This is a genomic window from Acidilobus aceticus, from assembly GCF_055392325.1.
The window spans coordinates 172441-228056 of the sequence record NZ_AP042407.1; the positions used below are offsets into that span (position 1 = coordinate 172441).

Annotated in this window: 60 protein-coding genes and 4 tRNA genes (2 of these 64 only partly in view); 32 read left to right on the forward strand and 32 right to left on the reverse strand. The window is 57.1% G+C overall.

The features are described from left to right. The 3 genes from ACZ5OO_RS00830 to ACZ5OO_RS00840 all read right to left on the reverse strand — a co-directional run. Positions 1–96 carry the 5' end (the start) of an adenine deaminase C-terminal domain-containing protein gene (locus tag ACZ5OO_RS00830; protein WP_013266778.1) on the reverse strand. It extends 1641 nt beyond the left edge of the window, so only the first 96 of its 1737 coding nucleotides appear in the window; its start codon is at positions 94–96; its stop codon lies off the left edge, out of view. A gap of 336 nt (positions 97–432) precedes the next feature. Continuing rightward, positions 433–2313: a hypothetical protein gene (locus ACZ5OO_RS00835; protein ID WP_464078303.1), complete on the reverse strand. Its 1881-nt coding sequence runs from the start codon at positions 2311–2313 to the stop codon at positions 433–435. A gap of 182 nt (positions 2314–2495) precedes the next feature. Further along, the gene (locus tag ACZ5OO_RS00840; protein ID WP_464078304.1) at positions 2496–3416 is read right to left on the reverse strand and encodes a hypothetical protein; all 921 of its coding nucleotides are present in this window, start codon (positions 3414–3416) and stop codon (positions 2496–2498) included. Between the two features lie 244 nt (positions 3417–3660). Here ACZ5OO_RS00840 and ACZ5OO_RS00845 point away from each other — a divergent pair. Further along, positions 3661–3733: transfer RNA gene (locus ACZ5OO_RS00845), tRNA-Thr, on the forward strand. A gap of 10 nt (positions 3734–3743) precedes the next feature. On the opposite strand, the gene ACZ5OO_RS00850 is transcribed toward ACZ5OO_RS00845, so the two are convergent. The 4 genes from ACZ5OO_RS00850 to ACZ5OO_RS00865 form a co-directional block, all read right to left on the reverse strand. Continuing rightward, positions 3744–4919 (reverse strand): cystathionine gamma-synthase family protein, encoded by a 1176-nt coding sequence (locus ACZ5OO_RS00850; RefSeq protein WP_013266782.1) that lies wholly within the window; start codon positions 4917–4919, stop codon positions 3744–3746. A 107-nt stretch (positions 4920–5026) separates the two neighbouring features. Continuing rightward, positions 5027–5344: a hypothetical protein gene (locus ACZ5OO_RS00855; protein ID WP_013266783.1), complete on the reverse strand. Its 318-nt coding sequence runs from the start codon at positions 5342–5344 to the stop codon at positions 5027–5029. Between the two features lie 86 nt (positions 5345–5430). After that, positions 5431–5841, reverse strand: coding sequence for a zinc ribbon domain-containing protein (locus ACZ5OO_RS00860; protein WP_013266784.1), 411 nt, complete (start codon positions 5839–5841; stop codon positions 5431–5433). A 90-nt stretch (positions 5842–5931) separates the two neighbouring features. Next, positions 5932–6516, reverse strand: coding sequence for a DUF998 domain-containing protein (locus tag ACZ5OO_RS00865; protein ID WP_464078305.1), 585 nt, complete (start codon positions 6514–6516; stop codon positions 5932–5934). Between the two features lie 180 nt (positions 6517–6696). Here ACZ5OO_RS00865 and ACZ5OO_RS00870 point away from each other — a divergent pair, with 180 nt between their 5' ends. The 3 genes from ACZ5OO_RS00870 to ACZ5OO_RS00880 all read left to right on the forward strand — a co-directional run bounded on the left by ACZ5OO_RS00870 (position 6697) and on the right by ACZ5OO_RS00880 (position 9710). Then, the gene (locus ACZ5OO_RS00870; protein WP_464078306.1) at positions 6697–7773 is read left to right on the forward strand and encodes an MFS transporter; all 1077 of its coding nucleotides are present in this window, start codon (positions 6697–6699) and stop codon (positions 7771–7773) included. 114 nt (positions 7774–7887) lie between these two features. Then, positions 7888–8883: a daunorubicin resistance protein DrrA family ABC transporter ATP-binding protein gene (locus tag ACZ5OO_RS00875; protein ID WP_013266787.1), complete on the forward strand. Its 996-nt coding sequence runs from the start codon at positions 7888–7890 to the stop codon at positions 8881–8883. Beyond that, positions 8880–9710: an ABC transporter permease gene (locus ACZ5OO_RS00880; RefSeq protein ID WP_013266788.1), complete on the forward strand. Its 831-nt coding sequence runs from the start codon at positions 8880–8882 to the stop codon at positions 9708–9710. Before ACZ5OO_RS00875 ends, ACZ5OO_RS00880 begins: the two co-directional genes overlap by 4 nt. A 63-nt stretch (positions 9711–9773) precedes the next feature. Here the strand turns inward: ACZ5OO_RS00880 and ACZ5OO_RS00885 are convergent, their stop codons facing one another. After that, positions 9774–10970, reverse strand: a complete 1197-nt coding sequence (locus tag ACZ5OO_RS00885) for a citrate/2-methylcitrate synthase (protein WP_013266789.1) — start codon at positions 10968–10970, stop codon at positions 9774–9776. Positions 10971–11022: 52 nt separating this feature from the next. Beyond that, positions 11023–11505 carry a Holliday junction resolvase Hjc gene (hjc, locus tag ACZ5OO_RS00890; protein ID WP_013266790.1) on the reverse strand — a complete coding sequence of 161 codons (483 nt, stop codon included), beginning with the start codon at positions 11503–11505 and terminating at the stop codon, positions 11023–11025. Positions 11506–11581: 76 nt separating this feature from the next. Here hjc and ACZ5OO_RS00895 point away from each other — a divergent pair, with 76 nt between their 5' ends. Next, positions 11582–12727 (forward strand): MFS transporter, encoded by a 1146-nt coding sequence (locus tag ACZ5OO_RS00895; protein WP_148217147.1) that lies wholly within the window; start codon positions 11582–11584, stop codon positions 12725–12727. A gap of 16 nt (positions 12728–12743) precedes the next feature. Here ACZ5OO_RS00895 and ACZ5OO_RS00900 read toward each other — a convergent pair whose 3' ends face one another. From ACZ5OO_RS00900 to ACZ5OO_RS00910, 3 genes are all read right to left on the reverse strand, one after another. Next, positions 12744–13673, reverse strand: a complete 930-nt coding sequence (locus ACZ5OO_RS00900) for a 2-oxoacid:ferredoxin oxidoreductase subunit beta (protein WP_464078307.1) — start codon at positions 13671–13673, stop codon at positions 12744–12746. Next, a complete protein-coding gene (locus ACZ5OO_RS00905; RefSeq protein WP_238523587.1) occupies positions 13663–15600 on the reverse strand; it encodes a 2-oxoacid:ferredoxin oxidoreductase subunit alpha in 1938 nt (645 codons plus the stop codon). Before ACZ5OO_RS00905 ends, ACZ5OO_RS00900 begins: the two co-directional genes overlap by 11 nt. 98 nt (positions 15601–15698) lie before the next feature. After that, positions 15699–15983, reverse strand: coding sequence for a hypothetical protein (locus tag ACZ5OO_RS00910; protein WP_013266794.1), 285 nt, complete (start codon positions 15981–15983; stop codon positions 15699–15701). A gap of 191 nt (positions 15984–16174) precedes the next feature. Between ACZ5OO_RS00910 and ACZ5OO_RS00915 the strand changes: the two genes are divergently transcribed. Next, the gene (locus ACZ5OO_RS00915; protein WP_048812807.1) at positions 16175–16534 is read left to right on the forward strand and encodes a DsrE family protein; all 360 of its coding nucleotides are present in this window, start codon (positions 16175–16177) and stop codon (positions 16532–16534) included. Here ACZ5OO_RS00915 and ACZ5OO_RS00920 read toward each other — a convergent pair. Together ACZ5OO_RS00920 and ACZ5OO_RS00925 are read right to left on the reverse strand one after the other, a co-directional pair. After that, on the reverse strand, positions 16482–17795 hold the full coding sequence (locus ACZ5OO_RS00920) for an APC family permease (protein ID WP_464078308.1): 1314 nt from the start codon (positions 17793–17795) through the stop codon (positions 16482–16484). The genes ACZ5OO_RS00915 and ACZ5OO_RS00920 overlap by 53 nt on opposite strands. A 45-nt stretch (positions 17796–17840) precedes the next feature. Continuing rightward, complete coding sequence (locus ACZ5OO_RS00925; RefSeq protein ID WP_148217149.1) at positions 17841–18809, reverse strand: ROK family protein; 969 nt, start codon at positions 18807–18809, stop codon at positions 17841–17843. Between the two features lie 75 nt (positions 18810–18884). Between ACZ5OO_RS00925 and ACZ5OO_RS00930 the strand changes: the two genes are divergently transcribed. Beyond that, positions 18885–19571, forward strand: coding sequence for a phosphoribosyltransferase (locus tag ACZ5OO_RS00930; protein WP_048812991.1), 687 nt, complete (start codon positions 18885–18887; stop codon positions 19569–19571). A gap of 1 nt (position 19572) precedes the next feature. Here the strand turns inward: ACZ5OO_RS00930 and pyk are convergent, their stop codons facing one another. Both pyk and ACZ5OO_RS00940 read right to left on the reverse strand, forming a co-directional pair. Next, positions 19573–20955: a pyruvate kinase gene (pyk, locus tag ACZ5OO_RS00935; protein WP_013266798.1), complete on the reverse strand. Its 1383-nt coding sequence runs from the start codon at positions 20953–20955 to the stop codon at positions 19573–19575. Between the two features lie 60 nt (positions 20956–21015). Further along, positions 21016–21573 (reverse strand): nucleotidyltransferase, encoded by a 558-nt coding sequence (locus tag ACZ5OO_RS00940; RefSeq protein WP_464078309.1) that lies wholly within the window; start codon positions 21571–21573, stop codon positions 21016–21018. Positions 21574–21711: 138 nt separating this feature from the next. On the opposite strand from ACZ5OO_RS00940, the gene ACZ5OO_RS00945 reads away from it, so the two are divergent. The 6 genes from ACZ5OO_RS00945 to udg all read left to right on the forward strand — a co-directional run bounded on the left by ACZ5OO_RS00945 (position 21712) and on the right by udg (position 24796). Continuing rightward, positions 21712–21795: transfer RNA gene (locus tag ACZ5OO_RS00945), tRNA-Ser, on the forward strand. A gap of 63 nt (positions 21796–21858) precedes the next feature. Further along, positions 21859–21935 (forward strand) — tRNA-Pro (locus ACZ5OO_RS00950). A gap of 179 nt (positions 21936–22114) precedes the next feature. Then, positions 22115–22636, forward strand: coding sequence for a TQO small subunit DoxD (locus ACZ5OO_RS00955; RefSeq protein WP_464078310.1), 522 nt, complete (start codon positions 22115–22117; stop codon positions 22634–22636). A 12-nt stretch (positions 22637–22648) separates the two neighbouring features. Continuing rightward, on the forward strand, positions 22649–23167 hold the full coding sequence (locus ACZ5OO_RS00960; protein WP_464078311.1) for a TQO small subunit DoxA domain-containing protein: 519 nt from the start codon (positions 22649–22651) through the stop codon (positions 23165–23167). 257 nt (positions 23168–23424) lie between these two features. Next, positions 23425–24099 carry a hypothetical protein gene (locus ACZ5OO_RS00965; protein ID WP_013266802.1) on the forward strand — a complete coding sequence of 225 codons (675 nt, stop codon included), beginning with the start codon at positions 23425–23427 and terminating at the stop codon, positions 24097–24099. A gap of 64 nt (positions 24100–24163) precedes the next feature. Continuing rightward, positions 24164–24796: a type-4 uracil-DNA glycosylase gene (gene udg / locus ACZ5OO_RS00970; RefSeq protein WP_464078312.1), complete on the forward strand. Its 633-nt coding sequence runs from the start codon at positions 24164–24166 to the stop codon at positions 24794–24796. Here the strand turns inward: udg and ACZ5OO_RS00975 are convergent. After that, positions 24783–26687: a hypothetical protein gene (locus tag ACZ5OO_RS00975; protein WP_464078313.1), complete on the reverse strand. Its 1905-nt coding sequence runs from the start codon at positions 26685–26687 to the stop codon at positions 24783–24785. The genes udg and ACZ5OO_RS00975 overlap by 14 nt on opposite strands. A 141-nt stretch (positions 26688–26828) precedes the next feature. On the opposite strand from ACZ5OO_RS00975, the gene ACZ5OO_RS00980 reads away from it, so the two are divergent. After that, the gene (locus ACZ5OO_RS00980; protein ID WP_013266805.1) at positions 26829–27359 is read left to right on the forward strand and encodes a hypothetical protein; all 531 of its coding nucleotides are present in this window, start codon (positions 26829–26831) and stop codon (positions 27357–27359) included. Between the two features lie 143 nt (positions 27360–27502). Beyond that, positions 27503–27904, forward strand: coding sequence for a helix-turn-helix domain-containing protein (locus ACZ5OO_RS00985; protein ID WP_464078314.1), 402 nt, complete (start codon positions 27503–27505; stop codon positions 27902–27904). On the opposite strand, the gene ACZ5OO_RS00990 is transcribed toward ACZ5OO_RS00985, so the two are convergent. After that, positions 27894–28268, reverse strand: coding sequence for a hypothetical protein (locus ACZ5OO_RS00990; protein WP_464078315.1), 375 nt, complete (start codon positions 28266–28268; stop codon positions 27894–27896). The genes ACZ5OO_RS00985 and ACZ5OO_RS00990 overlap by 11 nt on opposite strands. Then, positions 28265–28930: an MBL fold metallo-hydrolase gene (locus ACZ5OO_RS00995; protein WP_464078316.1), complete on the reverse strand. Its 666-nt coding sequence runs from the start codon at positions 28928–28930 to the stop codon at positions 28265–28267. Before ACZ5OO_RS00995 ends, ACZ5OO_RS00990 begins: the two co-directional genes overlap by 4 nt. A gap of 85 nt (positions 28931–29015) precedes the next feature. Between ACZ5OO_RS00995 and ACZ5OO_RS01000 the strand changes: the two genes are divergently transcribed. The 3 genes from ACZ5OO_RS01000 to ACZ5OO_RS01010 all read left to right on the forward strand — a co-directional run bounded on the left by ACZ5OO_RS01000 (position 29016) and on the right by ACZ5OO_RS01010 (position 31859). After that, on the forward strand, positions 29016–30263 hold the full coding sequence (locus ACZ5OO_RS01000; RefSeq protein ID WP_464078540.1) for a phosphoglycerate kinase: 1248 nt from the start codon (positions 29016–29018) through the stop codon (positions 30261–30263). Continuing rightward, positions 30254–31300 (forward strand): type II glyceraldehyde-3-phosphate dehydrogenase, encoded by a 1047-nt coding sequence (locus tag ACZ5OO_RS01005; protein WP_464078317.1) that lies wholly within the window; start codon positions 30254–30256, stop codon positions 31298–31300. Before ACZ5OO_RS01000 ends, ACZ5OO_RS01005 begins: the two co-directional genes overlap by 10 nt. Positions 31301–31403: 103 nt before the next feature. After that, complete coding sequence (locus ACZ5OO_RS01010) at positions 31404–31859, forward strand: hypothetical protein (RefSeq protein WP_464078318.1); 456 nt, start codon at positions 31404–31406, stop codon at positions 31857–31859. Between the two features lie 86 nt (positions 31860–31945). Here ACZ5OO_RS01010 and ACZ5OO_RS01015 read toward each other — a convergent pair whose 3' ends face one another. Genes ACZ5OO_RS01015 through ACZ5OO_RS01025 form a run of 3 tightly spaced genes read right to left on the reverse strand, consistent with a single transcriptional unit; the run spans position 31946 to position 33948 of the window. Beyond that, positions 31946–32797, reverse strand: coding sequence for a triphosphoribosyl-dephospho-CoA synthase (locus ACZ5OO_RS01015; protein WP_464078319.1), 852 nt, complete (start codon positions 32795–32797; stop codon positions 31946–31948). Further along, entirely contained in the window at positions 32772–33260 is a 489-nt protein-coding gene (locus ACZ5OO_RS01020) for a protein-tyrosine phosphatase family protein (protein ID WP_013266813.1), read from the reverse strand. The genes ACZ5OO_RS01015 and ACZ5OO_RS01020 overlap by 26 nt, the downstream gene beginning before the upstream one ends. After that, entirely contained in the window at positions 33244–33948 is a 705-nt protein-coding gene (locus ACZ5OO_RS01025; RefSeq protein ID WP_238523589.1) for a uracil-DNA glycosylase, read from the reverse strand. Before ACZ5OO_RS01025 ends, ACZ5OO_RS01020 begins: the two co-directional genes overlap by 17 nt. A gap of 178 nt (positions 33949–34126) precedes the next feature. Between ACZ5OO_RS01025 and ACZ5OO_RS01030 the strand changes: the two genes are divergently transcribed. From ACZ5OO_RS01030 to ACZ5OO_RS01040, 3 genes are all read left to right on the forward strand, one after another. Further along, a complete protein-coding gene (locus ACZ5OO_RS01030; protein WP_464078320.1) occupies positions 34127–35200 on the forward strand; it encodes a hypothetical protein in 1074 nt (357 codons plus the stop codon). A 54-nt stretch (positions 35201–35254) separates the two neighbouring features. Further along, on the forward strand, positions 35255–36730 hold the full coding sequence (gene malQ / locus ACZ5OO_RS01035; RefSeq protein WP_464078321.1) for a 4-alpha-glucanotransferase: 1476 nt from the start codon (positions 35255–35257) through the stop codon (positions 36728–36730). Between the two features lie 62 nt (positions 36731–36792). Next, positions 36793–37257: a DsrE/DsrF/DrsH-like family protein gene (locus ACZ5OO_RS01040; RefSeq protein ID WP_013266817.1), complete on the forward strand. Its 465-nt coding sequence runs from the start codon at positions 36793–36795 to the stop codon at positions 37255–37257. A gap of 123 nt (positions 37258–37380) precedes the next feature. On the opposite strand, the gene ACZ5OO_RS01045 is transcribed toward ACZ5OO_RS01040, so the two are convergent. Both ACZ5OO_RS01045 and ACZ5OO_RS01050 read right to left on the reverse strand, forming a co-directional pair. Beyond that, positions 37381–38157: a metallophosphoesterase family protein gene (locus ACZ5OO_RS01045; RefSeq protein ID WP_464078322.1), complete on the reverse strand. Its 777-nt coding sequence runs from the start codon at positions 38155–38157 to the stop codon at positions 37381–37383. 140 nt (positions 38158–38297) lie between these two features. Further along, a tRNA-Val gene (locus ACZ5OO_RS01050) sits at positions 38298–38375 on the reverse strand. Between the two features lie 85 nt (positions 38376–38460). Here ACZ5OO_RS01050 and ACZ5OO_RS01055 point away from each other — a divergent pair. From ACZ5OO_RS01055 to ACZ5OO_RS01070, 4 genes are read left to right on the forward strand one after another with little or no spacing between them, the layout of a single operon-like run. Beyond that, the gene (locus tag ACZ5OO_RS01055) at positions 38461–39972 is read left to right on the forward strand and encodes an MFS transporter (RefSeq protein WP_464078323.1); all 1512 of its coding nucleotides are present in this window, start codon (positions 38461–38463) and stop codon (positions 39970–39972) included. 43 nt (positions 39973–40015) lie between these two features. Continuing rightward, positions 40016–40882, forward strand: coding sequence for an AmmeMemoRadiSam system protein B (gene amrB / locus ACZ5OO_RS01060; protein WP_013266820.1), 867 nt, complete (start codon positions 40016–40018; stop codon positions 40880–40882). 21 nt (positions 40883–40903) lie between these two features. Then, positions 40904–41692 (forward strand): hypothetical protein, encoded by a 789-nt coding sequence (locus tag ACZ5OO_RS01065; protein ID WP_013266821.1) that lies wholly within the window; start codon positions 40904–40906, stop codon positions 41690–41692. Between the two features lie 41 nt (positions 41693–41733). Then, on the forward strand, positions 41734–42462 hold the full coding sequence (locus ACZ5OO_RS01070; protein WP_464078324.1) for an isopentenyl phosphate kinase: 729 nt from the start codon (positions 41734–41736) through the stop codon (positions 42460–42462). On the opposite strand, the gene ACZ5OO_RS01075 is transcribed toward ACZ5OO_RS01070, so the two are convergent. Genes ACZ5OO_RS01075 through ACZ5OO_RS01085 form a run of 3 tightly spaced genes read right to left on the reverse strand, consistent with a single transcriptional unit; the run spans position 42446 to position 46420 of the window. Further along, positions 42446–43909, reverse strand: a complete 1464-nt coding sequence (locus ACZ5OO_RS01075) for a DUF790 family protein (protein ID WP_464078325.1) — start codon at positions 43907–43909, stop codon at positions 42446–42448. The two genes, ACZ5OO_RS01070 and ACZ5OO_RS01075, sit on opposite strands and share 17 nt — an antisense overlap. Then, positions 43896–45236 (reverse strand): DEAD/DEAH box helicase family protein, encoded by a 1341-nt coding sequence (locus tag ACZ5OO_RS01080; protein WP_464078326.1) that lies wholly within the window; start codon positions 45234–45236, stop codon positions 43896–43898. Before ACZ5OO_RS01080 ends, ACZ5OO_RS01075 begins: the two co-directional genes overlap by 14 nt. A 50-nt stretch (positions 45237–45286) precedes the next feature. After that, positions 45287–46420: a saccharopine dehydrogenase family protein gene (locus tag ACZ5OO_RS01085; protein WP_464078327.1), complete on the reverse strand. Its 1134-nt coding sequence runs from the start codon at positions 46418–46420 to the stop codon at positions 45287–45289. A 225-nt stretch (positions 46421–46645) separates the two neighbouring features. Here ACZ5OO_RS01085 and ACZ5OO_RS01090 point away from each other — a divergent pair, with 225 nt between their 5' ends. Further along, positions 46646–46993 (forward strand): hypothetical protein, encoded by a 348-nt coding sequence (locus tag ACZ5OO_RS01090; RefSeq protein ID WP_013266826.1) that lies wholly within the window; start codon positions 46646–46648, stop codon positions 46991–46993. Positions 46994–47005: 12 nt separating this feature from the next. Beyond that, complete coding sequence (locus ACZ5OO_RS01095; RefSeq protein WP_464078328.1) at positions 47006–48199, forward strand: cation:proton antiporter; 1194 nt, start codon at positions 47006–47008, stop codon at positions 48197–48199. Between the two features lie 41 nt (positions 48200–48240). On the opposite strand, the gene ACZ5OO_RS01100 is transcribed toward ACZ5OO_RS01095, so the two are convergent. Both ACZ5OO_RS01100 and ACZ5OO_RS01105 read right to left on the reverse strand, forming a co-directional pair. Continuing rightward, the gene (locus ACZ5OO_RS01100; RefSeq protein ID WP_013266828.1) at positions 48241–49095 is read right to left on the reverse strand and encodes an SPFH domain-containing protein; all 855 of its coding nucleotides are present in this window, start codon (positions 49093–49095) and stop codon (positions 48241–48243) included. 65 nt (positions 49096–49160) lie between these two features. Then, positions 49161–50471 (reverse strand): NfeD family protein, encoded by a 1311-nt coding sequence (locus ACZ5OO_RS01105; RefSeq protein ID WP_464078329.1) that lies wholly within the window; start codon positions 50469–50471, stop codon positions 49161–49163. A gap of 59 nt (positions 50472–50530) precedes the next feature. Here ACZ5OO_RS01105 and ACZ5OO_RS01110 point away from each other — a divergent pair, with 59 nt between their 5' ends. The 3 genes from ACZ5OO_RS01110 (at position 50531) to ACZ5OO_RS01120 (ending at position 51947) form a co-directional block, all read left to right on the forward strand. Further along, positions 50531–50962, forward strand: coding sequence for an NfeD family protein (locus ACZ5OO_RS01110; protein WP_464078330.1), 432 nt, complete (start codon positions 50531–50533; stop codon positions 50960–50962). 191 nt (positions 50963–51153) lie between these two features. Next, positions 51154–51504, forward strand: coding sequence for a Rieske (2Fe-2S) protein (locus tag ACZ5OO_RS01115; protein ID WP_013266831.1), 351 nt, complete (start codon positions 51154–51156; stop codon positions 51502–51504). Positions 51505–51608: 104 nt separating this feature from the next. After that, positions 51609–51947 carry a DNA-directed RNA polymerase subunit G gene (locus tag ACZ5OO_RS01120; RefSeq protein WP_013266832.1) on the forward strand — a complete coding sequence of 113 codons (339 nt, stop codon included), beginning with the start codon at positions 51609–51611 and terminating at the stop codon, positions 51945–51947. Here the strand turns inward: ACZ5OO_RS01120 and ACZ5OO_RS01125 are convergent. Then, positions 51944–52444 (reverse strand): DUF1947 domain-containing protein, encoded by a 501-nt coding sequence (locus tag ACZ5OO_RS01125; protein WP_013266833.1) that lies wholly within the window; start codon positions 52442–52444, stop codon positions 51944–51946. The two genes, ACZ5OO_RS01120 and ACZ5OO_RS01125, sit on opposite strands and share 4 nt — an antisense overlap. A 325-nt stretch (positions 52445–52769) precedes the next feature. Between ACZ5OO_RS01125 and ACZ5OO_RS01130 the strand changes: the two genes are divergently transcribed. Then, positions 52770–53291 (forward strand): hypothetical protein, encoded by a 522-nt coding sequence (locus ACZ5OO_RS01130; protein ID WP_464078331.1) that lies wholly within the window; start codon positions 52770–52772, stop codon positions 53289–53291. A gap of 56 nt (positions 53292–53347) precedes the next feature. After that, positions 53348–54364, forward strand: a complete 1017-nt coding sequence (locus ACZ5OO_RS01135; RefSeq protein ID WP_464078332.1) for a PP-loop family protein — start codon at positions 53348–53350, stop codon at positions 54362–54364. On the opposite strand, the gene ACZ5OO_RS01140 is transcribed toward ACZ5OO_RS01135, so the two are convergent. Next, positions 54357–55484 (reverse strand): M24 family metallopeptidase, encoded by a 1128-nt coding sequence (locus tag ACZ5OO_RS01140; protein ID WP_013266836.1) that lies wholly within the window; start codon positions 55482–55484, stop codon positions 54357–54359. The two genes, ACZ5OO_RS01135 and ACZ5OO_RS01140, sit on opposite strands and share 8 nt — an antisense overlap. 55 nt (positions 55485–55539) lie before the next feature. Beyond that, a protein-coding gene (locus tag ACZ5OO_RS01145) for a 50S ribosomal protein L37e (RefSeq protein ID WP_464078541.1) crosses the window boundary here: on the reverse strand, positions 55540–55616 show its 3' portion. 82 nt of this gene lie beyond the right edge of the window; only the last 77 of its 159 coding nucleotides appear in the window; its start codon lies off the right edge, out of view; the stop codon is at positions 55540–55542.

Consider the following 55616-nt stretch of genomic DNA (forward strand, 5'->3'; position numbering starts at 1 on the left):
CTTTATCAGGAGGTCCAGGGGCTCTAGCCCAAGCGCGGCCCTGGACGCTGAGACCAGTTCCTGAGGGGATGGGCCTACAGGCCTCTCCAGCGTCAACAATCAACACCTTACTACGCTTTATTTTTTGTCTCAGTGTGTTGGAAATGGGGTTAATAGCTTTGCTGTTTACCCATAAGGTCAGCGTAGTATTTAACCTTTGGCATACACACTAAACTTTTGGCCTCCTATGGGCGACAACGGCAAGTCATAGGGTAATTCCCTATGTCTCAAGGGTCCCGGCCTTCACATCAAATGTAGAGTGACGGCCCAAAGCGCGCATTGCCCAGCAGGACTGATTAGGATGTTCAAAAAGGCACTCTTAAGGTAATACTCTTTTACTCTGGGCCGCAGCGACTATATGCTAAATGTCTGCGTACATCAAGGGTAAGCTGATTACCTTCTTCTTATTAGCACCACCGCTGACGCAGCTGCTATTACTGCTATTACAGCTCCGACCGCCACATAGATGGTCGTAGGGCTGGAGTGAGCCCTTGGGGACACCGTATTAGTAGGCAGCGTACTTGTAGATGTGGATGATGTTGAAGTCCCTGTTAAGGTTTGCGACTCCGCCTGCTGTGTCGTAGTTGTTACTGTTGTTGAAGTCGTCTCGCTAACAGTTGTAGTGCTAGTTGTGGTGGTTGTAGTAGAGTATGTTGTAGTCTGAGTGACCGTGGACGCGTTGCTGGGCTGTGGGTATTTGAGCGGGTTCATGTCGTACTGACCTGGGGCCACCTCATACGGCTCATCGCATATGTATGGGTCTGATGGTGACGAGGGTGTCACCTGCGAGAAGCCGCTGCCGTTCGGCAGCAGCCACGCGTTTCCAGCTATTACTTTGCCACCAAGCACGTTAGTGCCAGGCCTTGGCGTGACGTACCAGGTGGCTGTCGAGTTCACAACTTTTACAGGACCGTCAAAGACGTTGTTATATATTAGGTCGTTGTAGGAGTCGTAGAGGTAAAGCGTGTAGTTAGCAGCCTGTATGTCTGAGCCATATATGGTAGCGTTGGGCCCTTTGACGTACACTCCATAGGCGAAGGAGCTTACGTTCACATACACCAGTGAGACGCCGCTTCCTGTGACGTTGATTCCCAGGCCGCTGCGCCCAGTGACCAGGAGCTCGGAGTCCGATATAGTTATGTTAGTGCCCGTCGAGTTTATATCATATGTGTAGCCGGCCTCCCTGACCTCTGACATGTTGATGGTTTCGCCCTTCACTAGCAGCCCTGTGGCCCCCGTTCCATTATACACTACATTATATGATAGGCTAAGCCCGGACAGCCTTATGTGGCTGCCGAAGGCCTCAACTCCTACCCTGGCCGTATATATCGTGACGCTGTCCACGTTCACGTGGCTGCCGTTAATTAGAATGCCTATGCTGTCACCGTTGGCCTCTATGTCTGAGAGGTTAACGTAAGAGCCGTTAACCTCTACGCCCACCTGGCCTGAGCCCGCGGTGACGTTGAGCATGGTCACGTAGCTGCCGCGCACGCCCACGCCATAGCTCTTGCCGTATAAACCGCTCTCCACGTTGAACGTAGAGTTGACCACACTTATGTGGCTGCCGTTAAACGTTGCCCCAAACCTGCTCGAGGAGGCGCCGCCTATCACGGTTACATAGTCTCCATTAACTACGATGCCGTAGCTGTTATCCGGGTTAGTCACCCTCTCCAACTTAACTTGGTTGCCATTAACTGCGACGCCTATGTAGTCACCAAAGGTGTTAACTTTGTATATGGTTATGTTGTTGCCAGTTATGTTAATGCCGCGCCCGCTGCTTGGCACAAAGGCGTTGTATATGCTTATGTTGTTGCCCCACAGCTGAAGGTCTGCCGTGAGTCCCTTCTCCAGGGAGGCGTTAATGACGCGTATGTCGTTGCCGCTTCCATTCACCACATAGTAATACTTCCTGACAACAAGGTCCTCTATGGTTACGTTACTGGCATTGTTTATAAGTATGCCAACGCTTTCGACGACGCCAACGCCGATAATTACCCTGCACCCTGTGATTACATGGCCTTCTCCATTTATTATTACGTTGCTCGCGAACACGCCTATCGTATAGTTATCGCTGCACACGCTGATGTTGCTAGCTATAACATAGTATCCTGGCTTTGTTATATTAATAGGTCCCGTTATTTCCACGGGATCCTTCGAAGCGCTGTAAACGCTGTTGGCGTTCTCGCCCACGCTAAATGATGAGGCCGGCCTTCCGTGGGCTGCCAGTGCCCCCAGGGGCTCGCCCACTAAGGCAGTTATAGTCACTAATGCCATGAACACTATTAAAACAAAAGCTAGATGCTTTTCCTTACTCATTTTAGGTCTATGAACGGGAGAATGGTATCATCTAAATGTGCTGGTATATAATAGAAGATGCATCTATCGATATAAGCATCTAGCAGGTCCTCGTGATACACTAAGTTTCAAAGTCAATTACATAAATTGAGTTATAATACTCAGCTCCTAGCGCGCGTTGCGCTGCTTATGCTGTTCAGCTCCCTGTAAGCCTTTATCATGCTTCCTATTCCTATGCCTCCCACCACAGTAAGCACGAGGACCAGCCCTACGTCCACAGCGTCTAGGTTAGGTATTGGCACCCCAGTGCTCAGGGCCAGGTAATCTATTGTTGGGAACAGCACTATGAGAAGGCCTATCACCACAAAGGCTAAGCCTCCGTAGTATAGGGTCCTTCCAGCGGTGGCCGCGCCCAGCCTCTTCACGCCCTCCTCGCCCAGGCCCTTAAGCCTTGCCAGGTTAGCAAACGCCGCCCCAAATATTATCTGCATCGTCATTGTTCCAAGCCCAAACATCGCCCCAGGCAGCGGGGCGTAGAGCAGGGAGCCGACCCTCGGCGCGAGTATGAACGTTATTACGCTGGCGTAGGCGCCAAAACCGAAGCCAGCTATGAGGCCATGAACTATGGTCATCTTAAGCGGCACGTCCCTCAGCTGCTCGTATATGTTCTTCCTCTCAGCTGCCCTCCCGTGCGTTCTGCTGCCCAGCAGCCTGTCAAGCTCAAGGTGCAGGTACTTGCCCTTCAGTATGTAGGACCCAGCTATAGCCATAACTATTCCAACAACCACGTAGACCGGGCCGTCGAGGTTATACTTTTGATAGAAGTAAGCCAGCCCGAGGAACCCAAGGGTCGTCAGGAGCGCCCTCTGCAGCGTGAACCCGAGCGAGAAGAGGAAGCCCGCCTTCATGCCCCCCTTGGTGCTGTACTTGCCAACGGCGTAGCTGAAGGTTATGGGCCACGTGTGCTCGTCCGGCGTCGCGCCGTGCAGGAGGCCCAGCACATATGAAATAAGCAGTATCATGCCCAGCGACAGGCCCTGCGGCGGGTTCAGCAGCCACTCGACCCAGCCCCAAGCGCTCATTGTGCACACTCACCAAAGGAACTGATGCTTACTGTGCACATATAAACCTTACTTTAGACTTACTATACTGCTATGCCGTTGCCTAAAGTAGTTGTATAGGCCTGTAAGGTGTTCGCTCGTGGCTTACTCTGCCATGCTTAGGGCTCAAAATTACTAGAAGTTCATAGCAGTAGGGGCGACGCAAAGGCCACAAAAGTTATAACTAGCTAGGAGGAGAGGGAGCTGGGGGCCAAAAGCCCCCAGCGCCGCCGTAGCTCAGCCGGTAGAGCGCTGCCCTGGTAAGGCAGAGGTCCCGGGTTCAAGTCCCGGCGGCGGCTCTGCCATGCTTTAGCTTATGGCCCCCAGTGCCTTGCCAAAGTCCTCCACTAGGTCGCCCTCATCCTCCAGGCCCACTGAGACCCTTATCAGGGACTCCTCTATGCCCAGGGCCCTCCTCTCCTCTGGGCTTATGTGGCTTGAGGCGGTGAACGCCGGCAGCGTCACTAAGGTCTCGGTGCCTCCAAGGCTTGGGGCCACCCTGGCCACCCTGAGGGCCTTCACAAGCCTGAGGGCGGCCTCTGGGCCTCCCCTGAGCGTGAAGGAGAGGACGCCGCCGTACAGGGGCCTCTCAAAGAGCCCTGAGGCCACTCCATGATATGGGCTGTCAGGGAGGCCCGGGTAGTAAACGGCTGCCACCTTGCTGCAATCATGGAGGAACTCGGCCAGCGCCATAGCTGTCCTGCTCTGCCTCTCGAACCTCAGGGACAGTGTCTTCAGGCCCCTGTAGGTAAGGTATGCCTCGAACGGCGGCTGCACAGTTCCGAGCTTCCTCCTCCACTCATAGAGGTCCTTTACCTCTGGGCCACCTGCAGCGGCGATCCCGCCTACCACGTCGTTGTGACCGGCTAAGTACTTGGTGCTGCTGTGTACTACCACTGACGCCCCCAGCCTGAGGGGCCTGACCAGCAGGGGGGTCGTGAAAGTGTTATCAACTATAAGTTTGGTACCGGCCTCTTTGGCTGCCCTGCCTATCTCCCTTAAGTCTATCACCTTGAGCGTCGGGTTTGTCATTACCTCAAGTACGGCCACATCGTACTTCCCTCCCGCAAGCTCATTAATTACCTCTTCAGTTGAAGGGTAAACTTTAACCAAGGAGCCTCCAACGAGGTTCAGTAAGTCCTGAAGCAACTGGATTGTAACACCGTACATCTCCTTCAACGTCAGGATTCTCGCGCCCCTTTTCAACAGGGCCAGGAGGGACGCAGCTATGGCGCCCATGCCTGAACTGAAGGCAAGAGCATCGTCAGCGCCCTCCAGCGCGGCTACGGCCTTCTCGAGGGGCCTTAGGCTTGGATTCGTCTCCCTTGAATATCTGACCACCCTGCCCTTGTCGTCTCTAACTGCATTATCATCAGTTATGTAATCATAGGCAACACTGAGATAGATAGGAGGTACTACAGACCTGTAGGGGTCATTACCGTACTGCGACCCTAGGATCTCCGTGTCCTCGTGCAAGTCGAGCACCGGGCCTTAGATATAGTCATAGCTTATATATGCTGCTAAGTAAGGCCCAGTTAAAACATAGTAATGTGGCTAAGATTTCCAGTCAAAACTATAAGAAAGTGATAATTTTAGTGCCTGGCGGCGCGGACCCTCGAATACCTAGTAGTTACCAGCAGATACCTTAGATGCTCGTAGGCGTCCTTGGTGTTGGGGGACGCGTACACCACTAAGCTCTCAATGCTGCTGCTCTCAACCATTTCATAGGCCTTTTCAACGTCTCCTTTGGCCAGGTACATAGCTATTTCCCTAGCGCTCTCCCCAAGAGACTTAAGGGCCTCAGCTACGTCCCTGAGCCCCTCCCGGTAGGCTAGGTTGGCCTCCCTTATGGCCTGCCTCGCCAGCTCTATGGAGACGCTAACCGCCTCGTCTGGGAGAGCGCTGGGCATAGCTCTCACTAGATCTCTAGTGACTACCAAAATTAAAAAGATTTATTGTAAAGCTTATGATCAATACATTATGTCTGGGCCAACCATTACATGCCCTTTCCTTTGGGAACAGTGTAAGGCTTGCCGCCCTGGGCGAGCGGGTAGAAGTACCTGAACTTAAGGCCGCACCTGGGGCACTGGAGGCTCCTGCCCAAGTACTTGCCAAAATACCATGGAGGGCGGAGGAGCTTGAAGTCCCTGACCTTGCCCTTGAAACCGCAGCCCGGGCAGGTGAGCTCCGAGTCCCAGCCTAACATGGCGTCGCTGAGCAGCTTGACCGCGTCCGCGAGAGACTTAACGTCGCTGAGCAGGCTCGCCAGGTCGCCCCTGCCTATGTAGTCAAGCCATGCCCTTATGTGGCCCTGGGCCAGGTGATACTCCACGGCCTTGGGGTCAACTTCCGAGAGCCTCTTCATCTCCGTCAGGAGCTCCTCCTCATCCTTGGCAACCCCTATCACCCTGTCAAAGCTCTTGAAGTAAAACGGCTCCTTAGACGTGGCGGCTCCCGGTTATTTAGTACAACAGCTTCTACTTATCCTTACCTGTGGCTAGCCCTTTTCCTTGCCCAACAAAGCCCCTGAGAAGCCTGCGGCCCAGAGCAGGTTGGGGTACACTATGAGCCTCTCCATCCCGCCCCACCCAAGGCCCAGGTATATCCCGTTCACGTAAAGCGCCAGGGCCATAAGGCCTATGGTGCCCAGGGCCCCCCACAGGGGAGTCCTAAGCCCCCTGTAGAGCGACGCTGGGTATGAGGCCAGGGAGGAGGCCAGGAAAGTCACGAGGGAGAAGATTATGTGAAGCCCGTGCGGGGACCCCTCTGGGAAGAGGCCAACGCCCGCAGCTCCAACGCCTGAGGCCATCACCAGGGCTCCAAGTGCCCTGCCGGTCGCGTCCCTCCCAGAGCGATATAGCAGCACGCCGCCAGCTATTAGCAGAATGCCCAGTAGCATTATTGAGGTGTTGAAAACGGCTGCGTGAGGCGTAGAGGGCTCCAGCCTCAGGTTCCCCAGGTCGCTTATGTAGTTCCTCGAAACGCTATACCCTGGGTATATGGCCTCGGCTATTAACATAAAGAGCACGAACTGGGCAACTCCAACAAAGATGATGTATCCGGCCAAGCGGTTCCCACTCAAGCGGGATCCCAGATAGCCCGCCAGTGGAAGACAATAAGCGTAGTTGTCGCCGCCGTAACTTTCTGCATAAAGGCCCTAAGCTTATAAACCCATCAAAGTTGACGTTAGCCGAAAGGGCGCAAGGGCACGAACAAGCTGAGGCAGGAAGTTACCCTGCTGCTGACGAGGCTGGTTTACTCGATGCAGTGGTACGTCCTAGCGCCAGCCATGCTCCAGATACTGTCGGAGTACGGTGCCCCTAGCTGGCTCTCTGGCGTGCTGCCGCTGGTCTTCATAGCAGGGGCCGCGTCCACGCAGCTGGTCAGCGTAGCCCTCTCCGCCAGGATAGGGGCGAGGAACACGTTTGTCATCGGCCTTGCAATACTATCGCTCTCGGACATCATGATATACTTTGCCAGCAGCGCCTGGGAGGCTGTGATGCTCAGGTTCATAGCGGGGCTCGGCACCGGCCTCTTCTTCGCCCCGGCTGGCTTCGTGCTCGTTAACATAAGCGACTCCTCGTCAGCAAGCCTCATGGGACTTTACAACGCCACCTTCAACTTGGGGGGCCTCGCGGCCCTGGCCTGGGGGGTTGTGGACGGCCTCCTGGGGTGGAGGCTCGGAACACTTGTGGCAGGGCTCCTTGGCATAGTTATGGACGTCGCCAGCGCCACGGTGATAAAGTTCAACGGCAGGCCTGCAGGTGCGGGCCCCAGGGCAAGGAGCTCGTGGACTGACCTCCTGATAGTTGGCGCGGCCGGGGCTGGCTCCTTCGGAACCTCCTACGCCTTCGGCTTCCTCCTGCCCTCTATGGCTCAGCTCTCGTTCGGCGCCTCCCCCTTCGGCTCTGGGTCCCTGACGCTGCTCATGTTCGCCGGGGCCGCCCTTGGGGGCTTCCTGGCGGTGTGGGTGCCCGCCAGCTGGGCCAGGAGCAGGCGGCTGGTGTCCATACTCCTGGCAGTGTCATCCATAAGTTACCTTATGATCTACAGCAGGTCATTTGTGTTCTTCCTGGCGGCATCCTTTATTAACGGCTTCCTGGTCGACCTGGCCTTCAGCATTTACTACGCGTACGCTGTGGAGAGGTACGGCAGAGACCAGAGCGCCCTGTCCCTAGCTTTCATTAATATGGCTAACATGGCCGTCAGCCTCTGGATATTTCCCCTGGCTGGGTACGCGCTGCCCAGGGGGCTCCTGGCGGAGGCTCTTGTCCTAACAGCCACCAATGTAATGACAGTGCCTTTGCTTTACGCTACCAGGGAGCGATCAGGCAATTAGCCATCACCATCACAGAATAATATAACGTGACGCATAGAATGTAGAAGGACAGAATATTATGAACTACAAATATAGAATAAAGATATATAAAGCTCTTAGATAATCCAAGCCCAGGTGACCCACACGTCAGACGTGAGCATACAGGCCATAAACCTCACCAAAAGGTACGGCAACCTCCTGGCAGTTGACCACATAAACTTCAAAGTTATGAGGGGCGAGATTTACTCGCTGCTAGGGCCTAATGGGGCAGGCAAGACGACCACTATCTCTATGTTAGCAACGCTCAGGATGCCCTCCGAGGGCGACGCCCTCGTTGAGGGCTACAGCATAGTGAAGGACAGGGTCAAGGTCAGGAGAGTCATAGGTGTGGTGCCCCAGGACCTCACTGCAGATGACGAGCTAACAGGCTTCGACAACGTGTTACTCATGGCGAGGCTTCACGGCTTCAGTGGCAAGGAAGCTGAGGAAAGGGCCTGGGAGGCCATAAAGTTCATGGAGCTCGAGGACGCGGCCAAGAGGAGGGTTATGTACTACAGCGGCGGCATGAGGAGGCGGCTTGAGATAGCCATGAGCATAGTTCATAACCCCAAGGTAGTGTTCCTTGACGAGCCCACGGTTGGGCTTGACGTTCAGAGCAGAAGGCACATATGGGACCTCGTGAGGGCCCTGAAGAAGGAGGGCGTCACGGTCATACTGACTACCCACTACATGGAGGAGGCCGAGGAGCTTTCCGACAGGGTGGCGATTATAGATCATGGGCACATAGTGGCCGAGGGCACCCCCGAGGAGCTGAAGGCCAAGGTCAAGGGCGACAGGATCTACATAAAGTTCTCAGGCGACGCCGAGGCTGAGAAGGCCGTGAGGGAGCTCTCCCGCATCTTCGGCGATGTGAAGCTGTTGGAGGGCTACGTCGTAATAAAAGTGGAGTCCTCCACTGAGGCCATGCCGCAGCTCATAAAGGAGCTGTCGCAGTTTAACGTGCTTGAGCTCAGGGTGGTGAGGCCCAACCTGGAGGAGGTCTTCCTGGAGCTCACAGGTCATGGGCTTAGGGACGAGGAGTCCTTTGACGCGTTTAAGTTCAGGAGGCTCATGAGGGCGGTGAGATCATGATAAGGGAAACCTACGTGCTGGTGGAAAGGGAGCTCAAGAAGTGGGTGGGAAGGAGGGGCACCTTCTTCATATCGCTGATAACCCCCATCGCGTGGCTGGCCCTCTTCGGGAAGAGCCTCAACTTCGTCAACATGTTCTCCTCAGCGGGCCTGCAGGGCGCCAACCCTGTCATCGTTAAGCAGTATGTAGACCAGACGCTGCTCAGGCTCTTCGGGACCACCAACTACTTCGCCTACCTGGCCACCGGCATGTTTGTGGTCTTCGCCTTCTTCCAGAGCGTCTTCGGCGGCGTGAACATAGTGTTTGAGAAGAGGCTCGGAAGCATGAACAGGCTAAGGATGACCCCGGCCCCCAGGTCCAGCATATTCCTGGCCAAGATGGCAGCCACGCTCGTAAGGACCTTCTTCTATGAGACCATACTCCTTGTTATAGCCGTGGCGCTGGGCTTCAGCGTCGACTGGAACGCCATCAACTTTATTGAGGCCGGCGCTGCGATAGCCCTACTGGCGGCCGGCTTCATAAGCATATTTGAGGCCATAGGCTTTGCTGTCGACAACCAGGAGATAATGTTCTCCATAGTTAACCTCATAAACCTGCCCCTCATGTTCGCGTCGCCGGCCCTCTTCCCCCTCCAGCAGATGCCGTGGTGGCTTAGGGACATAGCAAGGTTCAACCCGCTCACGTATGCCGTTGACATAGTTAGGTATAACCTGCTTGGAGTTCACAGCTTCAACATACTTGAAGACTGGGCGATACTTATAGCAATAACCGCCGTCTTCGTGACTGCAGGTCTTCTGGCCAGCCTGAGGGTGCTTGAGAACTACTGAAATATAATAAATAAGGTGTTTATTTAATTCAAAAAAGTGAGGTTAGCGCGGCCAAGTTGCTTATTACTTCCTCTCGCTTATGGGAGCGTACTTGAGGCCGGTGGGGCCCACGTACTTCTCGTCGGGCCTTATTAACCTGTTGTTAAGGAACTGCTCTATGTAGTGAGCAGTCCAGCCTACTATCCTGCCCATGGCAAATATTGGCGTGTACATCGGTATTGGAATGCCGAGCTGGTAGTAAAGCACGCCAGTGTAGAGGTCTATGTTGGCAGGCAGGTTCTTCTCCTTCTTCATTACATCCTCGGCCTTGGCGAGCACCTTAACCCACATGTCACCGTTGGGCAGCTGCGCCACGAACTTCCTGGCCACGTCGGTCCTCGGGTCGTGCACCTTGTAGACCCTGTGGCCAAAGCCCATTATGAGCTCCTTCCTGGCCAGCCTGTCCTTTATGTACTGCTCTATGTAGTCCTCCAGCGGTATTCCCTTTGCCTGGGCCTGCGCCTGGGCCTCGAGCAGCATCTTCATGGCCTGCTCGTTGGCCCCTCCGTGCAGCGGCCCCTTGAGCGAGGCGACGCCGGCTGCTGCAGCGCTGTAAATGTCCGTCAGCGTGCTGGCGGCCACCCTTACCGTGAAGGTGCTGGCGTTGAAGCCGTGATCCATGTAGAGGACTAGCGTGGCCTCAAAGGCCCTCGCCTCAACGTCGCTCGGCATCCTGCCCAGGATCATCCTCAGGGCGTCCTTGGCGTGAGGCAGGCTTGGGTCAGGCCTGTAGAGGACGCCGTCCCTCGGCAGGTGCCACGCGGCGGCAAATATGAACGGGGTTAACGCTATGAGCCTCATTGCGTGCTCCTCTAGGAACTCGAAGGAGGCCTTCTGGGGCCACTCTGGCGCGTAGAACTGGCCCAGCAGGTTGTAAGCGTACTGGGCATAGTACATCGGGTGAGTGGCGGGAACCAGCTTCAGCGCGTCTATTAGCTTCTCGGGTATCTCAGCCCTGTAGCTGTCAAGCTTCTTCCTGTACTCGTCGTACTCCTTCTGGTTGGGCAGGTGTCCATAGTGTATGAGGTAAGCGGCCTCGTAAAAGTCGGCGTTCGCACCTATGTCATCTATTGTGTAGCCGCGATATATGGTAGCCTTGCCCGTGGGGTCAACGCCACTTATGTTAGTGGTGTCAACTATCACGTTGTCAAGGCCTTTTGGAACCACGATCCTTCTGCCAAGCGGGCCCTCTTCGTACTGGCACTCCACCTGCTTAGACAAACTGGACCTACCTCCGTCCACGCTAAACTGTAGGCGAGGCTCAATAAGAGAGTTAGAGGTCAGTCGTATCTAACTTACTAAGGCTTGGAGAGTTAGAGTCCAGCCTGAGGTATGTTGAGAGGTCCTTATGCTTTCTCTCCAGCATCTCCTCCACGTCCCTGAGCCTCATGCCGCTCGCCGGGTCATCAACTGCGAAGCTGGAGCCGGTGGGCCTCAGGGACTCGACAGCGTGGAACCTCCACTCGCCTCCCCTGGCCCTGAACGCTATCAGTGCCAGTCCCCCCGCCCTTCTTGCGAACTCAGCCAGGCCTACCACCTGCTCGGCCTCTATGTAGAGAGGGCCAGAGCCCGACCTCGACTTAACTTCTATGACGAGGACCTTACCGTCCCTGACGGCCACTAGGTCAGGCTGGAACCTCCTCTTAGCCCCTCCCCCGCTGGCTGGCCCCCTGACCACAGCGAACCCTCTCTCCCACAGGATGTCAGCGAGCTCATTCTCAGCCCTCGTGCCCTTTGCCTTGGGGTTCCTAATCATCCACGCCTCAACATCTATATAGTTCTACACGATTATTAATTCTTATGTCCTGGGCCTCCAGGCGCGGGGAAGGGCTTTGCGACATAGGCTGATGACGACAGCGTCAGTGACGCTCTCGTTTCTGTGGGCCGCCGTCTCAGTCCTGTCGCTGGGCTACGACATAGAGGGCGTGTCGCTGTCCCTGAAGGCCAGCGTCAGCGAGGCCTCAGTGGCCATACTCTTGTCGTGGGAGGTTGGGGCGGTGGCCTCCGTACTCCTTGGCAGGCTTGCCGATCGCATCGGCGACAGGCCGGTCATGGTCATGTCCTCGTCGCTCCTCGCTCTGGGCCTTCTGCTCGCGGCCGCCTCCAGGGGCCTCTGCGGCCTTTACGTGGCGTGGGCCCTTGTCGGCGTGGGCGCCAACTCAAACAACGGAATAGCCTACTATGTGGCCGCCGACCTTCACCCATCTAGGTCTGGGACTACGATCGGCGTGCTCGAGAGCCTGTACTTCGTTGGAGCCATGATTATGTCCGGCCTCTACGCCGCCCTTGGAGCCTCTGGCTGGAGGCTAACGTTTTTGCTTCTCTCCGCACTAAATGTGATCTCAGCCGTACTTCTGGCGCTGTCGAAGTTCCCTCCAAGGAGACAAGCGGTTGCCCTCAGGCTTTCAAGTATCCCCGCAAAGCCCCTTCTGTTCTCCTCGACTATAATGGCATCATATTTTATACTGACGGTTCCACTCCTAACGTACCCAACATACACGCTCTCGCTAGCTGGCATAGGCGGATCCTTGGCATCGGTAGTTATAAGCGCTGCCAGCGCCGCCGGCATAATATCATATGTTAGCATAGGCGCCCTCTCGGACAGGGTTGGAAGGAGGCTCCCGCTGGCGATCGCAGGCATCATGGGTGCGGCCTCAGGCGCCCTTATGTTAGCCTTGACAAGCAACAAAGCGGTGTTTGCAACAGCCTACGCTGTCGCAGTGGCTGCCAGCGGCTTCTTCTCTGCGGCGGGCGCGTGGGTAACTGAGCTCTTCCCAGGGAGCAGCGAAGGCTTAGCTATTAACCTGTCGCTCCTGTTTGGGAGAGTGATAGGGGGCCTTGCGCCGTTCCTCGTGACCCTTCCCAGCTCCGGCAGAGGGCTCATCATGGCAGTGCTGGTGGCCTCAACTATACTTATCGTAAGCTCGGCCCTTGCTCCGAGGGCGCGGACCGCAGAAACAAAAGAAAGGAAAACTTGAGCCTATGGCCTTAAACTTAAGTGGGCACGAGCCTGTCCTTGAATGCGTCGAATGGGTTCGTCAGGGCCCTGCCGTTAACCCCGACCACTCTCCTGGCCGGCGGGTTCTGAAGGTAGCCAGGCATTATCTTCTCTATCCTCACGTCGAACGGCTCTATCATGGTGTTCCTGTAGAATATGCCCAGGGGTATCCTCGTGTCCCACTCCAGCATCTTCTCTACTATCTTCGGTATCTTCTTGACGTCCTCGGGCTTCTCTATATTGGGGTCCCAGCTCGGGTCTTCCTTGTCCAGGTAGTATATCCTCTTCTCGTACCACTCCTTGGTCATTATGTCGTTATAGGTCGGGCACGGCTGAAGTATGTCAATGAGGGAGGTCCCCTTGTGCTTTATGGCGGCCTTTATCATCTCCTTCAGCTGATCTATGTGGTAAGCGTAGGCCCTTGCTATGAACGTGTAGCCGCTGGCGAACGCAAGCATGAGCGGGTTGACGGCGCTCTGTATGTTGGGCTGTCCCAGGGCCTTGGTCTTGACGTAGAGGGGCAGCGTCGGCGCTGCCTGACCCTTGGTGAGCCCGTAGACGGCGTTATCATGCAGTAGCACCTTTATGTCTATGTTTCTCCTGCCAACCGCGACGAAGTGACCAGCACCTATTCCCAGGAGGTCGCCGTCGCCTGAGGCCACTATAACTACCTGGTCAGGGTTGGCAAGCTTTATGCCCTGGGCCACGGGTATAGGCCTGCCGTGGAGCGTGTGCACGTTGGAGGTCTTAACGTAGTACGGCATCCTGCTGGAGCACCCTATGCCTGAGACTATGGTGACCTTCTCGTTCGGCAGGTCCAGCTCCGCCAGCGCCCTCTGCAGGGCTGTCAATATGCCGAAGTTGCCGCAGGCAGGGCACCACTGGACCCACGCGTCCGTCTTGTAGTCCATCCAGTTACGAGCCATCGCTCACCACCACCAGGCCCTCCTTCATTCCAAGCGCCTTCTTAACTCCATTGTAAACCTCCTGCTCCATGAGGCTCCTGCTGTTGAGCTTCGCAACCCTCTTCTTTATGTCAAGCCCCGTGAACATCCTTATGGCCATAACCATCTGACCGAAGGCGTTGTTCTCAACTGCTATGACGTCGTCCGACGAGCCTATGATACCCTTCACAACCTCCGTTGGGAACGGCAGGAACGTCTTTATCTGAAGGAACCTAACCCTGAGGCCGTCAGCCCTGAGCCTCTCCATGGCGTCCAGTATCGGTCCCTTAGTGGACCCCCAGGACACTATAGTTATCTTGGCGTCAGGATCCCCGTGGAGCACGGCCTTCTCTGAGTCGGGTATGCCCCTCTCTATGGCCTCCATCTTCTTTATCCTCTTTAACATCATCTTCTCCCTAGTCGAGGGGTCCTCGGTCACAATGCCGTACTCGTTGTGCTCAAGGCTTGATACCAGGAACCTCACGGAGCCAAGCGGAGCCCTTGGGCTTATGCCGTCCTCCGTGATCTCGTACCTCCTGTAGTCAGGGCCTGGGTTTGACACGTAGTTGCCCCTCGTGAGGGGCACCTTATATGGATCTACGTCCTCCCTGTCGAAGCTCATCATGCTTGCGGCCATGTACTTGTCAAGCAGGTGAATAACAGGGACCTGGAACTGCTCGGCCCAGTTGAGGGCCTTTATTGTGTCATAGTACGCCTCCAGGTGGTCGCCGCTGGCGATCACTATCTTTGGCCACGCCTCGCCGTGGCCAGCAAATATGGCGTGCAGGAGGTCCTGCTGCCCCTGCCTTGTGGCTATTCCAGTTGAGGGCCCAGTCCTCATCCAGTCGCTTATGACGACCGGCACCTCGGCCATCACTGCGAAGCTTATCGCCTCATTCATAAGTGAGAGGCCGGGGCCGCTCGTGGTGGTGGCCACCCTGGCGCCAGCTATGGCTCCACCTATGGCCATGTTGAGCGCCGCCAGCTCGTCCTCGGCCTGAAGGGTCAGCGAGTTCATCTTGCTGGTCCCGAGCGCTTTGCTCGCCTCCTCGTCAAGGTCGAACACCCTGTGGGACTCCATGTAGAACGCCTCGTCCTGGCTTGGCGTTATCGGGTAGTACGTCTCAAGCCCGACGCCGCCCACTATCTTAGCCATCGCAACTATGTCGTTGCCTGTTGCTATCATCCTCACCTTACCCCTGTGGGGGCCATCGGGGAGCTCCTTGGAGATGCCGAAGTTGCTCCTGACGTACTCGTACGTGACCCTGGCGGCCTCCACATTAGAGTCTATGATGCTCTTCCTCCCTGAGAAGTACAGGTTTATGGACCTCTCAACAGCGCTCAGGTCTATGCCCAACACTGTCGCCAGGGCAGTTATTGTCATAGTGTTAACGCTCTTGGAGACGCTCACAACCGTCGTCTTAAGCCTGTCCGCGGTCTGCTTCAGGAGATCCTTCAGGGGGAGCCCGATGGTCTTTATGCCGTTCTTGGAGAGGTACTTGACCAGCTCAGACGCTATCGGCTCTACTCCCTTAGACTTGAGGTCAGCTATCACCCTCTCCTTTACCTCGGGCTCCATGGGCGCTATCTTCTCTATCCTGGTCTGCAAGGAGTCCACGTCATATATCAGGTAGCTGCCCTCCTTCAGCTCATTATAGTGCGTAAATATGGCCTCAGCGTCTAGCGCTAGCAGCGCGTCAGCAGGAAGCCTCACGCTCCTGGGCCTTGAGGCCTTCACCCTTACATTATAATAGCTGTGGGCCCCAATTATATCGCTGTGGTACTCCCTTATGCCGAAGACGTCATATCCCTTAAGCATGAAGACCCTGAGCATCATCTGCCCTGATGACTCTATGCCGCCTCCCTGGGGCCCTCCTATCATGACGTCAAGGTCCACTGCTTCGCTCAACTTCAGCGGCACCCCACACCGTGCTCTCTGGCCCTAGCAGGACTTATTAAGTGAGATCAAATTACCTATAAGTTTGCCCCTAAAGCCTACACAGACCTTTAAAAGGCCCCGTAGATCTCCTCCCTGACGTCGGGGTCAACATATGCAGCCACGTACACCCTTACACCCTCCTTAACCAGCAGCCTTGCCTCCTCCCCGTTCACTCTTGTCCTGAGCTCCGGCACCCAGTAGAACGAGCCGGGATCTATCTTGAGATCCGCGTGCCTTTCACAGCCATCGTCGTCCATGGTGAGCTTGCCCCAGGCGGTGCAGAGGCCCACGAAAGGGTAAACCACGTGCGGCCTCCAGTAGGCGCAGGTGGAGCAGCTCTTAGAGCTATTCAAGCCCCCTCCCAGGGGGTCGCAGTAGCCGTTAAAGAAGTAAAATGCTAGCTGCCAACAGCTGCAGGCACTATCGTGGGAGCCTTAGCCTTAAGACCTCAGAGGCGGCTAAGCCGCGCTCCTTTAACGCGGGGACTCAGCTAACTCTGTCGCCCGCTTAAATTTTCGGCGGAGCCCTGCCACTGGGGTCAACCGTGAGCGCCAGGTATAGGGCAGTCATACATGTTGACGAGGACTCGCGTGAGAAGTTGATGGCTGCCCTGAGGAACGCCTATAATTTGCTCGACAGCGTCGGCGAGAAGAACGCTGAGGTGGCATTTGTATTCAACGTCAGGGGACCCCTGACAATACTTAGGGGGTCCCTGGACGACTACGCCAGGGAGCAGATTAATGAGCTCCTCAGCATGGGGGTGAAGTTCTTCGTGTGCTCGATATCGCTGCGGGCGCTCGGAATCAAGAAGGAGGACCTCATCGACGGCGTTGAGGTTGTGGACTCGGGCATCAAGAGGATAGTTGAGCTTGAGAGGGAGGGCTACGCCTATATAAAGCCCTGAAGGCAGCCGCTCCGCCGAGGCCTGCGGCCGCCGCCACGCACACCGTGGGCAGAACCCCGACCAGCGCCGCCCTGAGGCCCTGGGATATCACCTCATAGTAGAGCCCAGCTATCATCAGCGCCGCTCCCCCCACGGCGAGCGGCAAACCCTTCGCGGCGCTCCTCAGGTACCTCCGCGAGAACGCAGCATAGAGCAGAGATATCGCTGAGTGGGAAGTGAACAGCGCAGTGAGCGAAACTATTACAGAGTAGAAGTAAACGTTAAGCACCCCAGCCACGGCTCCAACTAGGTTAACTCCTACAACTACTGCTAGGACCAGCATCGCGGACCTGTCGACCCTGATGCCAGTTAGCGCGTAGGTCAGCCTCTGCACTGCCATGAAGGCTGCCACCAGCGTGCCGAAGAGGCTGCTCAGGGTAAGCGCCACGTAGAGGTAGGGGAACCAGCCTCCGACGAACCTCTCTGCTACCCAGAGCCCTGGATACTGGGTCTCCGCTAGCAGCGAGGAGACCCCCTGGTCTGTGAAGCCAGCCGCGGCGACCTCGTAGTATGCGGCAAAGGATATGGTCGCTGCGCCTACTAGGAAAGCTGCAAGAAATGAGAGGCTCACGTCCCTTGACCCCCTCCTGGCCTCGTAACCCATGAAGAACGAGGCCCCGCCCCCTGCCACAGTGAAGGCGGCCGCCATGGAGCCTGCGAAGAGGTCCTGGGGGGCCACTGAGAGACTGGGGGGCCTAAGCCCAGTGCGCATCAGCACTAACGCTCCAAGCAGAACGATCACTACGACTTCCGCCGCTGAGGTGAAGAGCGTGATCCCCAGGGGGGCAGTTGTGCCAGTCACCGCAAGCCCTGCCACGGCAAGCGGAACTAAAATGGCCGCGAGCTCCGTGAGCGGCCTCGAGGCGGGGAGCAGCACGGGGAGCATTGCGCCAGCGAAGTATGATGAGATGGCCGATATGTACACGGTGTAGCTAAGCCAGTACGTCCAACCGACGGCCCTGGCTATGCCCTCCCCGGCCGACCTCCTGGCAAACTCGTAGGTGCCGCCGTAGGAAGCTATGACCTTAGAGTAGCTGTAGCCTATGGCAACCCAGATCCCATACATGGCCACGCCGAGGATTGTGGCCAGAGGGGCTGACGCTAGGGACTGGGCCATGACTATTGTCAGCAGGGCGGCGGTCGAGCTGAGGGGCGCTATAGAGCTTAACGACTGGGCAAATATCATGTAGCCGGGGACCGACGACTTCCTCAGCTCCTTCACTGGATACCCTATCCAGCCATCTAAGTGACCTAATAAAATGTGTTTCTACCTTGGCCTGTAGGCGCTCCTAGCTATGGCCTGCGGCGGATTTATCGCTGTGGCCGCGGCACCGTAAAGCACCTCGTCGTCCCCAAACGTGCACCTCTCTATTCTAGGCACGCCGAAGACGCCCACGTACTCCTTCATGAACTCTATTAGCTCGCCCTTTATCAGGTCCTCGTTGTACAGGTATATGCTGCCCCCTATGAATATGGCCTCGGGGTCGTAGGCGGCGATTATATTCATCATGCCGGCCGCGTGGACCCTGTTTATGAAGCTCACCGCGTAGCGCGCGAACTCGTCGCCCTGCCTGGCCATTGAGTAGAGGGCCTCTGGGCTGAGCTCGCCCCTGGAGGCGAGCTCGAAGGCCTTAGTGCGAGGCCCTGACCACCTGGACGTTAGGTACTGGGCCGTCCTGGGTATGTTCCTCCCTCCCACGTAGGCCTCCCAGTGGCCGTTGCCCCCGCAGCCGCACCTGAGCTCGGACTCGAAGTCAACTATGCTATGTCCCAGCTCGTGCGCGTTGCCCCTCCTTCCAACTATGAGGTTACCATCAACTACAGCGCCTACTCCAAGGCCCGTGCTCATAGTGACGTAGGCCAGGTCCTCGAGCTCCTTGCCAGCCCCCAGGACCTTCTCAGCCCAGGCGCCTGCCAGCGCGTCGTTGGTGAGGTAGACCGGCCTCTGGAACTCGCTGCCCAGGGAGTCCCTTATGTTAACGTTACCATAGCCCAGGTTGGGGGCCCAGAGCAGGGTCCCATTCCTTAGGTCAAGGGGGCCTATGGAGGCCACTCCTATGGCCTCAAAGTCGTAGCCCCCACTCACGTCCCTTACCAGGTCTACTATCGCCTTAACTAGGTCGCTGCCGCTGGTCCTAGGCGTCTGCGTCTTCCTTACAGCGACGGGCCTTTCGCCCTCAAACAGGGCGACCCTCAGGTTGGTAGCGCCTATGTCAACGGCTATTATCCTTCCCATAGGCTCCCCGGCCCACAAAAGCGTAGCCTCCGATATATTTTTAAATGTGGTCAAGTGGCTCCAGTGGGGATAACTGTGCCCAAAGTGGTCACCAAGTTAGTCTCCTGGGACGAGGTAGTTGAGTGGAGCCTTGGCCTTGCCAGGAAGATAGAGGAGTCCGGCTGGCTTCCCGACATGGTTGTGGCGGTGGCGAGGGGCGGTTACGTGCCTGCCAGGCTCCTGTGCGACTACCTCGGCATAAGTGACCTCATGAGCCTGCAGAGCCAGCACTGGACCGAGGCCGCTAAGGCGTCACAGAAGGCCATCATAAGGAACCCCTACTCGGTTGAGGCCAAGGGCCTGAAGGTCCTGGTAGTTGACGACATAGTAGACACTGGCGAGACGCTTGCCCTAGCGAAGGACTTCATCGCGAGCGAGTGGAAGCCTGAGGAGGTCAGGACTGCAGCGCTGCAGTGGATAAGCCCCGTAGCCAAGTTCAAGCCCGACTACTATTACCTTGAAGTTAAGGACTGGGCCTGGTTCCAGTACCCGTGGACCCGCCTTGAGGACCTGACGCAGTTCATAGAGAGGATCTTCAGGGAGGACGAGAGGGCTAAGGGAGGCCTGAGCGAGGACCGCCTTAAGTCGCTCTTCATTGAGTGGTACGGCGTTAAGCCTGAGGACTTCGGCAGCTACTGGAGGCTGGCGATAGACAGGCTGACGTCTAAGAGGGTCCTAGAGGTCAAGGATGGGGTCTTTGTGCTGTCAAAGTCAAGGAGGTAGCTCAGAAGACCTGCTTTACCTTAACTACAGCGGTGCTCCTGTCCGGGGTCCAGGACAGCTCCACCAGCAGGCTTCCGGGCCCAGTTATGCCCTTGCTCTCGAGCTCCTTCTCCGTGGCCTCAAGCCCCTGCTCCTCGCTGTCGGCAGGCCCCACTACTACTGGCACTGTGCCCCAGAGCAGCGAGAGCTGCCTGGCCAGCTGAGTCGTGGGCACGCCCACGTATATCGATGTGCCCGGCCTGAACGCTGATATTAGCCTGGCGACGTCAAAGTCATGGGCGTAGACCACCACCGAAGCGCCAACGTTCTGCGCCATCTCCACCACTCCCCTCGATATCCTGCTCTCCAGGCTTGACGTCAGCTGGTCGACGCGCCTGGGCCTCACGTTCTTGTTAGCCTCCTCTATTACCCTGCTCAGCCACGAGACCACCTCGGCAGGATACTTACCTATGGAGGTCTCCGAGGTCACCAGGAAGCCGTCGACCCCCTCCTCAATGCCTGCGTAGACGTCGGAGATCTCGCCCCTGGTGGGCAGGGGCCTCTCTATCATGCTCATGAATATCTCCGTTGCCAGTATCACCGGCTTCAGCTTCCTCCTGGCGGCCTCTATTATCCTCCTCTGAATTACCGGTATGTCCTCGAGTGGGAAGTGCATGCCCAGGTCCCCCCTGGCCACGACTATACCGTCCACTACGTCAAGTATGGAGTCTATGTTGTTGACCCCGCTAGGCGTCTCTATCTTTGCCAGCAGCTTCACGTCCTTAGCCCCAGCGTCGCTCAGGGCCTTCCTTATGATCTCCACATGCCTGGCGCTCCTGACAAAGCTGGCCATAACGTAGTCGAAGTTGTTGGCAGCTATGAACTTCATGTTCTGCAGGTCCTTCTCAGTAACCGGGGGCAGGTCATATTCCTTGCCGGCCAGCACGACACCTTTCCTTGGCTCCAGCCTCTGGCCGCTTATCACCCTGAGCGTGGCGGAGTCCCTCTCTATGTCCTCCACGGAGAGCACGACCTTACCATCGTCCACGAGCACCCTGTCGCCCCTCTCAAGGGATGCGAAGAAGGCCCTGTTGTCAACAGGTATGCCCTCGCCCTGGGCATCCTTGTACTTAAACCTGACCTGCTGCCCTGGAGCTATGTCGACCCCCTGGAACTCGCCCAGCCTGACCCTCGGCCCCTCAAGGTCCGCTACCTTGGCTACGTGAACCCCGAGCTCCTGGGACGCCTTGTCTATAAGCTCAAGGAACGTGGCCCACTGCTTCTCATCGCCGTGGCTCATGTTTATCCTGAAGCCGTCGGCCCCCGCAGACATCATCCTCCTGACTATGGCGTAGTCAAGCGTCGAGGGACCCATGGTAACCATTATCTTGGCTAGCCTTTTCACGTGCGGCACCCAGTAGCCCTGACCGGCTAGGGAATATTAGCTCAAGCTATTCATGTGATGCTAAATTATGCCGTGTTCCCGGAGCCTCCTAAGTATAACTTGCTTCTCGTCGAACTCGCCCGCGAGCTCCTCAACCCTGCCCCTGTCCACCCTCAGCCTGCCGCCCTTCACAAGACCCCCTATTTCTTTCAGGGCTTCCTCGTCCTGTTCCCTGCCAGCCCTGGCCTTAAGCACCAGGTAGTGCTCCACGCCTATGGACTTCACCTTGACGCCCTCCACCTCAACCCTCCTTGCGCTGGATATGAAGTCCTCGGGCACATAGAAGTCATAAAGGTTGTCGTAGAGCTCCACCGGCACCTCCTCGCCCTCCACTAGCATAGTTATCCTGGGGGTGCCGAGCCACGTCTGCCCGTAGTCCCACGAGTTGGCTTCAGCCATAGCACGGTACGCGTCCTCGTTATCTATCACGTTGGGGGACTCTGCGAAGAGGTCCACGTCATCGCCTAGGTCGCTCGCGCCTACCGCTATTGCTATGACGCTGCCCCCTATCAGCGTGAACTTGACGTTGTTAGACGTGAGCATCCTTATTGCCTGGGCGAAGGCCTTCCTGCTGACCACCTTGCCCTACCTCACGACATACTCCCTTGGGGACCTTAAAGTAACTTAATGAACTCTGCTGCAAGGACCTTAACGTTGCCGAAGCCAGCTGTCCTGGGTGGAAGCGATAAAAGGGCCTCGTAACAAGTTAGCACACGAGCCGGGGTGGCCGAGCGGTCCAAGGCGACGGGCTCGAGACCCGTTACCCGCAAGGGTGCGTGGGTTCAAATCCCACCCCCGGCGTCATGAGGGCCCACGGGGCCTGAATCCTAAAGCTTAAATGTATGGAGGGATCACACCCACCATGGGGCCGTAGTCCAGCTTGGTAAGATGCGAGGCTTGGGCCCTCGTGATCCCGGGTTCAAATCCCGGCGGCCCCACCACCTCACCTTCAGCCATGAAAGGTATGTAGTCAGGAGCACCACATAGGTTGCCGCAGTCGCTAGTTTTATTAAACAATAAAATAGTTATAAAGTTATTTATATGAGCTTAATTGATATATTTAATTACTTGCTAAAAACGTTTAAACAAAATCGTTTTACTTAAAAGTTTTGTGAGATATATGAGCAGGAGCGTTGAGACCACACAGATGTACCTTCCTATACTCCGCGTGACCCTTGGCTTCATGTTCTTCTCGGCCTTCGTGAGGAGAACCATAAACGTCCCAGACAAGCTGAACCCTCACTCCTCGGCCTACGTCGGAGGCAAACTGATAACGTTTCTGCCCCACGCGTGGGCACCAATAAGGGGCACCCTTGAATACGTGCTCCTGCACCCAGCCCTCCTTTATGAGTTCCTGATATTCTTCACGGCTATGGAGGCGCTCTTCGGCCTCCTGATGATGCTTGGCCTCTTCACCAGGCTCTCGGGCCTTGCGCTCGCCCTGCTCTCGTGGGGCATAGGGCTAGGGGCGGGCTGGCTGGGGCCCACGTGCGTTGACGAGTGGCAGATAGCAGTGGTTGAGGGAGCTGCGGCCTTCATGTTCATCTTCACTGGAAGCAGGTGGCTCTCGCTGGACCAGCTGCTCTCAAGCAGGTTCCCGCAGGGCCTGAAGGTAGGTAAAATGCACATACCGCTGTGGTGAGGGGTGAGCTTCATGAGCGTCTCAGTTAAGTCCATGGAGGCTATAGCCGTAGTAGCATTCATCTTCGTCACTGGGGTTACCCTTGCAATGTACCAGATAAACTTCGGCGGCCTGAGCCACCTCGTGAACTACTCCAAGACTCCGGCCTACGAGCTCTACGGGACCAGGCTCTACGAGAACGGCACCCTCTTCCTCCAGGTAGCCAGGGTAGCAGGGCCTGACACCTACGGCGGATTCATATCGCTTGTCCAGGTGCTCTACCCTAACGGCACCGTGCTTTACCAGTGGAATGAAAGCCAGCTGGCCCACATACCCTCAAGCGATATAACCAACAAGTACGACCTGCCTGGGCACTTAACCCACTCAACGGGCTTCGCCCTTGAAGTACCCCTAGGGCAGAACTCAACGATCATCCTTCAGATACCCATGCATGTGAAGCCGGGCAACTACATAGTTAGGGTTTATGACGTGGACGGACAGGACTCTGCCTATGGTATAACATTCCAGGTTGAAGTGATGGCGCAGGGCTGAGGACCAGGCTCATAACTGTAATACTATTAATGATAAAAAGAGACCGCAAGAGAATTACTTTAAGATAGATTATTATTACCTTAACTTTTTAGTGTTTTAGTTTTGTTCTGTTTTGTTCCAGTTCGTTCTAGAGGTCTCGTCAAAGCCCCATCAGCGTTTCGCGCCTACGTTTAGCTGTTAAACTTCGTAGAATCGTTGCAGCTATAAGCTATTCCCCAGATCAGCATAAAAACGCCGCGTACAAGGTAACTTTTGACGTGATTGACTTGAACCTGAAGGTGCTGGCGGCGGTCGCCGCCGTGATAGCGATAGCGGTCATTGGCAGTCTTTACTACTTTATTGTCATAAGGCACCCAGCAACGCAGCCCTCAAGCAGCACCAGCCTAGGGCAACTGCTCTCGGCCAAGCCTGGCGCCGTTAACTCAAGCGAGCTCTCCTCGCTCTTGGGAGGCAACTGGACGATGCTGGGCAACAGCTCCTTTGTAGCTGTCGTGAACTTAAAGAAGGGTCAGCTGGACGTTGGATACCTCAACGGCACCAGCAAGACCCTGAACCTGAGCAATGGACTTGAGCTCATAGGCCCAACTGGCCAGGCCAACGGCGGCTACCCCCTCTGGGTCACAGGGTACTTCTACTACTCTAAGGTGTCGCCTAACACAACTTACCAGCTGGGCATAGAGGTCTTCAGGGCGACTAACTCCACTCAGATAAACTGGACCATGAGCGCTGTGGAGGGTCACTTTAATATCGCGCCTCAGACCGCTGACGGCATAACCTATGTCGTAGTCCAGCCCTACGCGCCTGTCTATAACATAACCTTCGTGTACGCATCGTATAGGTCTACCTACCTCATTATAGTGATTAGCCTCTCAAACGCCAGTAAGGGGCAGCTGGTGCAGGTCACCGCGGCGGCCGCCAAGAGCATTGGGTAAAACCGCCGCGAGACGGGCTTTAGCCTCTCCCAAAAACATTTGTTTAGGCCTGGAGGTGTCCCCGGTGAGCCTTGACAACAAGAAGGCCTCCTACGACAACATAGCGGAGAGGGTGAGGAACTGCAAGGCCTGCCCGCTCCACAGGCTGAGGACTAACGCGGTGCCAGGGGAGGGGAACCTCAGCGCAAAGATTATGCTGGTTGGTGAGGCCCCGGGGAAGAACGAGGACGAGCAGGGAAGGCCCTTCGTGGGCGCCGCTGGGCAGCTCCTTAGCTCATTGCTTGAGCAGGCGGGCCTCAGGAGGCAGGACGTCTACATAACTAACGTCGTAAAGTGCCGCCCGCCGAACAACAGGACTCCAACGGAGGACGAGGTGGCCGCATGCATAGGGTTCTTGAAGGAGGAGATATCGCTAGTCAGGCCTAAGGTTATAGTGGCCCTTGGCAACACCGCCGGCTCCGCCCTCATGTCCCTTGCGGGAAAGCAGTGGAGGGGGGTCACAGCCGAGAGGGGGAGGAAGGTGAAGGTCTCCATAGGGGGCGTTGAACTAACTGTTATACCGACCTATCACCCTGCTGCGGCACTCTACAAGCCGGACTTAAAGGATTACCTGGCAAAGGACATCAAGGAGGCTGCTGAGGAGGCGGAGGAGCCTGCGAGGGCGAGGAAGACGCTGCTTGACTTCATGGGCGGCTGACGCTCCTTATGTAATTCTTATATGACCTCAGCGAGATGGCCGCCACTGCCATGGCGCCCACAGCCATGGCGGCGAGCACGAGGGCCAGCGTCGCGCCCAGGCTGGGGCCTGACTGCGATGTGCTTACGGCCTGAGGCTCGCCGCCGCTGTAGCCTACAGCCCCTATGTACCACACCAGCTCGTCGACCACGGCGCTCTCCATTATGTAGATAGCGTCCTGCGGGTCCGAGGGCATCAACGTGGTGGCATAGCTCATGTATGAGGCGTCAAGTGAGCTGCTGAGCCCCCTCATCGACAGCGCGGAGCCCAGCAGGGAGTACTCCATCTCGAGCTCCCTCGCGTAAGCGCTGATAACAGCTGGGTTTGAGAAGCTCTGGGTCTCTATGAATATGACGTTAAGGGCGTTTGTGAGGGCGTCCTCATAGACACCTATGGCCGCCAGGTAGTACCCCTGTGAGAGCATGTGATCGCCTTCACTGACGAGGAAGCTGAGGTCGTTCTCCATGGACTGCAGCACCTGGGCGTCCGCTATGTCCCCTACACTCTCAAACTCCTGTACATAGTAACTTATCAGGGAATTAGCATACCTTATCGCCGTGTCAGTAAAGGCTCCCACGGAGCTTGCAGTTGAGGCGACGAACTGAGGGGATATCAGGGGGCCTGTCCCCCTGGTAGCGTTGGCCGCGATCAGCCAGCCTATGGCGCTCTGTATCCTTGCCTTGGCCACCCCAAGGTAGTAGGCCGGCAGGTAAGCGCCGCTGACGTTTACCTCCTGGGATATACTTGAGGCGTAGCCCGCGTAGTATATGGAGTCGGCCAGCCTCGCAAAGGCGGTCGCCGCGAGTTCGTCATATGCGAGCCCGTTAGAGCTGTTGGTATAAGCTACGGCCTGAGCTATTAGGCTCTCGGCTTCAGATGTTATGGCGCTCGACTGGGATGAGAAGAACTGGGAGAGCCCCTCCCCAGACTGGTAGGCCCTGTAGGCCCAAACTGTGTAGTTGGCTGCCAGGGCATTGATGTAAGCCGTGAACGCGTAGCTGGCGGCCGCGTATGAGAGAGTCTTGAGGAACTTCTCGGCCAGGCCTATATCCTGCTCACTTGCATTTATGTAACCTTCCACCTCCCCCTGAAGGGGCTGCGGCTCATCAAACAGGTTCACGCCGCGCAGGAGCGAGGTGGACTCATTTATGAAGCCCGTGGCGACGTTCTCCATCACTGCGTTAAACATGGGCAGGGGCTCCACGCTCAGCGTTACATTGAACCTGTACGAGTGAAGAACCTTAACAAGGGCGTCCACTATGCCGGCCACGGGCACCTGGTCCGTGTCGTTGCACGACGCTATGCCAGTTTCAAGGTTGCCCACCGGGTACACTATTCCAAGGCCATTGCTGCTCGCCGCCTCGCACTTGTAGGGAAGCCCTCCTATGGGGCCTGAGAGGCCCGAGGGTGACACCGCCCCCGTTATGGCGAACCTGTGGAGGTACGTGTCGTTTAGGCCTGTGGCCAAAGTGTAGACTGCAAGCATCACGCCAAAACTGCCGCTCGGCCCCGATATCTGGCCGCTCACATTTATATGAACGTTGAGGTTGTAGTACCTCCAGTTCAGGCCAGCGTAAGTCATGGCTACCATGAACGCCGTCTCCATACTGTAAAGCGTTGACGGCTGCGCTGGTCCCGTGTTGTCGCTCACCGTGACCTGGCCGCTGCCCGGGTAGGACAGAGTTATTGTCGTGTTCGTCACCACCCCGCTTGTGCCCTCCACGGCAGGCAAAAGTATCCAGGTACTCCTGCTCCACGACGCCTGCTGGGCCCTTGCCACGGAAGGCGACGTGGCAGCTAACGACGCTATTATTATTAGCGACGCCAGCAGGAAGGCCAAGCCTTTGGACATACTACCCCCTGCAACTGCGCCTCCTGTAAAGATTATATGCTCTGATTATGTCAACAAGAGGAGCTCATGGAGTTAACCATTGAGCATTACTTTTTAAAGGCCTGAGGACCCTAAACAGGTGAGCCCGTTAGGTGAGAGGTTATGGGAGGTAGAAAGCAGCCAAAGCTTAAGGAGGCCTCCGTTGACGAGAAGGCAGGGTCAGCCAAGGAGCTCAGGATAACGCCTACCCAGGTGGTCACCAAGGACAAGGTGCTCCAGAACCCTAAGCTCATGTCGCTGGTGTACCTGGTCAGCAGGCTGGGCCCCATACACGAGAGGACCCTTCACATGATAGTTAGCGAGGTTCAGCAGAAGGGCTTCGACCTGGGCTACCAGTTCTTCAAGGTGGGACAGGACCCCTACAGTCCGGCGCTGAAGAACGACGTTGTCGCGCTGCTATATGTTGGCCTTCTTGAGGCGGAGCCCAGGTACAAGAAGCTGGTCGTGAGCTCCTCGGGCAAGGAGGCCCTGGAGAAGGTTGGCACCCCCAAGGGGCTGCAGGACGTGGTGGAGAGCTCCATACAGGAGCTTAAGGCCAAGAGCTCCATGATGGACGCCAGGATAGATGTAGAGATACGCAGGGGCGTCGGGGCCCCCAACCGCCGCTCTTCAAGGCTCCCCCTGGGCCTCTGAGCCTTTATTATAGAGCTAGTTCGACCTTCTTGCGCTGTTGTCGCACTCAGGCGGGATGTAGGAACTTCCCAGGCATTTATAAGGCGTAAGGCCCACGAAGGGTTTCTAACACCCCAATTAGCTTGATGGCCTAGCAAGCCACGGTGCGGCTGTTGCCCAGTTATGTACACCTGCTGGGGAAAGAGACCAGAAGGAAGATCATAGAACTGATGGCCTCAGGAAGGGGCGTGAGGCAGCTGGCAGAAGAGCTAGGCGTGACGCCGGCGGCCATAAGCAAGTACCTCAAGGGTGAGACGCACCCATCAGATAGGGTGCTTGAAAGGGCCATAGAGTCCGCGAGCCCCGAGGAGGCCCTGGAGATCTCAAGGATGGTGGCCGCCGAACTCCTTGACGGGATAGACGACTACGTGAACTGGTCCCTGGAGAGGGGGGTCGCAGATCCAAGGCTCTCAGTTAAGCTCTCAGAGATAGCCGCTAAGATAGGCCTGGCCTCCCTCTCCTCGAGGAGGCTCCCGGAGCAGGTTGACGAGAAGGTTAATCCTTAGGCATCTGGTATCTGGACCTAAGGCCCAGCATCATGAACGACTCGGCCGCCTCAACCAGCCACCCAGCTATTATAAAGAGGAGCCTCTCGACGGCAACATCCTCGGGCTCCCCCAGGGCCCTTGAGGCAACGCCTGGGTCAACCCTGCCCTGAAACCTGGTCATTATCGCGTCCACCAGCTCAAGGAGGGTCATTGACGGCGACGACTTAACCAGGCCCTCAATGAACTTGAAGTCGTCCTCGCTCAGCATGGACTTCTCCACCAGGTCCTCCCTGCCCTCGGCCCTGGCCCTCTCCCAGTAGAGGAAGAGCGGCGTGTAATCGCTAACCACCTTGCCGGTGGCAAAGGGCGGCGCCCTGCTCAACTCGGCTCACTTTCCAGGGGTAATATTACGAGGGCAGGGCCGTTAAGCCTGCCTGGCTCGATATCCAGAGATTCGCCTAACTTTGTCACAGAGCCATGCCAGAGCGAGAGCATCACGTCTATTGGGTCGAGCGGCACGTTAGACCCAGCGACCCAGTAATGCATGGGCAGCACCAGCTTTGCCCCAAGTCTCGCGGCCCAGTCAAGGGCCTCGGCCTGTTTCACGGTGGTCACGTCGCCGGCAGGCACCATGATCACGTCAACCTTGCCCACTGACCTGATTATATAGTCCACAGGGCCCACGCCCACATCGCCCATGTGCATAACCCTAAGTCCCTCCGCCTCAACGAGGTAGGCTGTGGTCCAGCCATACCTGGATCCGCCCTCAGGGTCGTGGGGCAGCCTGAAGCCGGTCACCGAGAAGGGCCCCAGAGTGAAGGAGCCCTCCCTTGAGAACGCCACGGCCTTAGTTTTTGGCCCCCTGGCGGTCTCAACGGAGTTATGGTCGTAGTGGTCGTGGGTCACCAGAATGTAATCTGCTTTGGCCTCGCACCTGGGCAGCCCCAGGCTGTCGCCGTCGTGAGGGTCTATGGCCAGCCTCGCGTTGCCGCTCCCTATAATGAAGTATGACTGCCCGCACCAGCTGATCCTCAACTCCCTCACTCAGGACGCCGGGGGGAGGCAAGGCCTATTATTGTTAGGCCCCTTGTTTCAAAATTTTTATATTTCTGGTTCTGAAAGATGCTTGGTGCGCCTCTTGCTTCACGTGAGGTTCAGGGGAATTATAGTAGGCACCATGGACGACCTTAACTTTTGGGGCAAGAGAGTCCTGGCAAGGGTTGACATAAACAGCCCCATGAAGGACGGCAGGCTCCTTGACAGGAGCAGGATAGAGGCCCACGCCAAGACCATAAGGGAGCTCCACGAGTCCGGGGCGAAGGTTGTAGTCATGGCCCACCAGGGCAGGCCTGGAGGTGACGACTTCGACCACCTTGAGCAGCACGCCAGGGCCCTCGAGCCCCTGGTAGGCACCTCGGTGAAGTTCGTTAAGGACGTCACGGGGCCTGAGGCCCTCAGGGCAATAGACTCCCTGGAGCCCGGCGACGTCCTGATCCTAGACAACGTCAGGCTCCTTGCCGAGGAGAACATACAGGCGGAGCCCGAGAGGCTCGTTAAGACGCTCCTGGTCAGGGAGCTTGCCCCCCACTTTGACGTATATGTAGGTGACGCCTTCGCCACGGCCCACAGGAGCCAGCCGAGCGTCGCCGGCTTCCCCTACGTCCTCCCCTCGGTGGCCGGCAGGGTCATGGAGTCGGAGCTCAGGGGGCTCTCCAAGGTGCTTGACGTGAGCTCAAGGTCATTCTTCATAGGGGGCTCCAAGGTTGACGACGTAGTTAAAGTTATGCCAAACCTGATAGGCAAGGGAACAGTTATGACTGGGGGCCTCGTGGCCCTGACGTTCGCCAAGGCCTACGGCCAGTACCTGGGGCCAGCTGAGGACATAGTTAAGTCGCTTGGAGTTGAAGTCATTGAGGGGGCCAGGAGGGTCCTCGAGAAGGGCAAGGTCATGGTTCCAGTAGACTATGTCGTCGAGAGGCCCGACGGCGAGGTCGAGGTCCAGGAGGCCGGGCAGGAGCTGAGCGGCGTGCCCAAGGACGTAGGCCCCATGACCGTGGCCGCCTACAGGGACGTCATAGACGCCTCTGACGCCGTGATATTCAAGGGCACGGCCGGCGTGGTGGAGGACCCGAGGTTCAGGAGGGGCACCGTGGCCCTCCTTGAGGCCGCGCTGAAGTCAGGGGCCTTCGTGCTTGTCGGCGGGGGACACGCCAGCGCCGCGCTGTCATGGGTCGAGGAGGGCCTGAGGAAGGCCGTTGGCTACACGAGCACCGCCGGAGGGGCCATGCTTTACCTTGCGGCCGGGCTTAAGATGCCGGGCGTCGAGGCCCTGGCCTACTCCTACTCAAAGTTCATAGCCAGGGGAGGGTGGCCGTGAGGGGCAAGGTCGCCGTAGGGGTAAACGGCTATGGAACCATAGGCAGGAGGGTGGCCTGGGCGGCGGGCCTCCAGCCTGACATGGAGCTGGTGGGCGTGGTTAAGACAAAACCTGACTACGCGGCCGCTCAGGCCATGAGCGCTGGGATACCGGTCTACGTGCCGGGGGAGGCCGAGGCCGAGAGGTTCAGGAAGGCGGGCCTTGAGGTCAGCGGCACCATAAGGGACCTGCTGAGGGAGGTTGACGTCATAGTTGACGCGACCCCGGACGGCGTGGGGGCCACCTACTCTAAGCTCTACAGGGAGGCCGGCGTCAAGGCGATTTTCCAGGGGGGCGAGGAGGCCTCTGTAGCCCAGGTTTCGTTCAGCGCGCTGTGCAACTACGATGAGGCCGTCGGCAAGGACAGCGCCAGGGTGGTCTCGTGCAACACGACGGGGCTCCTGAGGTCCATATGCGCGATCAACTCGGCCGTGGGTGTCAGGGCGGTCAACGCGTTCCTTGTCAGGAGGGCGGCCGACATGCACGAGGTCAAGAGGGGTCCCATAAACTCAGTTGTGCTCAACCCGCCCAGGGTCCCCAGCCACCACGCGGGCGACGTGAGGACCGTGCTCCCCTGGCTCGACATAACTACGGCCGCCGTGGTGGTGCCCACCACCCTAATGCACGTCCACTACGTGACGATGAAGCTTAAGGGGAACGCCTCAAGGGAGGAGGTTCTCGACGCCCTGAGGTCGTCGCCGAGGGTACTGGTGGTCAGCGCCTCAAAGTCTGGCGTGGAGGGCACCTCCCAGATCATTGATGCGGCTAGGCACATTAGGCCCAGGGGTGACGTGCCTGAGCTCGTGGTGTTTGAGGAGAGCGTCTTATCCAAGGGAGACGAGGTGTCCTTCATACAGGCCGTCCACCAGGAGTCCATAGTGGTACCAGAAAACGTAGATGCCATAAGGGCGCTCACAGGCCTCAGCGACGGCGAGCAGTCAGTTAAGCTGACCAACTATGCCCTGGGCATTGGAAAGCTGCCGGGGCTCTCTTTTTGAGCCTGGGTAATACCTATCACGCCTTATCATATATGATTTCTAAAGGAGGGAAGAGAAAAACGCATTTAGGTATATTTTGGTATAAAAACCTTAGGCGCCGGGCATGGCAAGAAGTAGGAGGTCCATTTCAGATATAGTTGCAGTAGTTATGTTAATAATAATAGCAATAGCTGCCGCGGTCCTTATATACGCCTGGCTCAGCGGCCTTGTAGGTGGCGTTCACACCAGCAATGCAGGCTTATACACGAAGATAGAGGTAGTTGGAGGGAACATAACTTCAAGTACTGGAGGTTATACAGTCTACGCTACGGTTGAAAACGTAGGCGGAACTGCAGCCACCATTAACTACATGGCTGTTGAGAACGTGACCACCTCCTCCGTTATATGTAGCACATCCTCGCCATCACCTTCTTCTTCAACTACCATACCTCCAGGCAAGAGCGTTACCCTTTACTTTACATGCTCGCTGTCAACACCGCCAGCGTCAGGCACGGCTGTAGAAATAGTAGCATCGACCTCTGATGGCGTAACTGCAACATATACGACGACGTGGCCGTGAGGCCGAATAGCATTAGCCTTACATCACGCAGCTACTCCATTAAGTTTTCTGATCTTCTTTCGCTTTTATCACTTTTTAATAAGTTTTTATATTAGGGCTAGGCTTTCATAGGCCAGCAGGGAGGCCGCCGCGCTCAGGACATCGAGAATGGAGCCTAGGTTCCAGCTCCGGGACCTCCATAGCTTGTCTAACAGCTCAAAGTTGCTTGCCAATGATGCCTCTGCGACTGCTATGAGTGACGCCCTGATACCCTTAGACCTTGCGAGCAGGGAGTCCTGCACAGCCGAGGCTAAGTATGAGTAAGCCCTAACCAGGGCCCTCTCGTACCCCTCCTTAGCCTCTCTCCTCATAATTTCGGCCACGACCTGTGTGAGCCTGTAGCCGTTGACGACCTCCTGGGACGTTATATCGTCAACGGCGTTTAACACCTCCCCAAGGCCAACCGTGGGTCTGCCCTCGCTGACGTCAGGGAGAGGCCCCCAGTACCTGCCCAGGTGCGACGGCGTGAAGAGCCTGAGAAGCTCATAGTAGACCTCGGAGGCCCTGGGCGTTGACCTTCTGACCAGCTCGCTGGCCCTCCTGCAGAGGCCCTTAATGTCTGGCCTGCCCAGCGACGCCGAGGCCAAGGGAATTATCATGAGGGCCTGGCCCAGGCCGACGTTTGCCCTTAGCCTCATCTCCTTAACTGCCCTCAGGTACTCCTCAAGGCCAGCCGCTATAGGGTCCTCCGCCCCTTCAGCGACCTTAACGCAGGCGACCAGCGCGCCCCTTTCCACCGCCTCGTGGTTTAACGCGAAGTCGAAGATGTCCTTGTCCCTTTGGCCCTCAACCCTTGTCACCGCCCCGGGCTTTGGATGCGCAAGGGGCTCAAGGATTGCCCCGAGCGAGAGCGCCGAGGCGTTGGCCATGCACTCATATACCTGAGAGGACGTCGCCAAGCCCCATCCCCTGCGACAGCTCCCTTATTGTGCCCCACGGCCCCAGCCTCCTCTTCATCACTTCAAGCAGGTCGAGGAACATCAGCTGCTCCTCGGACTCCGGCCCGCAGCCCCTGGCCCCCTCGAAGGCGTTCACGGCCTCCTCAGGGCTCATGTCTCTGAAGAGTATCAGGTACCCTGAGACCACGGTTCCAGTCCTGCCGCAGCCGGCGTAGCAGTGCACGTAAACCCTCCTTCCCTGCTCAAGGTGTTTTGCTATTGCAGCAATCGCGGAGGCGGTGTTACCTATGGGCTCCACCTCCATGTCCCTTATGGGGTAGACCTCCCTCGAGGAGCCCGTCGCCTCCGCCGGGCACGAGGGATCAAGCGTTATGATCACGTCTACCTTTATGTCGTACTCATCTAAGTCGACACAGCCTGGCCCCGCGTAGAGGTTGGGCACCACCTCAGCTGGGCCTCTCACACTTATCACCTATGCCGGCCAGCTGCTTAGCCCTCTCAAAGATGTTCCTGAGGTCCTCTATCGTCAGCGTCCCGGTGTTCACGTTCCTCGGGCTCGGGTGGTAGCTGGCTATGAGCCACCTGCCGTCCGGCAGCCTGTACTCGGCCCCGTGCTTAAACTCAAACCTGACGTTAAAGACCTTGCAGAGCTGGTCAAACGCCAGCCTTCCCAGGGCCACGAAGACCCTGGCGTTGGGCAGGAGGCTCAGCTCCTCCTTGAGGTACGGGAAGCAGTTGCCTATCTCCTCCCTGAGGGGCTTGTTATCAGGCGGGGCGCAGTGAAGCGAGGCTGTTATGTAAACGTGGTACACCTGAAGCCCGTCGTCCCTGCTGACGCTGGTGGGCTTGTTAGCCAGGCAGGCCTCGTAAAGAGCCCTGAAGAAGTTGTTCCCTGACTGATCCCCCGTGAACATCCTGCCTGTCCTGTTGCCGCCGTGAGGGGCTGGAGCCATGCCGACCACCACTATTGGGGCCAGGGGGTCCCCAAGGCTTGGAACCGGCCTCGACCAGTAGGCCTGGCCCCTGAACCTCCTGGGCGGGTTGAGGCCAACCTCGACGTCAAACCTCCTGAGCCTTGGACACCTGTTGCAGCTCAGTATGGCGTCCTGAAGCTCCCTCAGCCTCCTTAGCCTCTCCTCGAGCCCCTGCAAGCCGCTCCCTCTTGCTGGCTCCCTCGCCATACCAATAAGCCCGACGCCAACTTAAATGGCTGCTCTGAGAGAATACCTTTCTTTTAGAAATCATATATATCTGTCTATACCTGGGCAGGCAAGGTATTTCTCCTTATAGAGATAGGCGTAAGCCCATCGCCCCTCAGGGGGCACGCAGGTGGGTAAGGTGAGACTCCTAGGCATCTTTGTCCTCGCAGCCCTTCTCATAGCCCTACTGCCCTCCGTGGCCATGGCCCAGTACGGCTACGGGGCCTCAGAGGTGGTAGTGAGCGCCAATAACGTCACCCTATACCCAGGAGGCTCCACGACAATATCATTTACAGTTAAGCTGGTGAGCGGCAACACCTGGGGAACCAACGTCAAGATAGTAACGTCGTCCAGCTACGTAAGCGTCACGGCGTCACCCTCGTCAGGTGACCCCACGTTTTCAGGCAAGCTGACAATAACCGTGGCCTCTAATGCCCCCTCCGGAGTCTACGAGGTCAACGTCAGCGCCACAGGAGACGATCCGTCAAGTTCGCCGGCAACTATTTACGTCTACGTTAAGTCCAATAGCACCACTGCCACAACAACTACTACAACGAGCACTACAACTACCAGCGCGACTTCTACTACAACTACAACGCCGTCCAGCGCTGCCACGACCACTGTGACTACAACGAAAACCGTAACTACTACAAGCACCTACACCACTACCGTGCCATCACCCTCGTCCTCAAGCTCGAGCCTCGCGCCTCTCGGCGCGTTTGTTGTTGTCGTCATACTTTCGCTGGCCGCTGTCTTTGGCCTAGGGCTCCTCGGGCCGCGCAAGTCGGCGCCAGCGCTGTCACTGCTATCGCTCATCCCTGAGGGCTACCTGCTGGCCTTTGACCCTGCGCTTAGGGCCACGGCCCCTCTTCACTATTACCTGTTGGCCGCCTACACGGCCTTCAGTGTGGCGGCGGGGGTGACGCTCCTCCTGAGGCCCCTGAGGGCGGCGTATGCTCTCACGGCCGCCATAGCAGGGCTTATGACGCTTGCCATGATACTTGACGCCGCCCTGGGGCTCCCGCTCAGCTCCGTGTACTCCCCAGGCTCCATGGCCGGAATTGACTACCTGTTCGGCATGGGCCTGACGCCGTTCTCGTCGCTTGGGGTGACGCTCTCGTTCGCCTCGCTCATGCTTTTATCGGCCGGCGCCTCAGGCGCTTCGATAAGGGCCTTGAGGGCTGGGCTTAAGCCAGGCATGTAACCCTTTTTCTTAATAAACTTCTTTCTTTGTCAGCATTTCAAGCGGGGAAGCTAAGTGGAAAGGGGAAGCGGCCTACTGCTGCACATAACTTCCCTCCCAGGCTCCCCTTTGGTAGGCGACCTGGGCCCCTCAGCCCACGAGTTCCTCGAAATACTCAGGGATGCGGGGCAGAGGTACTGGCAGGTGCTGCCCCTGAGCCCCACTGCCCCTGAGCACGACAACTCGCCCTACAGCGGACTCTCAGCCTTCGCTGGAAACCCCATAATGGTGAGCCCCCAGCTGCTGGCAAACGAGGGGCTCCTCACGGCTGATGAGCTCGCCTCCCTCCCACGGGGAGAGCCGAACAGGGTGGACTACGGGCTTACGTATGAGCACAGGATGAGGCTCCTAAGGCTGGCCTTCTCAAGGTTTAAGCCCAGCGGCGACTACGACAGGTTCCTTGACAGGAACTCCTGGTGGCTTGAGGACTACGCGCTTTACGTCTCGCTGAGGGAGCGCTTCAAGGGCTCCGACTGGTCCTCGTGGCCCGAGGGCCTTAGGCGCAGGGATAGGGGCGAGCTGCAGGCCTGGCGCGAGAAGCTGAAGGAGAGGGTGGAGCTTGAGCACTTCATCCAGTACGAGTTCTTCTCGCAGTGGTCCTCGCTCAGGGCTCACGCGAGGAGGCTCGGCATAAGGATAATAGGTGACATACCGATTTACGTGAGCTATGACAGCGCTGACGTGTGGTCGAACCCCAGGATATTCAAGCTGGGCCGTGACCTCAGGCCAACCTACGTCTCCGGGGTGCCGCCCGACTACTTCAGCAGGACGGGGCAGTTGTGGAACACGCCCGTCTATGACTGGGAGTCGCTTAGGAGGGAGAGGTACTCCTGGTGGATAAGGAGGTTCGCCCACGCCTCGGAGTTATTCGACGCCGTCAGGCTTGACCACTTCAGGGGCTTCGCCGCCTACTGGGAGGTGCCGGCGGGCGAGAAGACCGCCGTCAACGGCAGGTGGGCCAGGGGTCCCGGGGAGGACCTCTTCAGGCGGGTTATGAGGGAGGTGCCGAGGCTCCAGCTCATAGCTGAGGACCTGGGGTTCATAACGCCTGACGTGGTGCAGCTCAGGGACAGGCTTGGCCTCCCTGGCCTCAAGGTGCTGCAGTTCGCCTGGGACGGCAACCCAGACAACCCGTACAAGCCGCACAACTACGGCAGGAACTTCGTTGTTTACACGGGCACCCACGACAACAACACAATAGTTGGCTGGTTCTTCCACGAGGCCTCCCCCAGGGCGAGGCGCGAGGCAATGAACTACATGGGGCTCAGGGATACTAGGGAGGTAAACTGGGCCTTCATAAGGCTCGCCATGATGAGCGTGGCAGACGTGTCCATCTTCCCAGTCCAGGACGTGCTCGGCCTGGGCCCTGAGGCCAGGATGAACACGCCGGGCACTGTTGGCAACAACTGGAGGTGGAGGCTTGAATCGCTTGACGGGCTCAGGAGGGCCGCGAGAAGGCTCAGGGACATGACAAGGGCCTACGGGCGTTAGTTTGCTCTATATAGAGAAAGTTATAATAGCCTCAAGCGTTTTTCTAAAGGGCGGCGAGAGCCTTGAGCGAGGGGAAGAGGAAGCTGGGTATAGTGTTCGCCTCAGGCGCCTCCAACAGGATATGCTGCCTAATAATATACGGCGCCACGGCGCTGGCCATGGGCTATGACGTAAGGGTGCACCTGGTTAACGAGGGGTTGGTTGCCTTTAAGAAGGACGTCCTGCCCAAGCTGAGCACTGACGACATAGACCTGACCACGTTCCCGCAGTACTTCAAGCCCTACGTGGAGACCTACCTGAAGAACCTCAAGGAGTCGATCAGCTCCGGCAAGGTCAAGGACTGGTACTCGTGGATAAAGGAGCTGAAGGACCTCTACAGGGACTCGTTCAAGATATACGCCTGTCCCCTGGCGGCCCAGTTCTACAACATTAAGAAGGAGGACCTAGCGGACGTGGTTGACGACATAAAGGGCGCCGAGGCGTTCCTTGACGAGGTCTACGGGGGCCCCATACTTTACATAGGCTGAGCCGGCATCTCTTCAATGACTTTTTGGGCCTACGTGTTTTTCGGCCTCGCACGAGAGCTTTCAATCACCGCTTCAGCCGGTTTGCTATCGCTCATCGGCCACCTGATCCTTTGGTTCAGAACGTTAATTAGCTAAGCCCCGGGCCCTTGAAGGCACCCTGGCCTCCAGGAACATCAGCTTAAGGGCACCCATGTAGGGCTCCGGCACCCCTAAGGCCTCAAGGTCCCTGACAACGAGGCTGGCGTCATATTTGGCCCTCTTTAGCTCCACTTTACCGTTATCAACGTCAATGACCGCGTAGGCCGCCCTCGGGTCCCCGTCCCTTGGCTGGCCCACGCTGCCCGGGTTCATGAGGAGACTGCCCCCGACCCTCCTCATAAACTGGTAATGCGTGTGCCCCACCAGGTACATGGAATAGCCCGGCCTGTTGCCAGCGGGCAATGAGAGCCTGAGGCTCCTCACTAGCATTTTCCTTACGGAGTCGTCATCAAGCCATGGATAGACGTAGCCGTAAAGGGGGCTTGAGGGGGAACCGTGAACTGCCATCGACCTCCCCATGTAGCCTAGGTCGAGCTCCAGCCGCTCAGGCCATGAAGCTATAAACGCTAAATCGCCACGGGAAACCAGCCTTTTCGTGAAGTTCTCCCTGAAGAAGACGCTTACCCAGTGAGTCTCCTCGCCGCACATGCAGTCAACGCCGTGAACCAAGGCGTTATCATGGTTCCCCATGACAGCCCTTGCGCCAACGGACCTAAGTATGTCTATAACCTCGCCTGGCCTTGGGCCATAGTCCACGGCGTCCCCAAGAAACAGCACCTCGTCGTAGCTCTCAGAGCTAATAACGGCACGTAAGGCATAAGGGTTTCCGTGAGCGTCGCTCAGCACCAACAGCTTCGTCATGATCTCTAGCCCTGAAACCCCTTACACTACGCTGCTGAATTTAGGGACGTTTATGTACATAACTCGCTTGCCTTCATGGCACAGAACGAACGACAAGCCTTGCCCTTCAGGGCGTAGGGGCCGGCCAACTTACAGGCAGGTGGTGGGCCCGGCCGGACTTGAACCGGCGACCTCCGCCGTGTCAGGGCGGCGTCCTAACCAATCTAGACTACGGGCCCACCAGCACTCTTGGCTTTCGGCCTAGTTTTTAAGCTCTGTGCAGCCGCAAAAGTTAATAGTAAGGTATAAGATATTTCGGTTAGCTTGATACTCAAGGTGGCCGGCTTGGAGTACAAGTGGAAGGCGCTGTCAGTTACAAGCGTCGGCTCGCTGATGTCGGCAATAGACAGCACCGTGGTGCTCCTGGCACTCGTTCCCATAGCTGAGGACCTTCACGCCGACTACGTGACCATAGTCTGGATAGTTGTAGCTTACCTTCTCGCCAACACTTCCCTGGTGCTCACTTTTGGAAGGGTCGGCGACACCTACGGGAGGAAGAAGATATACAACGCCGGCTTCGTAGTCTTCACAATAGGCTCCCTGCTCTCGGCGCTGTCCCAGAGCGGCCTTGAGCTGGTGGCCTTCAGGGCCCTGCAGGGCATAGGCTCGGCTATGATGCTGTCAAACTCCCTTGCAATAATTTCTGAGGCGTTCCCAGTCAACGAGAGGGGCAGGGCGCTGGGCATTAACTCCATAGTGTGGTCCTCGGGCACGGTGCTCGGCATAATCCTAGGAGGGCTAATAATAACGTATACCACGTGGAGGTGGATATTCCTGATCAACGTGCCCATAGGAATCTTTGGGACGGCGTGGGCTTACGCGACCCTCAGGGAGACTAAGTTCAGGAGGGTCGGCGAAAACTTTGACGTGCCCGCGGCCGTCCTGTTCACTTTGGGTATACTCGCGCTCCAGCTGGGCTTCACTTTAGGCCTCCTAAGGGGGTGGTCCGACGTGTACACGCTGCTGTCATTTGCGGCGGCACCCCCGCTGCTCGCGGCGTTCGCCTTCTGGGAGCTGTATAAGGTTAGGGACCCTATCGTAGACCTCAGGATGTTTAAGTACAACAGAATGTTCACGGCGTCAATATTCACGGCAACCGTGCAGAGCCTGGCCATGTTTGCGGTAAACTTCCTCCTCCTGTTCTACCTTGAGGGCATATTCGGCCTGCCAGTGCTGACGGCCTCCTACTTAATAATACCCATGGCCGCCGTCAACATGATAGCTGGTCCCATAGGGGGCAGGCTGACCGACAAGTATGGTCCGAGGCCAATAGCCACGGCAGGCCTTGTAATACAGGGCGCTGCGCTGTTCCTGCTAGCGATGATGAACGCCAGGACCCCGCTCTGGTGGGTTGCCATGGTGGAGGGCATCTATGGCCTTGGAGGCGGCCTCTTCTGGCCCTCAAACACGACAGCCGTAATATCGTCAGCTCCCAGGGAGAGGTATGGGGTCGCCTCTGGGACTCTAACCACGTTCAGGAACACGGGAATGATCCTGAGCTTCGCCGTCTCCTTGACGTCGGTGACGGCCGCCCTGCCTGCGTACTACGTCTACCAGCTCTTTGTCGGCACTTTGAGCGGCCACCTCCCCTCGTCGTTAATGGTAAGCTACCTCAACGCCCAGGCCTTTGCCTACCATGTCTCCCTTGGGCTTCTGGCCATAGCTGCAGTGCTCTCGGCCCTCAGGCCTTCGGGCACCCTCGCTAGGCACTCGGGGATGAAGGGGGTCGCCGCCCACCCTATGGTTAGGACAAGCGATGATAACGGCAGGAGCTAACTGTTTAAATTTTGATCGCCCAGCTAGCCCAGGTGAAGAGCTGGTGCAGGAAATAAGGAAGCCCGCCCACGCTGGCAGCTTTTACCCTGCTGACAGGGATGACCTTGTAAAGTCAATAGAGTCAAGCTTCCTTCACAGGCTTGGCCCAGGAAAGCTCCCCCAGGCGCCGCCCTCAAGGAATAGGACAAGCGTTGGCTACCTGGTGCCCCACGCAGGTTACATGTATAGCGGCCCCGTCGCCGCGCATAGCTACTATAACATGGCTCAGGAGGGAGCCCCCAAGGTAGTTGTGGTGGCAGGCCCCAACCACACGGGCCTCGGCGAGGCCGCCTCGCTCTGGCAGGGGGACGCGTGGGAGACCCCCCTTGGAACTGTTGAGGTTGACAGAGAGGTCGAGAAACTGATAATATCAAATACCAAGTACTTCACCTTCGATAATGAGGCGCACCTGTACGAGCACTCGGTGGAGGTCCAGGTCCCATTCCTTCAGTATATCTTTGACTCCAACTTTAAGCTCGTCCCCATAGTGATAAAGCTTCAGAACCCTGAGGTGTCCAAGGACCTAGCAGACGCCCTAGTCAAGATAATTAATGAGAACGGGGTTGACCTGCTCTTCGTGGCCAGCAGTGACATGAACCACTACGAGCCCCACGACGTGACTGTCTCAAAGGATAACGAGGCCCTGAGGTACGTGGAGTCCCTGGACCCCGAGGGGCTTTTCAGAGTGCTTGAAGCAGACGACATAACCATGTGCGGGCCAGGCCCGGCGATGACACTGCTTTACATGGGAAGAAGCCTGGGCGCCACCAGGGCCGTCATATTGAAGCACGCAACGTCAGGTGACGTGACCGGCGAGAAGGACTGGGTAGTTGGCTACGCCTCCGCCGTGGTGCCGCTTCCTGGCAAGTAAAGATATCTACGGTGGCCTCCCTTGAGGCTCTCGCTAAGGCTGCCCCTCATAGTGATGGGCATTCCAATAGATGAGGTGGTAAACCCTTACCTAGTAGTGCCGGGCGAGCAGGTGAAGTTTGAGCTGAAGTACCAGGAGAACTGTGAAAGGGCTGACCTCAGCGCCGAGGGCTTGTCACAGGAGGTTGTCGGAAAGGCCAGGGAGTTCTGGAGAAGGCTGATGAGCGGCCTTAACATGAACGACTGCTCCTACGTTAGGTCAGAGGGCCTGCCCCAGAGGCGGCCCGTTGCAAGCACCTATGCGGCCTTAACAACGGCGCTCCTTTACCTCACCGCCAGGTCGCACTCGGACACAGTGGACGAGCTGGAGATAGTCGAGATGGGAAGGATGTCAGACCCCTGGGGGGAGGGGGCCACGTGGTGGCAGAGCTCCATAGACGCCATGAGGTACGTGGCCGCCAGCGGCAAGGCCGCTGCGTACAGGAGCGAGGATGAAGTCGTTGACCTGCAGTTGGGCCGGGTAGACCTTAACATGGAGGTCAGGGCGTCCTCTGTGGTTGGAAAGGGGGCCACAAGGCAGGAGCTGGGCGAGAGCCTCTTTGACGCGGCGGTGCACATGATAGGCCAGGCCGTCGTGGACCTCTCGGACTCCCTTACGTCAGGCTCCCCACTTAGGGGTGAGCTAGTTAAGAGGCTGAGGGTTCAGAACGCGGCAGCCTACCTCTTCTATGGGGTGCAGACGCCCCAGGGGGAGTGCGAGTGGGTCCCCGGGCTTCCTGGCGAGCTTGAGCTGATGTGCCTTACGGCCTAGGCTTATTTTCCCTTGAGTTAAAGTTAGCGCGGAGATGAAACTTGAGGTGCAACCTAGCTGTAGTCAAGCTGGGGGGCTCCGCTATAACCGATAAGTCCTCGCCAGAGACCGTCAGGTGGGACGTGCTTGAGAGCCTCTCCGCGCAGGTGGCCAGCTACCTCAAGGCGGGCGGACGGCTGGCCCTAGTCCACGGCGGGGGTAGCTTTGGACATTACATAGTGAGCAGGCTGCTCTCCGAGAGAGGAAGGCTAGGCCCCAGCGAGGTCTCAGAAGTGCAGAGGGAGATGCTCCTTCTCGGAATTACCGTGGTCAACAGCCTCCTGTCGCACGGGGTGCCCGTTAGCCTTCACACCGCCCACAGCATGTGTGTCGGCGAGAGAAGCTGTGAGCTGACCCCGATGCTAAGGGACCTCGCGGCCGGCCTAACGCCGCTAACTTATGGGGACGCCGTGCTCACTGAAAGGGGAGGGGTGGTAGTAAGCGGCGACACCATAGCGTCCATGCTGGCCTCTGAGGCTAAGGCTGACTGCCTGATCTACGTGTCTGACGTCGATGGCGTAATAGGCCCTGAGGGAAAGGTCTTAAGGGTTGTAAGCCCAAGGGATGAAATAGCTGACATAACCAAACGTGGGGTTGACGTCACGGGCAGCATGAAGGGTAAGATCGCTGAGGCGGCCTCAGCCAAGGTCGCGAACACCAGGATAGTCAGGTGGGACTCGCTCCTGAGGGCCCTTAACGGCGAGGAGGTGGGCACTAGGGTCGTGCCCTGACCTTTACTACCACGGCGTCGTTCAGACCCATCCACTTAAGCGAGTAGCCAACTAGGGCCAGGGCCTCCTGAACCCAGGGGCCATACTTTGAGGTCAGCTCGGAGAGCCTCCTGCCCTCAAGGCTCTCCCTGCTGAGGCTGTCAAGGAGCCCCCTTTTGACGAAGTAGTTCCTGAGCTTAACGTAGCCCTCCACCGTGCCATTAAACCTCCTCACGTCGTCAACCGTAACGCCATAGCGTCTAGCGACGTCTTCAAAGCTCACGTAGCTGCCCTCCACGTCTAACCTTTCTGGCAGCCGCCCGGCGTGACTAGAAAGCCTCGCCTTTAGCCACTCGTATATTGGCGCCACGTTAACTTTATCCTTGTAGGAAACAACGTCGTGACCAGTCAACTTAAAGGCCCCAACGCCAAGTGACTCGTTGACGACAAGAAGTATGGGGTCCCTGAGGCCGGCCAGCTTCCTGAGCTTGGCGTTTATGTACTCCTTGGTCCAGAAGCCCACGACCTCTATGAATACCTTAGAGCTCCCACTGATGACAGCAAAGTCTGGTATCATTATCTCGCCAGTTGATGTCACCAGGGGCTCCGGCTCCCTTATAACCAGCCAGCCGCTGTCCTTCGCCAGGAGGGTGAGCTTCCTGTAGAGGTCCTCCTCGACAGAGCTGTCAAACGTTATGCCTGAGACGGTGGGCCTTGTGGGCATAGGCGCGTCGTCGCTAGTTACCTCCACGGTCACTATCCTCCTGGTCCTTCCCACCGCAACCTGCGCCCTGAGCCTCCAGCTGGCGCTCCTGAGCAGGTGAGGCACAAGCCTTGCCATCAACCTGCCGTACCTGTCGGTTAGCTTAGCCAGCGACACCGGCCCGTAGACGTCGACCTGGACAGGCCTTGACCTTGCATAGTACATGAGTCCCATCGCCTTAATTGACCTGAGCAGGTCCTTCCAATTGTCGCTGACCTCAAGCGTAACCATGTAGGACCTCAGCAGGAGGCCCTCCAGCTCCTCCATGTTATACTCCTCCATGAGGTCCCTGGGGCCTATTGCGGGCCCAGAAACTATGACGCGCTCAAGGTCCAAGTCAGAGTACATGAACCTCTCAGCGTCGACACCCAGCTGTTTAGTTACCTCCTCGAGCCTCCTGCGCCTCTCCTCCTCAGAGAGGGCCGGGCCTCCCTCGAAGAGCTTCTGCCTTATCATGTATGGACTTACCGGGGACTCCTCCTCAAGCACTAAATACCTCAGGGCCACCTCCGTGATGCCGTCAACAAGCTTAGGGTCGTATATCCTCCTGAGGGGCTTTAGCTCCTCAAGGGCCTCCCCAAGTTTAAGCCCAGGCCTGAGGTGCCTTAACACCTCAGAGAACAGGTCCAGGTCGTCCTCGCCTGCGAAGAGCACCCTGGCCCTGGCGCCTCTAACTATAAGCCTTACCAGGTCAGACCTCAGCACCTGACCTCCTCCTCATGCTCAGCCTGCTGTCGCTCGTGCCCTTCGTCACCAGCTCTATGAGGAGGGCCCTCTTGCCCTCCGCGGGCCTCAGGACCCTGCCGAGCCTCTGTATGAACTGCCGCGGAGTCCCATAGCCTCCGACAACTATGGCCACGCTTGCGTCAGGCACGTCAACCCCTTCGTCGAACACGCTCGAGGCCACTATGACTTTGTATGCGCCCTTCCTGAAGAGCTCGAGTATCTTGAGCCTCTCCTGCTTAGGCGTCTTATAGGTCACGGCCGGCACGAGAAACTCGCGCGAGATCCTGTATGCCATTTCCGTGTCCCTAGTGAATATCAGCACTTTCCTGTCGCTGTACTCCGCCAGAAGCTTCCTCAATGAATCAATTTTAGCCCTAGAGTTAACGGCTATCCTGACGGACTCGTACCAGGCCTCCACGGCGTCCCTGGCTACCGGGTTCTTTGCGGCCAACGACAGCAGCCTGTGAAAGTCCTCCAGCGACCTCAACGTGACGCCGAGCCTCTTCAGGTCTTCCCTTAGCCTGGCCCTCAGGGACTCATACCTTGACTTCTCGTCGTCCGTGAGGCTTACGTAAACCCTCTTAATGTCGTAGTCTGAGAGGTACTTGCCTCTCAGCTCCGCTGGCGAGACCCTTATCACTATGGGGCCCACCAGGTCAGGTAACAGGACGTGCCTTCCGTCCTCCCTCTCAGGCGTCGCCGTGAGGCCAAGCCTGTAGGGAGAGGCCAGCACCTGGGCGACCTCCATGTAGCCGGGTGACGGAAGGTGGTGCACCTCGTCAAAAATGACCAACACGAACCTGTTGCCCAGCTCCTCAGCCCTGCTGTACGCGCTGTCATATGTAGATACCGTAATGCCCGCCACGTCGCTTTCGCCGCCGCCCAATATGCCGGGCGTCACGCTCAGGTGCCTCATTATTGCGCTTTTCCACTGGTGAAGCAGGTCTATCGTTGGCACCACGATTATTGTGGCGGCTCCTACCTCCTGGATGGCGGCCAGCGCGACGAGGGTCTTGCCAGCCCCTGTGGGGAGCACCACTACCCCCCTCATGCCGGCCCTCTTCCACGCCTCAAGGGCCCTCTCCTGGTAGTCCCTGAGCCTAATTCTCGGGGCGCGGAGGGCCTGGAGCGGGATGGGGTTAAGGACCCTGTCGTCAACGGTTAAGCCTGACTCTCGAATGTAGTTCAGTACTTCATAGTACTTATATGGCAGCCCGACATAGCCCCCGATCTTCTCATCGTACCTTAGGCCCGGCGCGTAAGAGTCGCTTACCAGCAGCCCCCTCCTGTAGCTGAGCTTAACCAAGGGCTCCCTTTACCTTAGGGAGACGTTGCAAGGCGAGGTTAAAGGCCTTCTCAGCGAATTTCAAGTTCCCCTGCGAGCTCTTCCTCCTCCACTGGCATGCCATTTATGGCCAGCCTTGTCATTATGTCCCCTGAGGCGTCCTCGCTGAGGCCCAGTGACTCGGGGTAAACCAGGCCCGTGCCCCTCACCTTGCCCTCCAACACGGCGAGCGCGGCAAACCCGAGGAAGCTTCCGGTTACCTTGGCCATGGCCGTCGTCCCGTCCTCGGCCCTGGTGACCTGGGTAAACCTGATCCCGCCGCCAGACTTGCCGTACACGTCAACCACGAGCACTACTATATCCCTGAAGTTAACCCTCATAGACCATATAAGGGAGGCCAGCACCTCATCAGCCATAACCTCGTAGTTGCCGACGTGTATTGGCTTGTGTTCAAGGAGGCCCAACTTCTTGAGGCCCTTAATGAAGGCCACGTGGCCGGGCCACCTCAACGTGTACTCGGCCAGGAAGGACGCGTTTGAGTAGCTCTTGAGCAGCGTCCTGAGGCCGTCCGTCGGGAAGTACTCCAGTTCACCAACGCCTGGGACGTATATTGTTCCCATGGGGCCTGAGAGCGGATCCACTGCCACAACCTTGCCATCAACTATCGTCCTGGCAGGCCTCCTGTACTCATCTACCAGGTCAGATATGCTCCAGCTCGGCACGAGGCCAAGGGGTGGGTCGGGCCTCTCGCTTATGCCACCTACATAAATTTTAGCTCCCTTAAGGCCTCCCAGCTTCCTGTCGCCTATTCCAATGAGCATATTTGAGAGCCCGGGGGCGACGCCAGCATCCATGAGCAGCAGTATTCCAGCCTTAGAGGCCAGCTGGCCCAGCTCCTCCGGGTCCTCAGGGAAGAATGAGACGTCTACTATGTTGGCGCCCAGGTTTATCAGGCCCTTAAGGGCCTTGTAGGCTATGCTCCCTGGCAGGGAGGTAACTATGAGGTCCACGGTGCCTACGGCCTTCTTAACATCGTCAGGCGACAGCGCGTCAGCCACGGCGTAAGGCATTCTGAGCCTCTCGGCGGTCCTCGACAGAGAGTCTTTGGCCTTATCTACAAGGATCACTTCATGGCCCTCCCCCCTTATTACCGAGGCCGCTACGGAGCCCACGCCCCCAGCGCCTATCACTGCAACTCTAGCCAAAGCTTAGCACCGCCACAGAGAAGCTGCATCTCCACCATATTTAAAGTTGATCTTGGCGGCCCGCGCTGGCCCTGATGGGCCCCGGGCTAGGGAGTTCCGATACTCCTCACCGCTCGGTAGACCCTCTTGTCCTCACCGCCCGAGGCGCGCTGCCTAGTGCAGCACTAAAAATAAATGCGGCTTAGCCCTATAACCTCTGCTTGCCAAACTATAGGCTGAGGAGCCTTGGAGGACGAGAGGCTCTCCAGGGCCTTATATAAAGTTGTGGAGCTTGAGGGCAAGGTGCCTGAGAGCATAGCTGACGGCTCCCTTGAAGAGGCCCTGAGAGAGCTGGCTGAGATGCTCAGCTCCCTAGAGCTGTCTTCAAAGGAGCCTCAGGTCGTCAGAAGGCCCTACGCTGGGATCAGCACGGAGGTAAAGCTCCTGAGCGAGATGGCGTTGGCCCTCAGGCTCAGGATGCTTCAAACGGGCAGACATAACGTGATCGGACTTAACTACTTCTACCACCGACTGGATCAGGTCATATCTTACCTCCTTGAGGGCAGGCAGAGCAGGGGAGCGCTGTCATTATAATTTATCCGTGGTATGTTAGAAGAGCAGGGGCCAACCTCGCAGGAGTTAGGGCTTGAACTGCTGGGCCTCTCGCTTATGATATTAGTTGGCAAGGTTCTGGGCGACGTCACCGAGAAGTATGGATATGGGAGAATAACTGGTGAGCTGCTAGGAGGAATGATAATGGGTCCCTTCGCCCTGGGAGGCATTATAAATGGCCTCCTAAACGTTAAACTGTTTTACCTTGGCTCTGAAGTGCTGTTCCTATCGCAGCTCTCCGTCATTTTCCTGGTATTTGCGTCAGGCCTGGAGCACGGCTCTGCCCCCCTGAGGAGGGCAGGGGCATGGGGCGCCCTTGGGGCTATCATGGGCGCCCTTGTGCCCTTTGCGCTCATTGTCGCTATCAGGGACTACCTCTCATTGAACCTTGATGTATCCATGATAGTTGGCTCCGCCCTGGCGCCAACCAGCCTAGCGGTGGTCTCGGGCTCTCTTCAGTCGGCGAGGGCTAATGGCAAGTGGGCCGACTTCCTGCTCTCGGCCTCAGCGATAGACGACGTGGTCTCATTAATCCTCCTCTCAATAGCCTTCGGAGTCTCAGAGTCCCACGGCACTACGCTTGTCGGCGTGATAAAGGTTGTGGCCTTCTACTCAGTGGCATGGATCATAATATTTGTCACGTCAATAAAGGTGGTGCCGTTCCTCACGTCAAGGGTCGGAGGCCAGTACATTCTTGAGATGTCCCTAGTAGTCCTCTTTGGCATAATAGTCATAATGCAGGCCCTTGGGTTCTCGCCGATAATAGCCGCCTTCATAGCTGGCGTCTCGCTGAGCGAGTTCTCAGGCTCCCAGAGGCTCCAGGAGTTCTCGAGGTCCTTCCTGCTGGTCTTTGGGTCCATATTCTTCGTCGTGGTTGGCGCGGAGTTCGACTTAGCCACAATGGGCCTGACCGGCCTGTTAGCCTCGCTGATCATGATCGCAGCCGCCTTAATTGGCAAGCTGGCCGGCGTCCTGCCCTTCGCCTACGCAATGACTAGGAATGGGAAGGAGTCGGTGCTCGCCGGGACTGGCATGGAGCCGAGGGGAGAGGTTGGCCTTGCCATTGCGTCAGCCGCGCTTCAGCTAGGCTTCATAGACCAGCGCTGCTATAGCGCGCTAACACTTTCACTTATGCTCACGACAATACTAGGCCTCATAGCCTACAGCAGGGCCATACGGATGTTATAAAAGGCCTTTGGGCCATTATGATATTATAAGGGCCCTTGAGCTCACTTCTGCTGTTGCCCCGCCTGCGGGCCTCCGCCCTGCTTCTTCTCCTCACTGACAACTAGGTCCCTAACGCCCATGAGGCCCACTGGGGACATGGGCCCTCCTGCGGGCGGGCCTGCGATAGGCAGGTTGGCAGGTATGAAGACGAGCATGTTCTTGCCCTCCATGCCCAGCTCATATATCATGTTCATCCACCTCAGCATGAACGCCCTGTCGTTGTTAACATAGAGGTTTGCAGCTTCAACCATCTTCTGGGCGGCCTCGTACTCGGCCTGAGCAAGCGTCACCCTGGCCCTCCTCTCCCTCTCGGCCTGCGCCTGCCTTGACATGGCCTGGACCAGGTCAGGGGGTATCTCGACGTTCCTTATCTCTACGGCAGTGACCTTGACGCCCCAGGTCTCAGTCTTGCTGTCAATTATGTTCCTGGCGAGCGCCGCCACCTTCTCCCTCTCGGTAAGTATCTCATCGAGCATCGTCTGGCCTATGACTTCCCTTAGGGTCGTCTCAGCCGCGAGCCTGGTGGCAACGTTGTAGTCCTCCACTTTAAGCACAACCTTCTCAAGGTCAACGGGCTGGTAGTACATCACGGCATCAACTATGACTGGTATGTTGTCCTTCGTGAGGCTCTGCTCGGTCCTAAAGGCTATGGCCTGAAGCCTCGTCGATATTCTCATGGGAACCCTACCTATTATTGGCGGCACGTACACTATCCCTGGACCCTTGAGGCCCGCAAACCTGCCAAGTATCAGGACGGGCAGCCTCTCCCACTCATTGACGACCTTTATTCCGCTCAGCAGAATTATGGCCACTATGAGCACGATAAACGCTATTATTATGTCAAGCGCTAAGCCCACTCAAATCACCACTTCTATGTAGTTAGCGAACTACTTAAACCTATCTAAGATGCCAGAATCCATATTCATGAACCCTTGTCCTCACCCGTGGCCCTCTCGACAAAGAGGGTTACCCCCTCGACTTTAACTACCTTTACCTTTTCCCCGACCTTTATGGTCTCGCCAGAGGCCGACACGGCCCTCCACACGATGCCCTGCACCCTGACCTCGCCCACGGGAGCTAGGTCGCTCACTACGACGCCGACATCACCTATCAGGGACTCAGGCCCAGCCATCACCCTCTTACGCTTCATGGGTGAGGCTATCCACCTTATGTAAAGTCCCAGCACAACGCCAACTATGGCCACAACGGAGTCCGTGAGCACGTACTTAGATGCAGTTGGGACGCTGGTGGCCACGTAGGGTATCCCCATGGCCAAGAGGTATATGCCCACAGCTGAAGTTATGGCCCCTGCTATCATTGCAAAGCCGTGACCCATCTTAAGCTCCAGGAACATTATTATGGCGCCCAGGAGCAGCAGCGTCAGGCCTATGGCCGAGGCGCCTATTATCTCGGCGCCCACGAGGCCCATCACTATGGCGGTCACGCCCACGGCCGACACTATAAACGTGGGGTGGAAGAGGTCTATCAGTATAGCCATGAAGCCCAGCGTTATTAGTATGCCGTCAACGGTGCTGTTGCTCAGAACGCTCAGGAACTGCTCATAAGCGTTTTCGGAGATCTGCGCCTGAGTCGCGTTAGTGAGGCCCCACTCACTCATGGCCTGGGAGAGGCTGTTCGAGACGTTATTTATCAGGTGATACCTTAGGGCCTCCTCAGCAGTGAAAGCCCTATCATCAACTACCATTATCTTGGCTGCCGTCGCGTTCCTGCCCCACTTGCTTGCTAGCGACTCCATAAACGCTATCATCGCGTCCTCGGTGTGGTTCTGCTCAAGGGGCGTGCCCCCAACTACTATGGGGGTCGAGGGACCTATGAAGGTGCCGTTGGCCATTATGATGCTGTTAGTGGCCATGGCTATGTAGCTGCCAGCGGAGGCCGCCATACCGTCAGGGGGCACGTATGTGTAAACTGGTATGCCGGCGGCCTGAGCCTGCTCTATGTAGCTCACTATCTTAAGCATGTCGCTCAGGTAGCCGCCAGGGGTGTTCATAACGATGACTATAGCCTTAGCTTTCAGCAGCTCTGCAGTAGTCACAGCCCTCTGCATCATGGTTGACGACCCTAGGTCCACAGGGACATCAAAGTTAACAACCACGACAGTGGCGTTGCTAGTTGGGGCTGACGCGGCCTCCGCATGCCACAGCTGGGCTGCGCCTATGGCCGTCAGCACGAGGGTTACTCCTAACAGCCAGAGCAAGAGCTTTATCTTCAACTTCAGCCCTTTTTATGTGGAGCAGAGAAAAGCTATAAAGTAACGCTAAGGCGATAGGCATGGGCGGGCAGGCCAGCGTAGGCTTCTTCTCAAGGCTGAGGTGGGGGGTTGGCAGCACGGCGCTGGTGATAGGGCTCACTGCAGTTGCGGCTTACCTGATAGCCACCGGCATAGAGTATAATGATGCCCTGAGGCTTTTCTCCGGAGGCATTCTAGCTATAGTGGACATAATAATTATCGTGGCCAAGGGCCTCGAGAGGATAACCCCTATGAAGCCTCCCTCTGAGAGCCTCGTTGGAAGGAGCGGCGTTGTTGTCATAAGTATAAGGCCTTCGAAGCCGGGCGTGGTCAGGGTTGATAATGAGCTGTGGTCAGCCATAAGCGACCTTGAGATCAAGGAGGGAAGCAGGGTTATAGTAGTTGAGAGGCAGGGCCTCTACGTTAAGGTTAAGCCTGTAAGTGATAAGAATATCGCCACAGATAAGGCCTGAGCGCGGCAAGAGACTAACCCATTTGAGGCGCCAAGCCGGTGCCTCAAATCCTAGCTAGGCGACCTATGTTGCGGCTCAGCCGCTGACGAGGCTTTATTCCAATACGTCGCGACCTTAGACCTTGGCTTAGGTGCCCCCATGCAAAGATTTTTAATTGAACGTTAGATCAGCAATAACTAGGCGACCTATGTATGGTATTTCGTAAGATATCTGTCATGGCTAAAATCTTTGATGCAAGGGACCACGCGGTCGTTATTATAGACAATACTCCAGTACTCATAGTCAAGCATAACGGTGAGTTCTACGCCATGGACGCCAGGTGCCCCCACATGGGCTGCGGCGTGCTCAGTGACGTCGAGGACGGGCATATAGCTGTCTGCCCCCTCCACAAGGCTAAGTTTGACGTGCTCACTGGCGACATGGTTTCACAGCCTATAGTTATGCCTGAGAGAAAGTGCGAGTTCAACAAGGAGCTGCAGCCGCCGCTTAAGACCTACAGAGTGAGGGTGAGCCCTGAGGGCCTTCTTGAGATCGATATCTAACAGCACTTGTGCGCCGCGCCTCCGCCTCACGGGCTACCGCACCTTCAGGCCGGCGTGAGAGGTCAGCTTTTAAGCGGGCCCCACAGAGCGTAAGCGGAGCTGAAATGGTAAGCCTGAGCCTGGAGGTCAAGGACGTTCAGCCCTCAAAGCTCGAGGGCGTTAAGATAGCCAGGGCTGAGGGGCAGAGCGAGACGGTGACTTTTGACGTAATTGAGAGTATCTACACGGTGAACTCTGGGGATAAGATAGAGATTGTCATAGATGAGAGCAAGCCCAACGACCTTGACTCTTTCGAGTTCTGCGGCCACGGGTACCTGGCCGCGGACGAAAGTAAAGGGTTCACGCTTCTGTCGCTGTGGGGCATACTCTTCAAGTTTGCGCCTCCCCTAGGACTTAAGGCCGATACTAAGTACTACCTCTGCATGAGGAGAGTCAAGGGCTAACTTATTAACTTCCAGAGCTGGTCGCCGGGGTAATGTAGGTTCTCTATCACCTTGCCCTTTGACTTCTCTTTAGCCATCTGCGATATGGTCTCGCTATCCTTAAGGGCCCTCCCGACGCCAACAGGCACGTTGCTCTGCTCATCTACTATTGCAACTACGTCGCCTTCCTTGAAGGTGCCAACGACCTTCCTTATGCCGGGGGCCATCAAGTCCGCGCCGCGACCTATGGCCTGGGAGGCCCCCCTGTCGACTACTACATACGGCAGCCACGAGAAGCCCCTCCTCAGGAGGCACATGAGCGTAGGTATCAGAACTCCCCTAACCCTAGCAAGGCACGCGAGCCCAGCATCAAAGTACACCGTGTAGTCTGAGGATCTAGCTTCCTCTAAATCATCCCAAGTAACGGGTACATTGCCGAGCCTGGCCTTAGCTTCATCAGCGAGCTGCTTAACGGCTTTCTTTGAGAGCTTATACCTGGTTGAGAACTTCCCTGGCATCTTAACCCCCAGCTCTTACATGACATAGCCTTAAAATATGTTCGTCTTATTACACGACATTATGGATCTCGCCCGGCTGTTAAATACCAAAGAAGTTGCGTCCTCACAGACCCGTTGCTCTTCATCTTTAAGATCAGCCAGTGAGCGCCTGTCATCGGACGCTCATATATGGTGCGTCCGGCAGGGCTAAAAGGCAGTGATAGGTGTGTTTGCACTATGGCGTGATCAACGCAATTGTATTATGGTTTTGACCTTAAGGTTTTCAAGCGTGAACACGTCATAGAGGTATTTAAGGGCCGAAGAGCGTGCGGTGATGGGGAAGAGCTTGAGCCAGGAAGGCAGTCATCAGAACAAACGACCCTCGCTCATGCTTATAGTTGTTGCAATGTTCCTGATAATTGTGGGCGGCGCCGTAAGCCTAGCGTACGCCATGTCGATGTTTTCAGCGTCCTACAACCCTAACTCTAACCTCACTAAGACGCTCTACAACGAGTCCCTGGCCAGAGGATATAATTACACAGTCGCGCAAATTCAGTCCCTTATGAGGCAGGCCTCTGAGGCGATAATGGGCGTAAGCGCGTTTATGATAGTGCTTGGGGTTCTCACATGGCTCTTCGTCTACAGGCCTGACACCGCCGGGCAGTACTCAAGGGCCTCCCTAAGCGCCCTTATGCTAGGGATACTTTACATACTGGTCGGCCTGGAGGGCCTAGCCTACAGCCTGCTCCTCTGTATCATTGGTGGTGGCATTCTGATATACGTTTGGTATAATCTAAGGAAGTACGCAAGGCTTGCGACCGTTGCCGCCTCGCCAAGCGATTCAGGCAGCCTGCAGGGCGGCATGTAGTCATCAATACTGAGCCTTTTAAGTATAACTTATGGCAGAGCCTATAAGGACCCGTAATGGTTGTGCTCGAGGCCCCGGCAGTCAAGGTCTACGAGTCGCCAAAAGCTAAGTGCGTTAAGTGCGGAGCTCCGGCCAGGATTAGGCTAAGCTACGCCAACGCCTGGTTCTGCGATAAGCACTTCAAGGAGTACGTCAAGGAGAGGGTAAAGAACAACATCATAAAGTACAACATGGTGAAGAGGGGCGAGATGCTCCTGGTGGCCGTCTCCGGCGGCAAGGACAGCGTAACTCTCATGAACGTGCTTGACGAAATAGCCCCAGAGCTGGGAGTTAACATAGTTGCAGTTCACATAGTTCTAGGCATGGGCGAGTTCTCCGAGAAGTCCCTTGAAGCCTTCAGGGACTCCTGCTCAAAGGCTAAGAACGTTAAGTGCGTCACAGTGGACCTCAAGGAGCTCCTGGGAATGTACATGCCCGAGATAATAAGGCGCAGCAGGAGGCCGGCCTGCAGCGTCTGCGGCCTAGTTAAAAGGTACATACTTAACGCTATGGCCGTGTCCTTAGGCGCCTCGTCAATAGCCACTGGACATCACATGAACGACCTCATGACCTATGCCATCAAGAACTTCATGGAGCAGAAGCTTGACAACATAACCAAGCTAGGGCCGGTCAGCGAGTCCGAGGGCTCGGCCGTCAAGAGGGTGAGGCCCCTTTATGACATCTACGAGGACGAGACCAGGGCCTTCGTCAAGGTCTACGGCCTGAACTATGTTGACATAGAGTGCCCCTTTAAGTCGACCTCGACGCTTGAGGTGATAATAAAGGATATGCTCAGCAGGGCTGAGAGCGAGAGCCCCAGCCTTACGATATCCGCGGCCAGGGCGCTCGCGAGGAACCTGCCATCATACCCGAGGCCTGCCAGTCCGCCCAACAGGTGCCGCCTCTGCGGCATGCCGTCAAACGGTGACGTCTGCGGCTTCTGCAGGCTAACTATGAGCCTGACAGGCGCCCCGCTGGGGCCTGAGGTGAGAAGCCGCATAGAGGGCATGATGAGCAGCTTAAGGACTAGCTGATAATTCTTGAAAGCCGCGTCAGGAGCCTCGCGCCCTTGGCTGTGACTAAGACCATGTCCTCCACTCTGACCCCGTAGACCCCTGGGATATAGAATCCTGGCTCCACGGTCACCACCATGTTCTTCTCAAGCACGTCTGTTGACGCTGGGGCCAAGTAGGGCACCTCGTGAACCTCCACCCCAACGCCGTGGCCAAGCCCGTGGTTGTAGAACTTGTCCAGGCCCTCCTTGGCGAGCACCCTGCGTGAAGCCAGATCAGGGCTCCTGGCCTCGACCCCTGGGGCTATCTGATCTACAGCAGCTGCCTGGGCCTCCGCGACAAGCTCAATGAGCCTCTTATACTCAGCCCCTCCCTCTCCGTGCCACATGCTTCTAGTCGTGTCACTGGCGTAGCCATACATGTCTGCGCCGAAGTCTATCAGCACGGGGCCAGGCTTCTGGAGCCTGACGGGCGTCGGCGTGTGGTGCGGCAGCGCTGTATGGTCATAGAATGCCACAATTGTCGGAAATGACTCGCCCCAGGCGCCCTGCCTCATCAATGACGAGTAGAAGGCGGCCTCGACCTCGCTCTCTGACGGGCTGGAGTCCAGCAGCTCTATGGCCTCCCTGAAGGCCTGCTCTGCCGCGGCTATTGAGTCAAGTATCGCCTGCACCTCCCAGTCGTCCTTTATGGCTCTCACCTTAGCTATTGAGCTGCTCAAGTCCCTTGCCTGAAGCTGCTGGGCTACGTTGAGAGAGGCGTAGTCAGCCCACTGAAGGTCAGCCCCTATTGACTTAACATTGCAGTTTCCTAGGACCTGTTTGACAGCGTCTGTGAGCCCTCCGCTTATTAGGTCGCTCTGGGGCACCATTGCCATGCCTACTGAGGCCTCGCCCGACCTTCTGTAGAATGCCTTGACTGCCACGTCCTTAGGCGACATCGATGAGACCCTGTTATAGTCAAGGACCGAGGTGAGTATCACGTCGCCGCAGTCCCTAGTTATCAACATGGCTCCGGTGGGCTCCCTTATGCCCGTGGCGTACGTTATGTTTGGGGCCCCTAGGAGCAGCAGGGCGTCCACGGACTCCCTGTCGAGGAGGTCGCGAAGCTTCCTCCTGTTCAGATCCCACCTAGCCTCCAAACCACGCACCGAGGACTTGCGGCCGGGCCGCCAAAATAAACGCTGGCCCTATCGCTCACACTATCCTTACCCTGTTCACCTTCTTGTTCTGCCACGAGTACCTCCTCATCCTCTTGCTCCTGCCGAAGCCGC

Bases quoted from the DNA above. Each gene is read 5' to 3' on its own strand.
- ACZ5OO_RS00835 (WP_464078303.1), bottom strand. From the start codon at position 2,313: ATGGCATTAGTGACTATAACTGCCTTAGTGGGCGAGCCCCTGGGGGCA.
- ACZ5OO_RS00840 (WP_464078304.1), bottom strand. From the start codon at position 3,416: ATGAGCGCTTGGGGCTGGGTCGAGTGGCTGCTGAACCCGCCGCAGGGC.
- ACZ5OO_RS00855 (WP_013266783.1), bottom strand. From the start codon at position 5,344: ATGCCCAGCGCTCTCCCAGACGAGGCGGTTAGCGTCTCCATAGAGCTG.
- ACZ5OO_RS00870 (WP_464078306.1), top strand. From the start codon at position 6,697: ATGCAGTGGTACGTCCTAGCGCCAGCCATGCTCCAGATACTGTCGGAG.
- ACZ5OO_RS00880 (WP_013266788.1), top strand. From the start codon at position 8,880: ATGATAAGGGAAACCTACGTGCTGGTGGAAAGGGAGCTCAAGAAGTGG.
- hjc (WP_013266790.1), bottom strand. From the start codon at position 11,505: ATGATTAGGAACCCCAAGGCAAAGGGCACGAGGGCTGAGAATGAGCTC.
- ACZ5OO_RS00900 (WP_464078307.1), bottom strand. From the start codon at position 13,673: ATGGCTCGTAACTGGATGGACTACAAGACGGACGCGTGGGTCCAGTGG.
- ACZ5OO_RS00925 (WP_148217149.1), bottom strand. From the start codon at position 18,809: ATGGGAAGGATAATAGCCGTTGACATAGGCGCTACCAACCTGAGGGTC.
- ACZ5OO_RS00955 (WP_464078310.1), top strand. From the start codon at position 22,115: ATGAGCAGGAGCGTTGAGACCACACAGATGTACCTTCCTATACTCCGC.
- ACZ5OO_RS00960 (WP_464078311.1), top strand. From the start codon at position 22,649: ATGAGCGTCTCAGTTAAGTCCATGGAGGCTATAGCCGTAGTAGCATTC.
- ACZ5OO_RS00975 (WP_464078313.1), bottom strand. From the start codon at position 26,687: ATGTCCAAAGGCTTGGCCTTCCTGCTGGCGTCGCTAATAATAATAGCG.
- ACZ5OO_RS00980 (WP_013266805.1), top strand. From the start codon at position 26,829: ATGGGAGGTAGAAAGCAGCCAAAGCTTAAGGAGGCCTCCGTTGACGAG.
- ACZ5OO_RS01010 (WP_464078318.1), top strand. From the start codon at position 31,404: ATGGCAAGAAGTAGGAGGTCCATTTCAGATATAGTTGCAGTAGTTATG.
- ACZ5OO_RS01045 (WP_464078322.1), bottom strand. From the start codon at position 38,157: ATGACGAAGCTGTTGGTGCTGAGCGACGCTCACGGAAACCCTTATGCC.
- ACZ5OO_RS01095 (WP_464078328.1), top strand. From the start codon at position 47,006: ATGTTAGAAGAGCAGGGGCCAACCTCGCAGGAGTTAGGGCTTGAACTG.
- ACZ5OO_RS01110 (WP_464078330.1), top strand. From the start codon at position 50,531: ATGGGCGGGCAGGCCAGCGTAGGCTTCTTCTCAAGGCTGAGGTGGGGG.
- ACZ5OO_RS01115 (WP_013266831.1), top strand. From the start codon at position 51,154: ATGGTATTTCGTAAGATATCTGTCATGGCTAAAATCTTTGATGCAAGG.
- ACZ5OO_RS01120 (WP_013266832.1), top strand. From the start codon at position 51,609: ATGGTAAGCCTGAGCCTGGAGGTCAAGGACGTTCAGCCCTCAAAGCTC.
- ACZ5OO_RS01125 (WP_013266833.1), bottom strand. From the start codon at position 52,444: ATGCCAGGGAAGTTCTCAACCAGGTATAAGCTCTCAAAGAAAGCCGTT.
- ACZ5OO_RS01135 (WP_464078332.1), top strand. From the start codon at position 53,348: ATGGTTGTGCTCGAGGCCCCGGCAGTCAAGGTCTACGAGTCGCCAAAA.